Origin of the sequence: Pseudomonas sp. SJZ131 (genome assembly GCF_007828705.1) — a bacterium.
Lineage (GTDB): Bacteria > Pseudomonadota > Gammaproteobacteria > Pseudomonadales > Pseudomonadaceae > Aquipseudomonas > Aquipseudomonas prosekii.
In genome coordinates this window covers 57514-115184 of record NZ_VIVC01000005.1, presented here as the reverse complement: position 1 = coordinate 115184, position 57671 = coordinate 57514, and the positions used below count along the sequence as shown (strand labels likewise).

The 57671-nt window shown below is 60.3% G+C and carries 38 protein-coding genes (2 of these 38 only partly in view); 20 read left to right on the top strand and 18 right to left on the bottom strand.

Annotation, left to right across the window (positions count from 1 at the left end; all coding sequences use genetic code 11):
* Positions 1–590 carry the 5' portion of a LysE/ArgO family amino acid transporter gene (locus FBY12_RS21495; RefSeq protein ID WP_145255736.1) on the bottom strand. The gene continues 13 nt to the left of window position 1, outside the view, so the window shows 590 of its 603 coding nt (coding positions 1–590); the start codon lies at positions 588–590; the stop codon falls past the left edge of the window.
* Positions 591–595: 5 nt separating this feature from the next.
* Positions 596–997, bottom strand: coding sequence for an ACT domain-containing protein (locus FBY12_RS21490; RefSeq protein WP_145255734.1), 402 nt, complete (start codon positions 995–997; stop codon positions 596–598).
* A 95-nt stretch (positions 998–1092) separates the two neighbouring features.
* On the opposite strand from FBY12_RS21490, the gene FBY12_RS21485 reads away from it, so the two are divergent.
* From FBY12_RS21485 to FBY12_RS21465, 4 genes are all read left to right on the top strand, one after another.
* Positions 1093–1986, top strand: a complete 894-nt coding sequence (locus FBY12_RS21485; RefSeq protein ID WP_145255731.1) for a LysR family transcriptional regulator ArgP — start codon at positions 1093–1095, stop codon at positions 1984–1986.
* A gap of 54 nt (positions 1987–2040) precedes the next feature.
* A complete protein-coding gene (locus FBY12_RS21480) occupies positions 2041–3033 on the top strand; it encodes an NAD(P)-dependent oxidoreductase (RefSeq protein ID WP_145255727.1) in 993 nt (330 codons plus the stop codon).
* A gap of 95 nt (positions 3034–3128) precedes the next feature.
* On the top strand, positions 3129–3962 hold the full coding sequence (locus FBY12_RS21475) for an ATPase (protein ID WP_121731326.1): 834 nt from the start codon (positions 3129–3131) through the stop codon (positions 3960–3962).
* A gap of 327 nt (positions 3963–4289) precedes the next feature.
* On the top strand, positions 4290–5120 hold the full coding sequence (locus FBY12_RS21465; RefSeq protein WP_371927511.1) for a cache domain-containing protein: 831 nt from the start codon (positions 4290–4292) through the stop codon (positions 5118–5120).
* 138 nt (positions 5121–5258) lie between these two features.
* Here the strand turns inward: FBY12_RS21465 and FBY12_RS21460 are convergent, their stop codons facing one another.
* Positions 5259–6776, bottom strand: a complete 1518-nt coding sequence (locus FBY12_RS21460; protein WP_145255718.1) for an MDR family MFS transporter — start codon at positions 6774–6776, stop codon at positions 5259–5261.
* A gap of 78 nt (positions 6777–6854) precedes the next feature.
* On the bottom strand, positions 6855–8039 hold the full coding sequence (gene pobA / locus FBY12_RS21455) for a 4-hydroxybenzoate 3-monooxygenase (protein ID WP_371927524.1): 1185 nt from the start codon (positions 8037–8039) through the stop codon (positions 6855–6857).
* Between the two features lie 187 nt (positions 8040–8226).
* On the opposite strand from pobA, the gene FBY12_RS21450 reads away from it, so the two are divergent.
* Complete coding sequence (locus FBY12_RS21450; protein ID WP_145255712.1) at positions 8227–9123, top strand: helix-turn-helix domain-containing protein; 897 nt, start codon at positions 8227–8229, stop codon at positions 9121–9123.
* Between the two features lie 9 nt (positions 9124–9132).
* Here the strand turns inward: FBY12_RS21450 and FBY12_RS27705 are convergent, their stop codons facing one another.
* The gene (locus FBY12_RS27705; protein ID WP_167370438.1) at positions 9133–9309 is read right to left on the bottom strand and encodes a hypothetical protein; all 177 of its coding nucleotides are present in this window, start codon (positions 9307–9309) and stop codon (positions 9133–9135) included.
* A 218-nt stretch (positions 9310–9527) separates the two neighbouring features.
* Positions 9528–10433 carry a LysR family transcriptional regulator gene (locus FBY12_RS21445; protein ID WP_145255709.1) on the bottom strand — a complete coding sequence of 302 codons (906 nt, stop codon included), beginning with the start codon at positions 10431–10433 and terminating at the stop codon, positions 9528–9530.
* Between the two features lie 115 nt (positions 10434–10548).
* Here FBY12_RS21445 and FBY12_RS21440 point away from each other — a divergent pair, with 115 nt between their 5' ends.
* Both FBY12_RS21440 and FBY12_RS21435 read left to right on the top strand, forming a co-directional pair.
* A complete protein-coding gene (locus FBY12_RS21440) occupies positions 10549–11427 on the top strand; it encodes an MBL fold metallo-hydrolase (protein WP_145255706.1) in 879 nt (292 codons plus the stop codon).
* Between the two features lie 37 nt (positions 11428–11464).
* Entirely contained in the window at positions 11465–12079 is a 615-nt protein-coding gene (locus FBY12_RS21435) for an NAD(P)-dependent oxidoreductase (RefSeq protein ID WP_145255703.1), read from the top strand.
* Between the two features lie 103 nt (positions 12080–12182).
* On the opposite strand, the gene FBY12_RS21430 is transcribed toward FBY12_RS21435, so the two are convergent.
* Entirely contained in the window at positions 12183–13064 is an 882-nt protein-coding gene (locus FBY12_RS21430; RefSeq protein WP_145255700.1) for a LysR substrate-binding domain-containing protein, read from the bottom strand.
* A gap of 159 nt (positions 13065–13223) precedes the next feature.
* On the opposite strand from FBY12_RS21430, the gene FBY12_RS21425 reads away from it, so the two are divergent.
* Together FBY12_RS21425 and FBY12_RS21420 are read left to right on the top strand one after the other, a co-directional pair.
* On the top strand, positions 13224–14861 hold the full coding sequence (locus tag FBY12_RS21425; protein WP_145255697.1) for a 5-guanidino-2-oxopentanoate decarboxylase: 1638 nt from the start codon (positions 13224–13226) through the stop codon (positions 14859–14861).
* The gene (locus FBY12_RS21420; protein ID WP_145255694.1) at positions 14858–16306 is read left to right on the top strand and encodes an aldehyde dehydrogenase family protein; all 1449 of its coding nucleotides are present in this window, start codon (positions 14858–14860) and stop codon (positions 16304–16306) included. Before FBY12_RS21425 ends, FBY12_RS21420 begins: the two co-directional genes overlap by 4 nt.
* A gap of 31 nt (positions 16307–16337) precedes the next feature.
* On the opposite strand, the gene FBY12_RS21415 is transcribed toward FBY12_RS21420, so the two are convergent.
* Entirely contained in the window at positions 16338–17267 is a 930-nt protein-coding gene (locus FBY12_RS21415; protein ID WP_145255691.1) for an AraC family transcriptional regulator, read from the bottom strand.
* Between the two features lie 362 nt (positions 17268–17629).
* Between FBY12_RS21415 and FBY12_RS21410 the strand changes: the two genes are divergently transcribed.
* Both FBY12_RS21410 and FBY12_RS21405 read left to right on the top strand, forming a co-directional pair.
* Positions 17630–17983: a putative quinol monooxygenase gene (locus tag FBY12_RS21410; RefSeq protein WP_092278720.1), complete on the top strand. Its 354-nt coding sequence runs from the start codon at positions 17630–17632 to the stop codon at positions 17981–17983.
* Positions 17984–18024: 41 nt separating this feature from the next.
* Positions 18025–18255 carry a hypothetical protein gene (locus FBY12_RS21405; RefSeq protein WP_121731301.1) on the top strand — a complete coding sequence of 77 codons (231 nt, stop codon included), beginning with the start codon at positions 18025–18027 and terminating at the stop codon, positions 18253–18255.
* A 1-nt stretch (position 18256) separates the two neighbouring features.
* Here the strand turns inward: FBY12_RS21405 and FBY12_RS21400 are convergent, their stop codons facing one another.
* The 8 genes from FBY12_RS21400 to FBY12_RS21365 form a co-directional block, all read right to left on the bottom strand.
* Positions 18257–18883 carry a flavin reductase family protein gene (locus tag FBY12_RS21400; protein ID WP_145255688.1) on the bottom strand — a complete coding sequence of 209 codons (627 nt, stop codon included), beginning with the start codon at positions 18881–18883 and terminating at the stop codon, positions 18257–18259.
* A 236-nt stretch (positions 18884–19119) separates the two neighbouring features.
* Complete coding sequence (locus FBY12_RS21395; protein ID WP_145255685.1) at positions 19120–19413, bottom strand: hypothetical protein; 294 nt, start codon at positions 19411–19413, stop codon at positions 19120–19122.
* Between the two features lie 332 nt (positions 19414–19745).
* Positions 19746–21068, bottom strand: coding sequence for an MFS transporter (locus FBY12_RS21390; protein WP_101208993.1), 1323 nt, complete (start codon positions 21066–21068; stop codon positions 19746–19748).
* A gap of 439 nt (positions 21069–21507) precedes the next feature.
* Positions 21508–22839 (bottom strand): sigma-54 dependent transcriptional regulator, encoded by a 1332-nt coding sequence (locus FBY12_RS21385; RefSeq protein WP_121731297.1) that lies wholly within the window; start codon positions 22837–22839, stop codon positions 21508–21510.
* Positions 22839–24599 (bottom strand): ATP-binding protein, encoded by a 1761-nt coding sequence (locus tag FBY12_RS21380; protein ID WP_145255682.1) that lies wholly within the window; start codon positions 24597–24599, stop codon positions 22839–22841. The genes FBY12_RS21385 and FBY12_RS21380 overlap by 1 nt, the downstream gene beginning before the upstream one ends.
* A 124-nt stretch (positions 24600–24723) precedes the next feature.
* Entirely contained in the window at positions 24724–27474 is a 2751-nt protein-coding gene (locus FBY12_RS21375; protein WP_145255679.1) for an RHS repeat-associated core domain-containing protein, read from the bottom strand.
* Positions 27471–31940, bottom strand: a complete 4470-nt coding sequence (locus tag FBY12_RS21370; RefSeq protein WP_145255677.1) for a SpvB/TcaC N-terminal domain-containing protein — start codon at positions 31938–31940, stop codon at positions 27471–27473. Before FBY12_RS21370 ends, FBY12_RS21375 begins: the two co-directional genes overlap by 4 nt.
* Positions 31941–32292: 352 nt before the next feature.
* Complete coding sequence (locus FBY12_RS21365; protein ID WP_145255674.1) at positions 32293–33816, bottom strand: fumarate hydratase; 1524 nt, start codon at positions 33814–33816, stop codon at positions 32293–32295.
* A 511-nt stretch (positions 33817–34327) separates the two neighbouring features.
* Between FBY12_RS21365 and FBY12_RS21360 the strand changes: the two genes are divergently transcribed.
* Genes FBY12_RS21360 through FBY12_RS21350 form a run of 3 tightly spaced genes read left to right on the top strand, consistent with a single transcriptional unit; the run spans position 34328 to position 37143 of the window.
* Positions 34328–35434 carry a diguanylate cyclase gene (locus FBY12_RS21360; protein ID WP_121731293.1) on the top strand — a complete coding sequence of 369 codons (1107 nt, stop codon included), beginning with the start codon at positions 34328–34330 and terminating at the stop codon, positions 35432–35434.
* Positions 35427–36362: an iron-sulfur-binding ferredoxin reductase gene (locus tag FBY12_RS21355; RefSeq protein ID WP_145255672.1), complete on the top strand. Its 936-nt coding sequence runs from the start codon at positions 35427–35429 to the stop codon at positions 36360–36362. The genes FBY12_RS21360 and FBY12_RS21355 overlap by 8 nt, the downstream gene beginning before the upstream one ends.
* A gap of 31 nt (positions 36363–36393) precedes the next feature.
* Complete coding sequence (locus FBY12_RS21350) at positions 36394–37143, top strand: enoyl-CoA hydratase-related protein (RefSeq protein ID WP_145255667.1); 750 nt, start codon at positions 36394–36396, stop codon at positions 37141–37143.
* A gap of 181 nt (positions 37144–37324) precedes the next feature.
* Here the strand turns inward: FBY12_RS21350 and pyk are convergent, their stop codons facing one another.
* Positions 37325–38776: a pyruvate kinase gene (gene pyk / locus FBY12_RS21345; RefSeq protein ID WP_092278746.1), complete on the bottom strand. Its 1452-nt coding sequence runs from the start codon at positions 38774–38776 to the stop codon at positions 37325–37327.
* Between the two features lie 193 nt (positions 38777–38969).
* Between pyk and FBY12_RS21340 the strand changes: the two genes are divergently transcribed.
* The 6 genes from FBY12_RS21340 to FBY12_RS27700 all read left to right on the top strand — a co-directional run bounded on the left by FBY12_RS21340 (position 38970) and on the right by FBY12_RS27700 (position 57220).
* Entirely contained in the window at positions 38970–39356 is a 387-nt protein-coding gene (locus tag FBY12_RS21340) for a tol-pal system YbgF family protein (protein WP_121731291.1), read from the top strand.
* A gap of 235 nt (positions 39357–39591) precedes the next feature.
* Entirely contained in the window at positions 39592–39951 is a 360-nt protein-coding gene (locus tag FBY12_RS21335) for a PilZ domain-containing protein (protein WP_145255664.1), read from the top strand.
* Positions 39952–40351: 400 nt separating this feature from the next.
* The gene (locus tag FBY12_RS21330; RefSeq protein ID WP_145255661.1) at positions 40352–44257 is read left to right on the top strand and encodes a hypothetical protein; all 3906 of its coding nucleotides are present in this window, start codon (positions 40352–40354) and stop codon (positions 44255–44257) included.
* A gap of 87 nt (positions 44258–44344) precedes the next feature.
* Positions 44345–49018 carry a Tc toxin subunit A gene (locus FBY12_RS21325; protein ID WP_178111789.1) on the top strand — a complete coding sequence of 1558 codons (4674 nt, stop codon included), beginning with the start codon at positions 44345–44347 and terminating at the stop codon, positions 49016–49018.
* A gap of 79 nt (positions 49019–49097) precedes the next feature.
* Positions 49098–53630: a neuraminidase-like domain-containing protein gene (locus FBY12_RS21320; RefSeq protein ID WP_145255658.1), complete on the top strand. Its 4533-nt coding sequence runs from the start codon at positions 49098–49100 to the stop codon at positions 53628–53630.
* Entirely contained in the window at positions 53627–57220 is a 3594-nt protein-coding gene (locus FBY12_RS27700; RefSeq protein WP_178111788.1) for a hypothetical protein, read from the top strand. Before FBY12_RS21320 ends, FBY12_RS27700 begins: the two co-directional genes overlap by 4 nt.
* Here the strand turns inward: FBY12_RS27700 and FBY12_RS21310 are convergent.
* Positions 57217–57671 carry the 3' portion of a DUF58 domain-containing protein gene (locus FBY12_RS21310; RefSeq protein WP_145255656.1) on the bottom strand. 877 nt of this gene lie beyond the right edge of the window, so the window shows 455 of its 1332 coding nt (coding positions 878–1332); the start codon falls outside the window, past its right edge; its stop codon occupies positions 57217–57219. The genes FBY12_RS27700 and FBY12_RS21310 overlap by 4 nt on opposite strands.

Below are 57671 nucleotides of genomic sequence, written 5' to 3'. Positions count from 1 at the left end.
ATTAATTGCGCTGCCACGGTGAACATCATCAGGGCCACCAACAGGTCGAGGATCCGCCAGGTGCTTGGCCGCGCCAGCCACGGGGCCAGCCATGCGGCGCCGAGGGCGAGGGTGAAGAACCATAATAAAGAAGCACTCGCCGCGCCGACGACGTAGGCGCCGGGTTCGGTTTGTTGCGCGCCCAACGAGCCGATCAGCAGAACGGTGTCGAGGTAGACGTGCGGGTTGAGCAGCGTCACCGCCAGCGCACTCAGCAGCACCGCGCGTAGTGAGCGCACAGTCTGGTTTTCGCTCTGTTGCAGGCTCTGTTTCGAACAGGCGCGGCGCAGGGCCAGGCTGCCGTACCAAATCAGGAATACCGCGCCGCCCCAACGTGCGACGGCGAGCAATGTCGGGTTGTGCGCGAGCACCGTCGCCAGTCCGAACACCCCGGCCGCCACCAGCAGCGCATCGCACACCACGCACAGCGCCGCGACTGGCAGGTGATGTTCGCGGCGCAGACTTTGCGCGAGCACGAAGGCGTTTTGCGTGCCGATCGCCATGATCAAACCGGCTGCGACCAACAGGCCGTTTACGTAGCTTTGCCACATATTTTCTACTCCGCGTTGGCTGCCAGTTCCCGCAGGACGTGCAGGGCGCGTTCGGCGTCGGTTTGGCCGACGAATAAATGATCGTGGTAGAAACCGGCGATCACGTTACAACTGATCCCGGCCTTGCCCAGTGCCGTGGCGAACGCGGCGGTCAGGCCCACGGCTTCGAGGGCCGAGTGCACGTTCAAAGTGATCCACGCGGCGACGTAGTCGAAGCTCAGACCGGCCTGTTCGGCGTGGGAACGTTCGAGGATCACGGTCAGACCTTCCTGTTCGCGGAAGCTGCCGATGATCTCGACGCCCGCCGGCAATGTGCCGTCCGCCAAGGTGCAAAACACGTATTCGCCGGCGTTGAGTTGCGGGCTCATGCTGCGCAGCAATGTTGCCAGTGAAGTTTCGCCAGCCATGTCGATGGTCCTTGGGAAGAGTTGTTGCTGGCCATTCTCCGGTGCGCCGTTGTATAAGAAAAACCAATAGTGCTGATCGCTCATTAGGAAAACTGATGTTCGACTATAAATTGCTTTCCGCGTTGGCCGCCGTGGTCGAACAGGCCGGATTCGAACGTGCCGCGCAGGTGTTGGGGTTGTCGCAATCGGCGATTTCCCAGCGGATCAAATTGCTCGAAGCGCGGATTGGCCAACCGGTGTTGGTGCGGGCGACGCCGCCAGCGCCGACTGACATCGGTCGGCGTTTGCTCAACCATGTGCAGCAGGTGCGCCTGCTTGAGCGGGATTTGCTGACGCTGGTGCCGGCGCTGGATGAAGAAGGCCTGCCGGAACGCCTGCGCATCGCCCTCAATGCCGACAGCCTCGCCACTTGGTGGGCCGATGCGGTGGGGGATTTCTGCGCCGAGCAACATTTGCTGATGGACTTGGTCGTGGAAGACCAGACCGTCGGCCTCAAACGCATGCGCGCCGGGGAAGTGGCGGCGTGCCTATGTGCCAGCGAACGCCCGGTGGCCGGGGCGCGCAGCGTGTTGCTGGGCGCGATGCGCTATCGGGCATTGGCCAGCCCGGCGTTCATTGCCCGACATTTCCCCGAAGGTGTGCGCGCCGAGTTGTTACCACGCACCCCGGCGCTGGTATTCGGCCCGGACGATTTCCTCCAGCATCGCTACCTCGCGTCACTCGGCGTCGACGGTGGTTTCGAACACCATTTATGCCCATCGTCCGAGGGTTTTATCCGCCTCACGGAAGCCGGGCTCGGCTGGGGCCTGGTGCCGGAATTGCAGGTCCGCGAGCAATTGCAACGGGGCGAACTGCTGGAGCTGCTGCCAGATAAGCCGATCGATGTGCCGCTGTACTGGCATCATTGGCGCAATGGCGGTCAGTTGCTGGGGTTACTCACTGACCAATTGGTCCGTTCGTCGAAGCAATGGCTAGTGCCGTTGGACTGACGGGCAGCGTCAAGACTCACGCATTACGCAAAACGAAAGACATCGGAGCTTTAAATGAAAATTCTGGTCACCGGCGCAAGCGGCTTCATCGGCGGACGCTTTGCGCGTTTTGCCCTCGAGCAGGGCATGGACGTGCGGGTCAACGGGCGCCGGGCCGAGGGTGTTGAGCACTTGGTGCGCCGTGGCGCCGAGTTTGTTCAGGGTGATTTGAGCGATTCGCAGTTGGTGCGCGACCTCTGTTCGGACGTCGACGCGGTGGTGCATTGCGCTGGCGCCGTCGGTTTGTGGGGGCGTTATCAGGACTTTCATCTGGGCAATGTCCAGGTCACCGAAAATGTCGTCGAAGCCTGTCTCAAACAGCGCGTTCGACGCCTGGTGCATTTGTCCTCGCCGTCGATCTACTTCGATGGCCGCGACCATCTGGGCCTGACCGAAGAACAAGTGCCCAAGCGCTTCAAACATCATTACGCGGCGACCAAGTACCTGGCCGAGCAGAAGGTCTTCGGCGCTCAGGAATTTGGCCTCGAAACCATCGCCCTGCGCCCGCGTTTCGTCACCGGCGCCGGTGACATGAGCATCTTCCCGCGCCTGCTGAAGATGCAGCGCAAGGGCCGTCTGGCGATTGTCGGCAACGGCCTGAACAAGGTCGATTTCACCAGCATGCAAAACCTCAACGAAGCACTGCTCAGCAGTTTGCTCGCTGGCGGTTCGGCGTTGGGCAAGGCCTACAACATCAGCAATGGGACACCGGTGCCGTTGTGGGATGTGGTGAATTACGTGATGCGAAAAATGGACGTGCCACAGGTCACGCGGTATCGCTCCTACGGACTGGCCTACAGCGTCGCGGCGCTGAATGAGGGCGTGTGCAAACTCTGGCCGGGTCGCCCCGAGCCGACGTTGTCGCGTCTGGGCATGCAGGTGATGAACAAAAATTTCACCTTGGACATCAGCCGCGCCCGGCATTATCTGGACTACGATCCGAAAGTCAGCCTGTGGGCCGCCCTCGATGAATTCTGCGTGTGGTGGAAAGCGCAGGATATTCACTGAGGAACCGAGTTTCGGGTTGGCAGTCAACCCTTGCGGCAGTGGGGGTTATACTGCGCCGCATTCAAGTCATCACCGTGTTCCCAAAGGTTGATTCAATGTCCATGCGTAACGATGCCAACGACGATTTCGATGTACCGAGCCTGCGTGCCGACAGCCTCGACGACGATGATTTTCCACCGACCGTGCGCAATGTGGTGCATTCGCGCCCGGCGCCGGTGGTGAAAGTCAAAAGCGCCAGCACCGGGCCGTTGTGGGCATTGGTCGGCGCATTGTTGTTCGCTTTCGCCGGTCTGGCGTGGTGGAGCTTTCAGCAGATTTCGTTGATGGAACAGCAATTGGTTGCAACGCAGGAAAGCTTCGCTCGGATCAGTGAAGAAGCGGCGGGGCGTTTGCAGGATATTTCCGGCAAGGTCGTCGCCAGCCAGACCAACGTCAGCACTGACAGTGAAGCGCTGAAGCAGCAGATCAAGGCACTGGAAAGCAAACTGCTGGAACAGAGCCAGGCCCAGCAAGGCGTGGTGGGGCAGGCCAGCGATCTGGACAAGCGCCTGGCGCAGATCACCGCGCAAGCCACCGCGCAAACAGCGACCGATACGCAATTGCAGGCTCAGGTGAAAACCTTGAGCGATGAACTGACTGCGCTGAAAAACGCCCCGGCAGACACCAGCAAAGTCGATGCCGAGATTAAAAGCCTGAGTGCTGACGTCGCGGCGCTGAAGAAACAGGGCAACCCGAGCGCTGCGATCGATCGCCTGGAACAGGACATTGTCGTGCTCAAAAGCGAGCAGGAAAACCGTCCCGCGCCGACGCCCGGCGGCACCAACACCGCTGAATTCGACGCCTTCCGCGCGCAGACCACGCGCAACATCAACACCCTGCAAGCGCAGATCCAGAACCTGCAGCAACAACTGAATGCGCGGGCCAAATAACCCGGCACGCAAACTCTGTAGCGAATAGTTTTTGTGGCGAGGGGGCTTGCCCCCGTTCGGCTGCGAAGCAGTCGTGAAAAATTCCGGATGTGGTGTTGGGCAGGTTTATGAGGGGGGGAGCGCTTTGCGCTCCGACGGGGGCAAGCCCCCTCGCCACAGGCAAACGCCCACTCACGGGAAATCTTCTTGCCACAGGCTCGTGTTACATCCCCGAACAACTGCGCCCGCCTGAATATCCAGCCATATCGCCAACCCCGTCTACGCTCTTCAAACATCAATAAGAACGAGGGATGGGCTATGGGGGTTGTGCACAGGTTTGTCAGGCTGATGGCGATGCTGTTGCTGGGTTCAGGTTTGGGCCTCAGCCAAGCCCAGGCCGCTACGCCAGCGAAGGATGACGGCGAGGCGGCCCGGGCGTTGCTGGAAAAGGCTTTGGCGTATTACCACGACAACGGCGACAAGGCGTTCGCGGCGTTCAGCCGTCAGGGCGAGTTTGTCGACAAGGATCGTTACGTCTTCGTCGTCGACACCCAAGGCGTGATGCTCGCCAGCGGTGGGCCGTCCTCGGCGTTGATCGGCCGCGATGTCTCCGCGACGCTGCCGCCGGATTTGCAGAAAGCCTTCAAGGATGCGCTGAAAGTGCCGGAAGGCAACGGCATCCAGCAAGCCGAATACCGTTGGCAGAACTGGGCTGACGGCAAGGTCGAACGCAAACATGTGTTCTATCAACGCGTCGGCCAGCGCATTCTCGCGGTCGGTTACTACCTGCCACGCGCCTCGGCGCAACAGGCTCAGGCCTTGCTCGATAAAGCTGCGGCTGATCTGGCCAAGGATGAAAAAGGCACGCTGACGGCGATCAACTCGCTCAAGGGCGGCTACTTGCAGGACGATCTGTACGTGTTTGTGGTCGACCTGGATAACCAGCGTTATGTCGGCCACGGCACCAATCTGCGGCTGATCAACACCGACTTCGGCAAGATCAACGACCCGGAAGGCAAACCGGTCGGCGCGCCGATTCTGGCGTTGATGGCCAAGCAGGACAGCGCTGAATACGAATACCGCTGGAAAAACCCGGTCACCGGCAAGATTGAGGACAAACACGCGTACCTGAAAAAGGTCGGGCATTTTCTGGTGGCAGTCGGGTATTACAGCCCTTGAGGTGATGCGGCATATTTGAGGACGCCTTCGCGGGCAAGCCTCGCTCCTACAAGTGATCGTTGACGGACAAAAAGCAGGTGAACGATAAAGATCCACTGTGGGAGCGAGGCTTGCCCGCGAAAGCCGCGCCTCGGTCCTTCATCGAACCTTATCCTCACGCCCCCGCAGCAGCATATTCGGCATCGCCACTGCCGCCGCCAGCCCCAGCAACGACACTGCCGCGCTGACCATCAACAAATGCCGAAAGGTCACCAACAATTCCGCGCGCAAGGCATTCTGCGCATCGCCCGGCGCCGCGTTCAAACCGTCGAGCAGGACGTTCCCGGAATTGCCTTCGCCGACCAGCGCCGAGCCGGTCAGGTGAGCGAAACTCGAATCCTGCAACAACGCCAGCAGCAGCGCCGACATCAACGCCACGCCCATCGCGCCGCCCAGCGAGCGGAACAGATTGGTGGTGCTGGTCGCCACACCGATATCCCGTTGCTCCACCGAATTCTGCGTGCCGACCAATGACGTCGGGAACTGCATGCCACCGGCGATCCCGCTGAGCAGCATGAATAAACTGCTCATCAACAGTGCCTGTGGCGGACTGAACGCCATCCCCAGGATCGAAATCGGCATCAGCAGCGCGCCGGTCAAAATCATCGGCTTATAACGACCGGTCACCGAAGTGCGGCGTCCGGCGAAATAGGCGCCAATCGGCAAGCCCATCGCCAGCGGCAGCAGGTGCAGCGCGGCGCTGTCGGCCCCGGCGCCAGTGACGCTCTGGAAGCGCAGCGGCATCAACACGATCAGCGAAATCGCCTGGAAACTGGTGAAGAAAATCGTGCACCAGCAGAGGATCGCGTTGCGATTGGCGAACAAATGCATCGGCAGCAGAGGCTCGCGCGCCCGGCGTTCATGCCAGACAAACACCGCCAGCACCGCCACCGCACAACCGAGCAAACCGAGAACTTCGGTGCTGCGCCAGGAATGCCCCTGACCGACTTCGGTGATGCCCAGCAGCAACGCGGTCAGACCGATGATCATCAACAGCGTGCCGAGGTAGTCGATGATCGGTTTGCGCTGCGGCACCGGCAGCCCCACCAACGTGCGATTGGCCACCAGCCACGCGCCGACGCCCAGCGGCAGGTTGATCAGAAAGACCCAGCGCCATGACAGGTATTCGGTCATGTAGCCGCCGAGCACCGGCCCGGCGACGCTGGCCACCGCGTACATGCTGCTGAAATAACCCTGATAACGACCGCGCTCGCGCGGCGGGACGATGTCGCCGATGATCGCCTGGCTGACCGAAATCATCCCGCCGGCGCCGATGCCCTGAAGGATTCGCGCCAGCACCAGTTGCTCCATGCTCTGCGCCATGCCGCAAAACAACGAAGCCACGGTGAACAGGCCCATGCCGAACAGCATCAACTTGCGCCGGCCGTACAAATCACCGAGCTTGCCGTAAATCGGCACTGCCACGGTCATCGCCACCATGTAACCGGAAATCACCCAGGCCAGCAGGCTGACATCCTTGAACTGTGCGGAAATCGCCGGCATCGACACGGCGACGATGGTCTGGTCCAGCGCGCCGAGGAAAATCGCCAGCATCAGGGCGATCAGCACACTGCGAATGGCGGGTTTGGGCGGGTCGGGCTGGTTCAGATCGGTCACGGGTAAAACCTGCGGGCAGTGATTGACCCGCAAGGGCAAGGCGAGCGGGAATGCTCGCCAGTGTAAGTCGATAGCAAGCTATTCGATAGCCTCGTAGGGGAGCCCTACGTAATTTTCTGCAATGGTTTTTCGCCCGGCTTCGGAGTGCACAAAGTAGTCCAGTTCCGAAGCGCTGATGCGCTGGCTGAACGCATCGTGATCGTCAAAACGGTGCAGCATCGAGGTCATCCACCAGGAAAAACGCTCGGCTTTCCAGACGCGGCGCAGGCAGATTTCCGAGTATTTATCGAGCAACTCCAGACGCCCGTCGCGGTACACCTTCAACAGAATATTGAACAAGGTGCTGACGTCGCTCGCTGCCAGGTTCAAGCCTTTGGCGCCGGTTGGCGGGACGATGTGCGCGGCGTCGCCGACGAGGAACATGCGCCCGTATTGCATCGGCTCGACGACAAAACTGCGCAGCGGCGCGATGCTTTTCTCGATCGATGGCCCGGTCACCAGTTTGTTTGCGAGCGCTTGCGGCAGGCGCGATTTCAGTTCATCCCAGAAGCGCTGATCGGACCAATCCTCGACCTGTTCATCGGCGGGCACTTGCAGGTAATAGCGCGTGCGCGTCGCCGAACGCATGCTGCACAGGGCAAAACCGCGTGGGTGACGCGCGTAGACCAGCTCGTCGTGGACCGGCGGGGTGTCGGCGAGAATCCCCAGCCAGCCAAACGGATAAACCCGTTCGAAAATCTTCAGGCAGTCGGCGGGAATCGACTGGCGCGCGACGCCGTGGAAACCGTCGCACCCGGCGATGTAGTCGCAATCGACGCGCCAGGTTTCGCCGTCCTTTTCGAACGTGACGTAGGCTTCGTCGCTTTTCATCCCCTGCGGGACGACATTGCTGGCTTGATAAATCGTCTGCGCGCCGGCGTCCCGACGGGCGGCCATGAGGTCGCGGGTGACTTCGGTCTGGCCGTAGATCATCACGGTTTTGCCGTCGGTGAGTGCCTGCAAATCGATGTGCAGCAATTGATCATCCAGCGCCAGTTCGAAGCCGCCGTGCACCAGGCCTTCGGCGTCCATGCGCTGACCCACGCCAGCCTCGCGCAGCAGCTCTACCATGCCTTGTTCGAGGACGCCGGCGCGGATTCGGCCGAGCACATAATCGGGCGTCTGGCGTTCAATAATCAGCGTGTCGATGCCGGCGTTGTGGAGCAATTGGCCGAGCAATAAACCGGACGGGCCGGCGCCAATGATGGCGATTTGGGTCTTCAACGTTTTCATTGTTTTTATGACTCGCAAGCTTCACGCGACCATGGCCGGTGAATGATTTTTATGGATCGAGTGCTTGCATTTTTCCCTCCTGAGTCTGTCAACTGAAGGTGAAAACTGAGTTGAAAGCTGTACATTCTGCCAATCGGTGCGATTATCGCCCGTCTACTCCGAGGCCTGGATTGAAGTGATGAACAAGCCTGACCTGCCTTCGATTCCGGTGTTCAAGCTCTACGGTGAAAGCCTGGATTGGCCGACCCCGGACTTGTTGCACTGTGAAACCATTTCCAAACGCAGCCGCGAACATCAATGGGAAATCAAACCCCACCGCCACGCTGATCTGTGCCAGTTACTCTTCGTTTTCAAAGGTCAGGCAGAGCTTGAACTCGAAGGCAAACGCACACAATTGACCGAACCGGCGATGCTGATCCTGCCGCCGTTATCGGTGCACGGTTATCGATTTTCCGAGGACGTCGAAGGGTTTGTCGTGACGCTCGCAGCGCCGCTGGTCGCGCATTTGCAGGCGCAACTGGGCAATTCGGTGAACGCGCTGGCCCAGGCCGAAAGTTATCCGGCGGGCAAGGACAGCGCCTACCTCAACAGCCTGTTCAGCGCGCTGCAAAGCGAATACACCGGCCATCAACCGGCGCGCGAAATGCTCATGCATTCGCTGGTCAGCGTGATCATGGTCTGGGTCAGTCGCCAGGTGCTTTCGCGGCGCAATGCCACCGAACGGCCGCAGCGTGCGCGCGAATACCTCAACGGTTTTATTCAACTGGTGGAAGAGACGTATCGCCAGCACGTCAAGGTCGAAGACCTCGCGCATCGGCTGGGGATTTCCGTGTCGCACCTTAACGGCACTTGTCGCGAATTGGCCGGACAACCGGCCTTGCAGATCATGCACGAGCGGCAGTTGCTCGAAGCCAAGCGCTTGCTGACCTACACCAGCATGACCATTTACGAAATGTCTGACGTGTTGGGGTTTTCCGATCCTACAAACTTCACGCGTCTGTTCCGACGTCGCGTGGGGATTTCGCCCAAAGCGTTCCGCGACCGTTTGAAGGCCGATCAGGACAACGAGGCTTGACGCTCTTCGTCAACGAAGCGCGTTAAGCGAAGCGTTGTGCGGAATGCAGCGCTCGAAATTGCAGCTAGCGTATTCGCGGGGCAGTTGTCGCAACTGCTCGACCCGCCAGGCTGCGGTGCCGTACAACGCCAACGTCGCCGTGCAGGTGACGAAAATGGCGAGGTATCTTCTTGTTTTGATGTTCATGGCGTAGACCTCTGAACCAATACCCTTGGGTACTTGTATTCAGCATAGGTCAGCGCTCATGAGTTGCCAGCCTGCCAGGTTCTGTAAGTGCCGCGACATTCAGAGGATTGATCAACCACTGTGGGAGCGAGCTTGCTCGCGATAGCGATTGTTCATCCAACATTAATGCTGACTGACCCACCGCTATCGCGAGCAAGCTCGCTCCCACATTGATCCTTTTAGAGGCCGATATCCCAGGCGGGTTCTTCGGGGAATCGCAGCACCAGGAAATCCAGCATGCTGCGCATGGTCGCCGGCATGTGCTTGCGCGAGGCGTACACCGCATAGATGTGCATCTCGCGCGGTACCGCGTGAGGCAGCAGACGGATCAGTTCACCGTTGTGAATGTGCACGCCCGCCTGATAACTCGGCAGCATCGCCACGCCCGCGCCGTCCAGCGTCGCGCGCAATAAGGTGCTGGCCTCGTTGGCGCTGATGTTGCCCTGCACCGGCACCGACACTTGCTCGCCATCCTCTTCGAAGTGCCAGAGACTTTTGCCGAAATAGGAGTGCGTCAGGCAATTGTGCTGGCTCAAATCCTCGACCCGTTGCGGCGTCGGTTGTTCGGCCAGATAAGCCGGTGCGGCGCACACTAGCGAACGACACACCGTCAGTCGGCGCGCAATCAGGTTAGGGTCGAGGTCGTTGCTGGTGCGAATCGCCAGGTCGATGCGCTCATCCACCAGATTCACTGTGCGGTCGAGCATTTGCAGGTCGATGCTGACGCCGGGGTAGCGCTTGACGTAAGCGGCCATGGCGTCGGCCAGTTGCGCCTGGCCGAACGAGGTGCTGACGCTGATCCGCAGCAGCCCGCGCGGCGCTTCATCCGGTTCGCTGATGGCGGCCTGCATGTCGGTCGACAAGTCGAGCATCTGCCGACAGCGCGGGAGGATTTCGCTGCCGGCTGCGGTCAGGCTCAATTTGCGTGTGGTGCGGTGCATCAATCGCGCGCCGACCCAGTCCTCGAGTTCCGCCAGATACCGCGAAACCACGGGCCGCGACAGGTCCAGGTGATCGGCGGCGGCCGACTGGCTGCCGAGGTCAACCACCGAGACGAACACCTGCATTGCTTGAAGCCGATCCATGATTTGCCCACTTTTAGAAACAAACTATGTCCCAGCATCGCATTTTTTGTACTGAGTCAGGCAACTAAGCTCTGTGCCCATCGCCAAGCATGGCAATCGCACAACGGAGCAACAGATGATCGGTTTCACCGCACTCAAACGTATTTTTCTCGCAGCGACCACGCTCTGCTTCGCGTCGCACGCGGCGGCAGCGGCATTGAGGCTGGATGTCTACAACCCCGGCGAACAGGCGATTTTCCCGGTGAGTTCGGTGCTGGTCAGCGGCGCGAAAGAGGCGATCCTGGTGGACGCGCAGTTCGGCAAATCCCAGGCCGAACAAGTGGTGCAGAAGATTCGCGCCAGCGGCAAACAGTTGACCACGATCTACATCAGCCATGGTGACCCGGATTACTACTTCGGCCTCGACACCCTGACCACCGCGTTCCCCAACGCCAAAGTGCTGGCCTCGCAGCCGACCGTCGATCACATCAAGCAAACCGTCGACGGCAAACTGGCGTTCTGGGGGCCGAAAATGGGCGCCGACGTGCCGGCCAAAACCATCGTGCCGGGCGTGCTCAAGGGCGACAGCCTGATGCTCGAAGGGCAAAAACTGCAAGTGATCGGCCTCGACGGCAAGCAGCCGGATCGCAGTTTTGTGTGGATCCCGTCGATCAAGGCTGTGGTCGGTGGCGTGGTCGTCGCCGAGAACATTCACGTGTGGATGGCCGATACGCAAACCGAGCAATCCCACGCGGACTGGCTGACCACGCTGCACTCGATCGAAACCCTGAAACCGCAAATCGTCGTGCCCGGCCACTACCTCGGCGACAGCGCTGGTTCGTTGGCGGCGGTGCAATTTACCGCTGAGTACATCAAGGCGTTTGACGAAGAAACCGCCAAGGCTGAAAACGCCGCTGAACTGATCGCCGCGATGAAAAAACGCTACCCGAACCTTGGCGAAGAAAGCTCGCTGGAGCTCAGCGCGAAAGTCGCCAAGGGTGAGATGAAGTGGTAACCGACTGATCAACGAAACCTTTCAACTGGAGAACGTCATGAGCAAAATCGCAATCATCGGGGCCACCGGTCGTGCCGGCAGCCAACTGTTGGAAGAAGCCCTGCGTCGTGGTCACAGCGTCACCGCGATCGCGCGTGACACTGCGAAGATCGGCGCGCGGGCCGGGGTGGTCAGCAAGAGTGTCGATGCGCTGGATGCCGAGGCGCTGCAAGCCGCAATCGCCGGGCACGACGTGGTAATCAGCGCCGCGCATTTTGCGACGTTGCCGGCCAGCGCGGTGATCGGGCCGGTGAAAAACGCCGGGGTCAAACGCCTGTTGGTCGTGGGTGGCGCCGGTTCGTTATTGCTGCCCGGTGGTGGTCGGGTGATCGACAGTGAAGGCTTCCCGGAGGAATACAAAACCGAGGCGAGCGCCGGGGCGTTGTTTCTGCAAAACCTGCGTCAGGAACAGCAACTGGATTGGACGTTTGTGTCGCCGTCGGCAGAGTTTGTTGAAGGTGAGCGCACGGGCACATTCCGCATCGGCCAGGACGATTTGCTGGTGAGCGCCCAAGGTCGCAGCTGGATCACCTTTGCCGATTACGCGATTGCGCTGCTGGATGAAGTGGAAACGCCGAAACATTCGCAGCAGCGGTTTACGGTCGGCTACTGATCCCGCAACACCACAACCCTGTAGCAGCTGGCGCAGCCTGCGTTCGGCTGCGCAGCAGTCGTAAACGGTTTGATGATCGTTCCCAAGCTCTGCATGGGAACGATCAGCGTATGGCGGCCTGCGCCACCAACCACCCCAACAGTTCCCTCAATTTCGGCGATGGCTCAGGTATCTGCGGCAACACCAGGTAATAAGCCGCCCCGGTTTTCACCTTCAGATCAAACGGCGTCACCAGCCGCCCGGCGCTCAGGTCATCGCCGATCAGCGCCCAATCACCAATCGCCACGCCAGTCCCTTGCGACGCCATCGACATCGCCAGGTCCAGCGTTTCAAAGTGCTGGCCCTTGCTGACATTGCTCAACTGCACATCGGCGTGCGCCAGCCAGGCCTTCCAGTCATGCTCATCGCGCGTCGGGTGCAGCAACATGTGTTGCTGCAGATCCTGCGGCGTGCGCAGCGGCACCGGGCCTTCGAGATACGGCGCGGAACACACTGGCGTCAGTTGCTCATCGAACAAACGTTGCGCCGCCAGCGAGGCCTCTGGTGGAGCACCGTAAACCACCGCTGCGTCAAACTGCTCGCGGTGAAAATCGACGCCATGGCGCACCGTCGTCGTCAGCTCCACCGGCACGTCCGGGCGTTCCTTTTGCCACTGCATCAAACGCGGCAACAACCAGCGCATCACGCACGTCGGCGCCTTCAGTTGCAGGGTTTCGCGCTTCTCGCCGATCTGCTCGACGGCCTCGCCAACCAGCGCAAAAACCTGCTGCACACGCGGCAGCCATTCGCGCCCCTCAGCGGTCAGCGCCAGACCTCGCGCCTGGCGAATGAACAACGCATACCCGAGATGATTTTCGAGCCCGGCGATCTGCCGGCTCACCGCGCCTTGGGTGATGTGCAATTGTTCGGCGGCCCAGGTGAAATTGCAGCACTGCGCGGTGATCAGAAAAGTGTGCAGCGCGGGCAGGGGAGGCAATCGTTTCATGAGAACCCAAGGTATGACGTAAGGACATGGCTAGTATGACTTTTTATCGATTGTTGCGACTCCGTGCCGCCCGTTCCAATGAGGCCATCCCTGGGTTTGCCGACGCATCATAAATGCTCCGCAGCCCCGGCGTCTCAAACGAACAGCAAGGGCAAATTCATGGCGACGTGCGGCGAAGTGTTGGTCAAGTTACTCGAAGCTTATGGCGTCGAGCAGGTGTTCGGGATTCCCGGCGTGCACACCGTCGAGCTGTACCGCGGGCTCGCCCGTTCGAACATCCGTCACGTCACGCCGCGTCACGAACAGGGCGCGGGGTTCATGGCCGACGGCTACGCGCGCACCAGCGGCAAGCCGGGCGTGTGCTTCATCATCACCGGCCCGGGGATGACCAACATCACCACGGCGATGGGCCAGGCTTACGCCGATTCGATTCCGATGCTGGTGATTTCCAGCGTGCAGACGCGCAGCCAATTGGGCGGCGGTCGCGGCAAATTGCACGAACTGCCGAACCAGAGCGCACTGGTCGGCGGCGTTGCGGCGTTCTCCCACACATTGATGTCGGCAGCCGAATTACCTGGCGTATTGGCCCGCGCATTTGCGCTGTTCCAGGCCGGCCGCCCACGTCCTGTGCACATCGAAATTCCCTTGGATGTGCTGGTCGAAGAGGCCGACGATTTGCTCGCCAGCGTTGCAGTCAACATTGACCGCGCCGGTGCCGCACCGGGCGCTGTCAGCCGCATGAGCGCCTTACTGGCCACGGCGCAACGGCCGTTGATTCTTGCTGGTGGCGGCGCCATCGACGCGACTGCCGAGCTGACCGCGCTGGCCGAACTGCTTGACGCGCCAGTCGCGCTGACCATCAATGCCAAAGGCATGCTCGCCGCCGATCACCCGCTGCTGATCGGCTCGACCCAAAGTCTGGTCGCCACCCGCGCTTTGGTCGCCGAGGCTGACGTGGTGCTGGCGATCGGCACCGAACTGGCCGAAACCGACTACGACGTGACCTTCGCCGGCGGTTTTGAAATCCCCGGCAAACTGCTGCGCGTCGACATCGACCCGGACCAGACCGTGCGCAACTATCCGCCGCACGTGGCGCTGGTCTCGGATTCGCGCAACGCCGCGCAGGCCTTGCTCTCGGCACTTCCGCAGCAGTCGCTGGCTGAGCGCCGCAGCGATTGGGGTCATGTGCGGGCCGCGCGTTTGCGCGAGGAGCTGGCGGCCACGTGGGATGCACCGACAGTCGCGCAAACGCTGTTCCTTGAAACCGTTCTGGATGAATTGCCGGACGCAGTATTTGTCGGCGATTCGACGCAACCGGTGTACACCGGCAACCTGACGTTCAACCCGCAGCGACCGCGCCGCTGGTTCAATTCATCGACCGGTTACGGCACCTTGGGTTATGCCTTGCCGGCGGCGATTGGCGCGTGGATCGGTGGCCACCTCGAGGGCGGCGCGCGGCCACCGGTGGTGTGCCTGATCGGCGACGGCGGTCTGCAATTTACCCTGCCAGAACTGGCCAGCGCCGTCGAAGCGCGCACGCCGGTGATCATCCTGTTGTGGAATAACCAGGGCTACGAAGAAATCAAAAAGTACATGGTCAACCGCGACATCGAGCCGGTCGGCGTGGACATTTACACCCCGGACTTTATCGGCGTGGCCAAGGCATTGGGCTGCGCGGCGGAAGCGGTCAGCGGCGTCGAAACCCTGCGCCACGCTCTGCGCGCAGCAACGGATCGGCAAGGCCCGACGTTGATTGAAATCGATCAGGCGCAGTGGATGACGGCGGTGGCGAAATGAATTTTCCGACGACGTTGGACGGCCTCTACATCAATGGCCGATGGTCCGCTGGCAGCGAACATTTACGGGTGATCAACCCCGCGACCGAAGCGTTGCTGACCACGGTCAATGGCGGCGATCAAACGTCCGTCGATCAAGCCGTCAGCGCTGCGACCCACGCCTTCAAGGACTGGTCGCAAACCAGCGGCAGCCAGCGTGCGGTGATTCTGCGGCGCATTGCTGCTGGCGTCGCGGCGGGGCGTGAGCAACTGATGCAGTTGCAAGCGAGCAACAACGGCAAACCGCTGTTCGAAGCGGCAATTGACGTCGATGACGTGATTGCCACGTTCGAGTATTACGCCGGTCTCGCCGAAGCGCTGGATGGCAAACAGGACAGTCGCGTCGAACTGCCAACTGAGGACTTCAGCGCTCGTTTGCGCCGTGAACCGTGCGGCGTGGTCGGGCTGATCGTGCCGTGGAATTTCCCGATGGTCACCACTGCGTGGAAACTCGCCCCGGCGCTGGCCGCCGGTTGCTGCGTGGTGCTGAAACCGTCGGAAGTCACGCCGCTGCCGGAGCTGCAATTGGCCGCGATTATCGCCGCAGCCGGGTTGCCCGATGGCGTGTTCAACCTGGTCTGCGGCAGCGGTCTGGCAGTTGGCGCGCCGTTGTCGGCGGATCCGCGAATCGCCAAGATCTCCTTCACCGGCAGCAACGCGGTTGGCGTGCAAGTGATGCAACGCGCAGCAGAAACGGTGAAGGGCGTCAGTCTCGAACTCGGCGGCAAGTCCTCGTTGCTGGTGCTCAAGGACGCCGACATCGAGTTGGCCGTGGAGCTTGCGTGCGGCGGCGGTTTTTTCAACGCCGGGCAGATGTGTTCCGCCACCAGTCGGGTGTTGGTCGCCGAAGAGCTGGCGGACGAATTCCTCCTGCGTTTACAGACCCGCGCCGAAGCGATTCGCGTCGCCGACCCGTTCGACCCGAACGTCGAAATGGGCGCGCTGGTCAATCAGGCGCAATACCAGCGAGTGCTTGGCCATATCGATCGCGGGTTGAGCAGTGGCGCCAGATTGATCTGCGGCGGCAACCGTCCGGCGAACCTGCCGCGCGGCTACTTTTTGCAGCCGACGGTGTTCACCGAAGTGCCGCTGGACAGCGCGCTGTGGTGCGAGGAGATTTTCGGCCCGGTGCTGTGCGTGCGCAGTTTTGCCTCGGAAGCCGAAGCGATTGCCTTGGCCAACGACAGCCCATTCGGCCTGGTTGCCAGCGTGGTCACGGGTGATGGCGCGGCGGCGGATCGCGTGGCGAATGCCCTGCAGGCCGGGTTGGTGTGGATCAATGCGCCGCAAGTGATTTTTCCGCAAACCGCGTGGGGCGGCTACAAGCAGAGCAGCATTGGCCGCGAGTTAGGCCCGTGGGGTTTGCAGGCGTTCCAGGAAATCAAACACGTGATCCGCGCCGTATAAAAAACCTGTGGGAGCAAGGCTTGCCCGCGAGTTACACAGTCAGGCGCAGTCGCGCGAGGTCGCGCAGTGGCGGGGCGCCAAATAAGCGGCTGTACTCGCGGCTGAATTGCGAAGGGCTTTCGTAGCCGACGCGATAACCGGCCGCCGAGGCTTCCAACCCTTCGGCGAGCATCAGCCGCCGCGCTTCCTGCAAGCGCAATTGCTTCTGATATTGCAGCGGGCTCATCGCCGTCATGGCTTTGAAGCGGTGATGCAACGTCGACACGCTGAGGTTCACTTCCTTCGCCAGATCATCAATGCGCAGCGGCTGCTCATAGTGGCCGTTGAGCCATTTGATCGCCTGGCTGATGCGATGGCTCTGGCTGTTGGCGATGGCGATTTCATACAGTCGATGACCCTGCTGGCTACGCAGCAAGCGATAGAGAATCTCGCGGCGAATCAGCGGCGCGAGCATGGCGATGTCTTTTGGGGTGTCGAGCAGCCGCGCCAGACGCAGCACCGCATCGAGCATCGCCGCGTCGAGTTTTTCCACGTACAAACCGCGTCCCGTCGGGCGGGTCGGCACGCCAATCGGCCCGGCGTCGGTGATCAGCGCGGTGATTTCCGCCGGATCGATGTCCAGACGAATGGCGAGGATCGGCTCTTCGGACGTGATGGTCACCACCCTGCCGGTCACCGGCATTGACACCGACACCACCAGGTAATTGAGCGGGTCGTAAATAAACGACTCGTCGGCCAGCCGTACTTCTTTGCGTCCCTGAGCCATGATGCACAGCGCCGGTTGCGCCAGCCCCGGGGCAAATTGGTGAGTCTGGCTGTAACGCGACATGAACAGCGAAGCGACCGCGGTGGCGTAATTGCCATCCTCGGTGGTGTTGCGGCGAATGATCGCGGCCAATTCCTCGCGCTGCTTTTCCATGTCGGCGTCCAGCGGCGCTTCAAAGTGATCGAACGACGACATGCAAGGCTCCTCGATGAGTTGTGAGTAGTGAGGGATGCGCGATGAGTTGTGTTGATGGCCCAGAGCTTAAGTTTGTGCAAGCGAATGCGCTAGACACATCCTGCCTGATGCTTGCCTGATCCTGCATCGGGTGACTGCGCTGGTTCGCCGTTGCGGCGCCACCGTGGTGAAACTTGCTTGAAACCGTTGTGTCACGTTCCCGGCAACGGTTGTGCAGGGTTTTCAATCGGTTGCGCCCGGCTCGCAGGATTGTGCAACAAGCGTGCAGGAATCGACTAACGGCCAGCACGCCGCGCCGCCTAACCTTGGATCCTGTCGCAGCCCGCCCCTGGCTGCCACGCAACTCCTTGGGAGGGTTGAATATGTCTACGCAGATTCCCGTCAGTCACATGGCTTTCGTTCGTGCCCGCGCCGGGCGTTCCGCAGAACTCGGTGCGCGCCTGAGCGCATTGATCGAGCCGTCCCGCTCGGCCAGCGGTTGCCTGAGCTTTGCCCTGCAACATTCACAATGCGATCCGGACCTGTGGCTGGTGTCCGGTTTCTGGACCCATCAACAAGCGATGACCGCGTACTTCAGCACACCGGCGATGCAGATTTTTTCCGAGTTGGTGCAGGACTTGGTGGTCAACAGCCTGGATTTCCACACCTTCAAGGATGTCTCGGCGGCGCAGGCGCTCGGTCAGACCAAAGCACAGGTGCACAAACTGGTCGGTTGAGGGTTTAATGGCGACATTCTCAGTCAGCCAGGATCCGCGACATGGCACGCAAAGCCTTTGAAACCTTCGAAGCCGTATCTGCCGTAGTACCGCGCGAAGGCGGTTATTACGCCGCGATTGCGACCAAAGCCATCGGTGGCAGCGGCGCGCCACGCTTTCACAAGTTGCTCGAAGAGCAAACGTTCACCACGGCCCGCGAAGCCGACGACGCCGCCGCGCTGGAGCTGGTCAAGCTCAAAGGCGTCAGCGAAGACGGCGATTTGGTCTGGTGAGCTACTTCGCCCCCGGGCGATACATTTTGAACAATGCCTCTGGGCCCAGCTGGAAGTAATCCGCCGGCCCGCCGCCGCGCAGAATCGGTTCTGCCGCGGCGGTGTCGTACACCCCATCCTTCAACAGCCACTTGGCGATATGCACGGCGACCACTTCGCCGAGAATCAGCCAGCTCGGCACCACATCGCCATCCGCGCGCTGCAACTGAATGATCTGCGTGACCTTGCACTCGAAGGACACCGGGCTTTCGGCGACCCGTGGCACCTGAATGATTTTCGACGCGGCGGGGGTCAGCCCGGCCAGCTCAAATTCGTCGACCTGCGGACCGACCATCGCGCAGCTCTGGTTCATTTGCTCGGCGAGCGGGCGGGTGGCGAGGTTCCAGGCGAATTCGCCGGTTTGTTCGATGTTGTTGAGGCTGTCTTTGCGCCCGACGCTGGAGAAGCCAATGATCGGCGGAATGTAGTTGAACGCGTTAAAGAAGCTGTACGGCGCCAGGTTCAGGTGACCGTCGGCATCCTGCGAGGAAATCCAGCCGATCGGCCGCGGGCCGACGATGGCATTGAACGGGTCATGCGGCAGGCCGTGGCCGTTGGCGGGTTCGTAATAGTGGATGTCGTCGGGCATGCGCGGGTTCCTGCGAGCGGTGTTTGGGGGGAGGGTTGTCATAGTGCAAGGCATGACGGGGAAATTCCACTGTAGGAGCGAGGCTTGCCCGCGAAGTCGTCGGCACCGTCGATATCTAGGTGACAGACAAATCGCCTTCGCGGGCAAGCCTCGCTCCTACAGGTCTCTGGGATTTTGCTGTGCCCCAGAAACGACTAAGCCCGGCCGAGGCCGGGCTGTGATGCCGCGTTTGTGGATTAGCTGATGGAAGCCGAACCAGTGCGATCGTAGCCATCTTCAGCAACCGTCGCCGAGCCAGTGCGGTCGTAGCCATCTTCAGCAACAGTCGCGGAGCCGGTGCGGTCGTAACCATCTTCAGCAACAGTGGCCGAACCAGTGCGATCGTAGCCATCTTCAGCAACAGTGGCCGAGCCAGTGCGGTCGTAGCCGTCGGCGGCAACAGCGGAGCCGGTGCGGTCAAAACCATCGGCGGCGAAGGCGCTGCCGGCCAGTACGGAAAGGGTCAGGGCGAGGATCAATTTGGTTTTCATGGTGGTAGCTCCAAAGTTCGTAAAGATCAGTTCGTCAAAGTAGCTTCGTTGGGTAGCGGCTTGCTGTGGAAGCGATACTACGCTCGGCAAATTGATTGAGAAGTTGGCATTCGTGCTAGTAACTATCGATCAGATTGATGTCTGCTCCGCGAGGCTTTAGCGCTTGCCATGCAGGGCAATCAAGCGATCTGAGTGGGCAGGTTGCTGGCGCAGAATTAAACGCTGATTAATCGCTGCGACCGTTCGGGTGACAGATTTTTCATCTCGACCGAACGCCTACAAAAAAGGGCAGACCTGGTTCAGGGCTGCCCTTTTTGTTGTGGCGTGTAACGTCAGTCAGTTTCGATCCGCGAGTGTTTGCGCGTGTCTTTCATGGTCACGTACACCAGCAACGACACCGCGATACATGCGGTGACATACCAGTAGTAACCGGTTTCCATGCCGATGCTCTTGAACCACAGCGCGATGTATTCAGCGGTGCCGCCGAAAATCGACACGGTCAGTGCGTACGGCAGGCCAACGCCCAGTGCACGAATCTCGGTCGGGAACAGTTCTGCTTTGACCACTGCGTTGATCGAGGTGTAGCCGCTGACGATGATCAGCGCCGCCATGATCAGGAAGAACGCGCCCCACCACGTGGTGATGGTGTGCAGCGTGGTCAGGATCGGCACGGTGAACAAGGTGCCGAGCACGCCGAAGGCGATCAGGATCGGCCGCCGCCCGACCTTGTCCGACAAGCCGCCGATGATCGGTTGCAGACACATGAACAGGAACAGCGTCGCCGCCGAAATGCTCGTGGAGTCGGTGATGCTCATGCCCACCGTATTCACCAGGTATTTCTGCATGTACGTGGTGTAGGTGTAGAACGCCAGGGTTCCGCCCATTGTCAGGCCGACCACGGTCATCAGCTCTTTCGGGTGGCGCATCAGCGTGCGCATGGCGCTTTCTTTTTTCTCTTTTTTGACCTTGTTGAACGACTCGGTTTCTTCCATGCCGCGCCGCAGGTACAGCGCCACCACCGCGCACAACGCGCCGATGGCAAACGGGATGCGCCAGCCCCACGCGTACAGTTGCTCGGTGGTCAGCACTTGTTGCAGCACGATCAACACTGCCAGCGCGATGAGCTGGCCGGAGATCAGCGTCACGTACTGGAAGCTCGAATAGAAACCGCGACGTTCCTTGGTCGCCATCTCGCTGAGGTAAGTCGCCGAGGTGCCGTACTCGCCGCCGACCGACAGGCCTTGCAGCAGACGCGCGAAAATCAGCAGGATCGGTGCGCCGATGCCGATGGTTTCGTAGTTGGGGCTGAGCGCGATCAGCAGCGAGCCGAAGCACATCAGGTAGACCGAGGCCATCAGCGCACGTTTGCGCCCGGCGCGGTCGGCGTAAAGCCCCATCAGCCAGCCACCGATCGGGCGCATCAGGAAGCCCACGGCGAAGATCGCGGCGGTGTTCATCAGTTGTGCGGTGGAGGAACCGGCGGGGAAAAAGGACTTGGCGAAGTACAGCGAAAACGCGGCGTAGACGTACCAGTCATACCACTCGACCATGTTGCCGACCGAGCCGCTGAAGATCGATTTGATCCGGCTACCGGTGGTTCTTTCTTTGGCAGGCGCGACGGCCGACCCGAGGGGCAGGGCGTTGGAGTTATCCATTGAAGGATCCTTCGTTTAATTGTTTTTGTGGAGCGCGTTTAAACGCAGCCTGCGTGGGCTATAGCAGGAGCTGTGCCAAGGGGAGGAAGGCCGGTTTAGAGGGGGGGTTGTGGCGTGCTGAGCGGAATTTCGCCGATGCGGCTGGAGGTGTGAGCGGATTTTCGCTCATTGCGGGGTGATCTGGTGATGTGTATTTCAGTTTGGGACCACCCCTCACCCTAGCCCTCTCCCCAGAGGGGAGAGGGGACTGATTGAGGTGTTCTTGGAGCTACATCGACCTGAGATACCGCGCCGAACTCAGGTCTTGAAAACCCTGAAGAAGTCGAACTCAGCTCTTGAAACCCCTGAAGATCTGCTCCCTTTCCCCCTCTCCCCATTGGGGAGAGGGCTGGGGTGAGGGGCTGGATGCCAGCAACACCGAAAATCCACAGGTAAAAACTCACTCCCCTAAAAACATCTCCCGACTCAGCCCATGCCGCTGCAGCTTTTCATTGAAAGTCCGACGCGGCAGTTGCAGTTCTTCGAGCACCGCTTTGACGTCGCCCTTGTGCCGGGTCAGCGCCGCGCGCAGGCAATGCGCTTCGAAGGCTTCCTGTTGCGCCGCCAGCGACTGGCCGGGCTCGATCGCTGCCGGTTCCGGCTCGCCGAGGCCCAATACCTGACGCTCGGCAACGTTAGCCAGTTCGCGGACATTGCCCGGCCAGTCGTGGCTCAACAAATGGCTCAACTGCGGCCCGCTGAGCGGCGCAAACGTCCGGCCCAGACGCTCGGCCGCTTGCTGGGCAAAGGTCTCGAACAGCAACGGAATGTCCTCGCGCCGCTCGCGCAATGGCGGCAAGCGCAATTCCGCCACGTTCAAGCGATAGGCCAAGTCCTCACGAAAACGCCCGGCGCGCGCCTCGTCGAGCAAGTCCGGTTTGGTCGCGGCAATGATCCGCAGATCCACGCGAATGCTCTGGTTCGAGCCCAGCCGCTCAAGCTTCTGCTCCTGCAACACGCGCAACAATTTCACCTGCTGGGCCAGCGGCATGCTTTCGATTTCATCGAGAAACAGCGTGCCGCCGTCGGCGTATTCGAGCTTGCCGATGCGCTTGCCCGAAGCGCCGGTGAACGCGCCGCTTTCGTGGCCGAACAATTCGGCTTCAAACAATTGCTCGGGAATCGCCGCGCAATTGAGCGCGACAAACGGCTTGTCGGCGCGCGGGCCGAAATCGTGCAAACAACGCGCGACCAACTCTTTGCCGCTGCCGGTTTCACCACGGATCACCACGTTGACCGGCAGCGTCGCCAAATCCAGCACTTGTCGGCGCAAGGTCTGCAAACCCCGGGAAACCCCGAGCAGCGTCGCGTCGAGTTTGGCGCGGTTGTCGGCCAGCACGTGCAGCGCGCGGTTTTCCAGGACCAACCGGCGTTTCTCCAGAGCGCGGCGCAAACTGCCGAGCAAGGTTTCCGGGCTGAAGGGTTTTTCCAGAAAATCGTAAGCGCCATCGCGCATCGCTTCGACCGCCATCGGCACATCGCCGTGGCCAGTGAGCAGAATCACCGGCAAATCGGCATCGCGCCGTTGCACTTCGGCGAGCAGTTCGAGGCCGCTGATGCCGGGCATGCGCACGTCGCTGAGGATCACCCCGGGAAAATGCGCCGGCAATTGCGCCAGGCATTCGTCGGCGCGGCTGAACAGCTGAACCTCGAATCCCGACAGGCTCAGCCATTGTTCGACGGCGTTGCGGATGCTGCTTTCGTCGTCGACGACTATTACCGAATTGAGCATCAGACAGGCTCCTCCAGATCGATCGGCAAGGTCAGGGTAAACACCGCGCCATTGTCGTGGTTGGCCGCCGACAAGCGACCACCGGATTCATGGGCGATGGCGAACGATACCGCCAGCCCCAGGCCCAAACCATCGCCGACCGGTTTGGTGGTGAAGAACGGGTCGAAGACGTTCGGCAGATGCTCGTCGGCAATCCCGCCACCGTTGTCGGCGACCGTCAGGCGCCACAGTTGCTCATCGGCTTCGAGGCGGATTTCCAGGCGTTTGCACGGTTTGTCGTGCACCGCGTCGAGGGCGTTGCGCAGTAGATTGATCAGCACCTGTTCGAGGCGAATCGCATCGCCGCGCACCCACGCCGGACGTGTCAGGTGCAGCACGCTGCTGACGTTTTCATCGCGCAACCGCGCGTCGAGCAACTGCAAGGATTGATCGACCACCGCCGCCAGATCGAGGCGTTCGCGCAAGCCGCTGGGGCTTTTGCGGGCGAAGGTTTTCAGGTGGCCGGTGAGCGCGGCCATGCGCGTGAGCATGTCGTCCACCGGTTTCAGCGCTTTGTACGCATCATCGACGCGGCCGTGATCGAGCAGCAGCCGCAGGGTTGCGAGTTGCATGCGCTGGGCGGTCAGGGGCTGGTTGATTTCATGCGCGAGCGCGGCCGACATCTGCCCCAGCGCGGCGAGTTTGGCCGATTGCACCAGGCCGTCCTGCGCGGTGCGCAAGTCGCGGGTGCGTTCTTCCACCAGTTGTTCGAGTTCTTCGCGGCTGCGTTGGCGCATCTTCGCCAGACGCCAGCGCTGGTTGAGGAACAACAGCAGGAACACCACCGCCAGCCATAATCCGGCGGCTGCGAGCGCCGCGTTGCGGATGTCTTCGAAAGCGATTTGCGGGCGGCGCAGCAGGTGCAAGGTCCAGCCTTCGGCGGGCAGTGGCAGCGATTCCCAGAGGTAATCCGCGGCGCCATCCGGCCCTTCGACCCGCGCCAGATCGCTGTTGTCATCGAAGCGATGTTTCGATTGATAGACCAGCGGGGTCAGCGGTTGTTTGTCGTATTGGCGGGTGGTTTGCAGCTCGGCGTGATCGGTGGCGCTCAATGCTTTCAAGTGCCGATACCGCCAGCCGGGCTGGTTGGCGATGAAGATAATCCCGCGCGCATCGCTGACCAGCAAGGTGTCGCTGCCCTGGCGCCATTCGCGTTCAAGTTCGGGGAATTCGAGTTTGACCACCATCGCGCCGAGAAACTCGCCGTTGTCGCGCGTGACGGCGCTGGAGAGGAAATAACCGGGGATGCCGCTGGTCACGCCCACCGCGTAAAAACGCCCGGTGCCTTGGGTGCGGGTCTGGCTGAAGTAGGGGCGAAAACCGTAGTTGTGGCCGACGTAACTGCTGGGCATGCGCCAATTGCTCGCGGCAACGGCGAGGCCGCTGTGGTCGAGCAGTTCGAGGGTTGAGGAGTTGGCGGCGCCGTTGATCTTCTCCAGTTTGCGGTTCAGCAGGTCCTGTTGCTCGGGGCTCACTGGGCCGTTCAGCCCGGCGCGCAATTGCGGGTCCAGCGCCAGCACGGCGGGCAGCGCGCGATAGCGGTCGATCAGCGTGTGCAGGGAATTGGCGTACAGCGCCAGTTGCTGACTGGCGCGCGCGGCGTCTTCTTCCAGGGCCTGACGTTCGGCGTGGCGCATCGCAAGCGCGGCGGCAGCCACCGCACCGGCAACGATCAACAAGGTGTAAAGCGTCAAACGCAGAGGGCGGGAAGTCGCAAGCATGGCGTGGTGAACAGTCAGCAAATACGGGGGCGCACCATAGCATGCCGGCGAGTTCGGGCAGTGTCGCCGGCGTGAACTCATACGCCTGTGCGACGACTGTGATCGTTGCGTTCAATCGACGAAGTTACGCGGCTCTTTTTTGCAACCGACGTGCGCTCAACTTCTGGCTCAGGTCGTGGACGCGTTGGATCTTCCCTTGCATCGCGTATTCGATTTTTCCCAGACGATGGTTGATTCCGGCCGCCTCTGCTCTGAACTGTTGTCCAGCGCCGGCCAATTCCTCAAGTGCCTCATTGGCCGTGACGATTTCTGCATTGAGGAAATCAACCAGGGACCCCAGCTTCTGATCGAACGCTTGCAGATCTCGCTGCCCGTGGCTGTCATTTAACGTCTCGGTGAACTCCGTGCTTAACCGAAAGAAACTGAGATATTTCTCCAGATGCGTAGTGGCGGAGACATTATCCGCAGCGCCGATGGTGCCTGCGATCAGCATTTCCTTGGCACCGTCCGTGGTTCGCAAGTCGTATTTTTTCAGAAGCTTGAGCGCGGACTTTTTCAGATTGGTAGGCGCAGCCGCTTGTTGTACCGCATCCACATCGTAATCATTCTCTGCCGGCTGAAATGGATAACCAAAACTGGTGCGGCCACCGGCCTTGTCGATGATTTTGCCTGTTACGTCCGCCGCCAACGCTGCCGCCGCCACGCCCAGTGCTGGCGCAGCAGGACCGCTCCAGGAGGTCAGAGCCGCAACGTTCGCTGCGACAAAACCGGCAACGATGGCTGAGGCCATGACATTGGTGGCTGCCAGCGCGAATCTCTTGCCGCCGGATTGATAGATGTCACGTTTGCGAAAGAGATGATTGAACTGGTACATCGACCGGTCCAGCCGCTGGTCAATCTCGTTCAGCAGATTGGAATAGCGGTGGAGGACTGTTCGAGCTTCGTCCGGTGTTCGTTGTGCGCCGTCACCATCGAAATAGTTCAGCGGGTTGTTGCCAACAAATGCATACAGGTTCAGCCCATCGACATCGCCCGCCGGATCGGCGCCCACCCAGCGCTGCAGCCACGGCGCGTAATAACGCGCGCCGTAGTAATACAGCCCGCTGGCATCCATTTCCTTGCCGGAATAGCGGATCGTCTTGCAACTCGCCTCAACCGCCGAACGCGCCGCCCACCACGCCGTGCCGCCGAACGGGTAAAAGATTTCCTGACTGATCAGCGCACCGTGCTGATCCAGCTCCAGCGTGCTTGAGCCCAGGTGATCGTCGAAACCGAAACGCAGTTGATCGGCGGCAATGCCGTCGGGCTGCCCGGCGATCCAGTGCAGGCAGCGGACGCTGCCGCCCGCCAGCGCCACGCTGATGACGTGCAGGATTTCACCGTTGCTGCGCGTGCAAATATCCAGCCCCGGCAAGTAGCGAGTCTGGCGGTAGTGAGTGGCGACGGGCGTATGCGTGACGTGACGCTTGCACACGCGCACGCCCTGGCTGTAGAGGTAGGTTTCTTCATCGTCGGGCAGGCCGTTGCTGTGCGTCAGCAGGGTGACTTTGACCAATTGATCCCGCGCGTTCCATTGCATCGGCTGGCCGCGTTGCACCGCGAGCAAATTGCCGTGCAGGTCAAACAGTTCATCGAAAACCGGTTGCGGGTCGCCCTCCTGCCAGCGCACCGCGCGGTTGCTCGTGGGGTCGATGCACATCTGACGGGTGAAGTGGTTGCCGTCGCGGACATGGTGCAGTGTTTCGAGATTATTGCCCGGGTCGTACGCGTAGTGCTCGGTGTAGCGATAACGCCGGCTCGGGTCGATGGGGCTGATCAGCTCCGGCAGACCCGGCTGCAGCGTCGGCGTGTCGGCCTCGAAACCACTGGCGCTGCTCAGTCGATATAAAGAGTCGTAAGCAAACTCGCGCAGTCCGTCCACGCGTTGATTGGCGAAGTAAACCGTGGCCAGCGTGTGGTCGTTGATGTTGAGGATGTTGCCAGCCCGGTCGTAGGTGTAGGTCAGATGTTGGTACAAATGTTGGTGCAGATGTTGGTGCAGGGGCTTGGACGTTTGTCCTGCGCGCAGTTCAAGCAGTTGGCCGTTGGCGGCGTCGTAAGTCGATTGACGGGTGGTCGCGCCGGCGACCTGTTCGAGCATCTGTCCGGCGGCGTTATAGGTGGCCGAGCGCTGCAGAATCTGCGTTTTACTGGCGTCCTTGAGTTGCAGCGATACCTGGGTGAGCTGCCCGGCAACGTCATGGCGGAATTGTTGCCGATGTTCGCCGGCATCGATCTGTTCCAGGACCGCGCCCAGCGGGCTGAACGTGCGACTGGCCAGATACGCCTGGCCGTCGGCGAAGGTTCGGCTTTCGCGCAGCGCCTGGCCGCTGAGGCTGTAACTGCAGGGTCGCAGCGTGCCCGCAGCATCGATGAATTCGCTGGGCTGACCACGCAGATTGTGACCGGCGTCGGCCGAGGCGTCGGCATATCCGAAGCACTCCACAGCCGGCCGGGCGTTTTCGGCGACCGCGACAACGCGCAATTGCTCGTCGTAAGTGGTGTGCCAATGGTTGCCGCGCTGATCCCAGTGTTGCAGCACTTCGCCGCTGATCCCGAACAGGCTCAGGCGCCAGCCGGCATCGACGCTGGCGACCGCGACCGGTTGTCCGCTCAGCCCATGGGTCGAATGCAGGTTGGGCGCGGCCGAAGTGCCGAACAGCCGCGCGTCCCTTTGCTCAGTCAGGCGCCCGGCACGGTCATGCACTTGGCGGCTGATGAGTGGTTGTACGGCGCCACCGGCAATCTTGCGCAAGTAATCCACCTGCCGCACGGCCAGACCGCGACTGTCATTGACCCACAACGTCGGCGTGCGTTGATGCACTGCGCTGCTCATCGCGGGTGCCGCTCGGGTACTTCGAGTGGCGCGGTGTCGTTGAAGTCGTGGCTGGCGCTGTACCACGGGTGCACGGTGGTAAACGACTCGTAACCCTTGGCGCTGATCAGTTTGCCGGTTCGCCCAAGAGCGTCGTAGAACTGTTGATCGTGATAGCCGAACTGGTGGAACGACTGGTCGCGGATGTAACCGTGGGTATCGCAGAAGTAGGGGCGGAACACCCGCGTCGCCGCGCCTTTGTTGTTGTATTCGACGCGCTCGCTGATACGCCAGCGCGGGTCGGCGAGTTTTTCCAGCGGTTTGCCGTCGATCAGTTCCAGTTCCAGGTGTTGGTTGGCGCTGTAGGCCATGCCCGGTTCGACTTTCTGCTGGGTTTGCAGCACGCGACCGAAGCCGTCGATGCAGGACTTGGCAATCTGGATCTGCTGCAGCGGGTCGTCGTGATAACGGTCAGCGGTGAGGACCACGCTGTGTACCGGTTCCCGTGGCGCCGCTGCGATCAGCTCGATCAGCGTCTGTTCGGCAGCTGTCCAGGATTTGAGCCTGGCCAGCCGTGCTCGGGCACTGGCGCGGATATGCAGGCTGGGCAGCACGTAGCCTTGGGCAATCCAGTCTGCGCAATGGTGCGACGTTGCGGTTAGTTCGCCCATCCAGCTGAACAAATCCTTGCGCAACACACTGGCCGCGTTTTGCAACGCCGCGGGCGGATTGTCGATGGCAGGGCCGGGAAGAAGGCTGTCCGGGCGCACGTATTCGCCCAGCGGCCGGAACCCGGCAGGTGCGCCATTTTCACTGCCGTGGAAACTGATGGCGAACGGCTGCCCCGACGGCTCGTAAAGCGCTTCCTGAATATTCTCGTTGGCGTCGATGATGCGCAGCGGCTGCATCGCGTGGTAGTCGTATTCGACGCGGGTGGTGCAGCCGTCCGGCAGTTCGACGCTGATGACCGCAAGTTGATAGGGATCAAAAGTCGCCTGGGTGACGCCGTGACTTTCGCTGTCGTGATAGTTGCGCACCTTGTAGAACTCGGCCAAAGCGCCGTACTCGGCAAAACTGTATTGGGCGGACCACAGGTTTTGCTCGGCGTCCTGCGCCGCGTCCGGATCAAGAAACAGTGGCATCGTTCGGTAACCGACCTTCGTCAGCTCCGCGCGAATGTCGAACGGCGGCGGCAACACGTTGTAGGCAGCGAGCGCGGTTTTATCCAGTTGCGCGATTTCCCGTGGCGCGGCCAGCGCTTCGAACTCCGCCACACCATCGCCGAGCAACGTGCGGTCAGCCGTTTTCAGGTAACGCTGCACGGTTTGCCCGGTCAATTCGCGTAGCGCGTTCCATGCCGGGTCGTTGTGATGTTCGAGCAAGGTTTCGTAGTCGATGTCTTCAGGGGCCAGACCCGTCGGCAAACGGCCCTTGGGCAACACCCAGGCATTGCCGCGTTGTCGGTAGGGCAAGCCGATTCGCCATTGCTGTTCCTGCGCCAGGTGAATGAACTCGGCGCGGGTTTCGCTCAGGTAATAAAACTGCTGCGCCGGGTCATGCGCGTCGCGCCACCAGGTTTGTTCATCGGCGTCGTCAAACGGCGGCTGGTCCAGCGCGGTTTTGCGCCGCGCATAGTTCAGCGTCAGCGTGTGTACCGGCAGGCCGAAATCATCTTGCGCCAGGGTGATGGTGTGTTGGCACTGCGGGTCATCGATGAGGCGCTCGTACTGGTAACTGATCCGCTCCAGCAGCGAGGGCAGGAGCCTGGCGTGGGGCGGCTTTTGCTCGATGGGGCGTAACTCGCGCACCTTGTAGCGATACGCTTCCACGGAGTACGGCCGGGCGTCGTTCAGTGCATAGCTTTCCACGCGCAACACCGAGCCGGCGAGGGCGCTGGCAATATCGCGGGTGGTGGCCTCGTCCGGGTTGATCGGGTCATCAAAAGCGTCGTTGGCGTGGTACCAACAAAACAGCGTGTCGCCCAGTGGCCGGGCGTCGCTGTCACCGCTGAAATAACCATCGCGCGGCATGTCCATCCAGCGTCCGGTATGGAACCAGGTGCAGACCCGCGCCGGTTCGGTGAAGCCTTCGTCGTCGCTTTCATGGCGAGCTTCGCTGTCGGTTTGGCAGAGCAGGCCGAAGCCGCGGAATTCGCGTGCAAAGCCGTCGTAGTAGCCTTGCGTGTACGTCAGCGCTTGCACCAGGCGATTGTCGGTAATTTCATCCAGCAGCGACTGTTCTTTCACGACCTGCACGGGGAACGGCAAGTACGACGCCGCGTGCACTTCGCTCGCCTGCAACAGCTGTTTTTCATCCAGCCATTCTTGCGCCGAGCTGCGATACCGCACGTGCGTGCTGCAGCCCATATTGTTGTTGCTGGTGCTCAGCAGGTACGGCCGGGCGCTGACGAAATCGTAACGCCAGTGCTGTGGCTTGATGTGCGGCACGCTGAGGATCAGGCTCGCGCAGCCCAGCCCTTGCAGGTCAGCGAAGGTCACTTGCGTCAGGTTGTCGTAGCGCACGCCTTCGGGCCACGGCACGTGTACCGGCGTCTGTTCCAGACCATTGCCGCCGTGGTTGAAGTAGATGTCGAAACCTGCTGATTGCAGATAAATCAGCGCCGGCGCTCCGCAGCCATCGAGGTCGGCGATGCGCACGCGCCCGGCGTCAAATTGCTGATAGGTGAAGGGCAGGGCGCTCATCACGAAACCTTCGCCAAAGCGTCCGTTGCCGAGATTGGGCCAGCATTTGATTTCATTGTGGCGAACGCGGCACAGCTCGCTCATGTCGCTGCCGAGCATGTTGCCGAGAAACACCAGTTCGCCGCGTGAATTGCTGAATAACGGCAGACGATCATCCGTTGGTGTGTGGGGCACGTCCTCGCCTTTGGCAAAACCGTGTTCACGCCGGTTGGCGTACAGGCGCACGCTTTTGGGGCCGATCAGTGCCAGCGAGCTGAGGCCGTCGCCGCACAGGTCGCCCATCTGCGCCAGGGTGTTGAAGTACTCCACCGGGAACGCGCTGAACGGGATGAAACCCGACCAACTGCGGTCCGGGTTCAAGGCGTGGAAGCCGTTCATGCCCGGTTGGGCGATGACCCAGTCCAGGCGTCCGTCGCCGGTCAGGTCGGTGAGGGACTGAACCACTGGTTTACGCCGATCGCCGACCGGGATGCTGTTCAGTTCGGTCCACGGGCCGTAGATGATTTCATCGCCGCCGGCCGCGCCGCGTAACGGCTCGCGGTAATACCAGGATTGATCGTATCGGCACAGAAAGCCCGGCAAGCCTTCGCCGAACAGATCGACCGATTGATAGTGCTGCGAGTCTTCGAGGCCGGGCATGTGCTCGAACGGGAAGAACGCGGCGGGTTGGGTATTAAGGTCAAACGCGGCGTAGTCAAACTCCAGCGGCGGGCTGTTTTCCACCGCGCCGCTGGCATCGAAAGCCTGATAGTGGGCGGCGAGCAATTGGTTGTAGCGCAGTGACGTGGGGCGATATTCCAGCAGCAGCCGGCGAACCAGCGCCGGGTTTGCGCCGAGCTCCGCCGGGAAGTGATGAAACATCAACACCTGATGACACAGGCGCCGGGTGCCGACTTCAAAACCGTTGCCGTAGGTGTGGAACGGGTCGCTGCGAATCAGCCACTGGGTCAGACCGTCGGGGCCGTAGACTGGTTGCTGTTCGCGGTCCAGCGTACGTTCGCCGTAATCGAACAGCAGATGAAAGTGCCAGTCAGGCTCGCTCGGTTGCTCCGTCCAGCCGTACAAATGGCTGCTGGCCGTGACGTTGCCGTAGAGCACGCGATGCAAGTAGCGCTGGGCGCGGTAGTCGTGGGGTTTGCCCGGTTTGTCAGCGGGGTCCTCGGTTTTGTATTCGTAGCAGATGTGCTCGCCGTGGGCGCTGAGGCTTTCCTGCAATAACCACGAGGCGACGCGTTGTGGCGTTTGCGGATCGGCCAGGCGTGTGGCGTCGGTCTTGCCGAACAGGTGCAGGGTGCCGTCGGTGCCATGCACCAGGCAAAAGCCTTGCGGGTTGGCCGCCGAGCGCCAGAACTCGAGCAATTCGAAGCCGCTCTCGACGCGCGGAAAATAGCGCACCACGGTGTGCGGGCCGATCGGCACACCACGGTAATGCGTTTCGGGGCGGGACTTGATTTGGCCGTTGGCGTCGGTTTCGGCGCGCCATTGGCGGCCGTCGTGCCCGATCATCACATCGTCATCCAGATAACGCGGCACGCCTTTGCTGGTCTGGCGCGAAATGGCGCTGCTGTTCAGTCCCCAGCCGATCCCGAACGGGCCATTGCCGGACTGGCTGTCGTAGCTCAGCGTCAGACTGGGGTCGAAGCCGCGGCCGGCGGAAATCGGCAAGGGTAATTGGAATGAGGCGCTGCCGGTCAAACCGACCGAGCCACTTTTGCCAACCATGGCAATTGACGCGCCGCGCGCGATGGACGGCGTGGTGATGCTCAGTGACTGTTGATCTTCCATGGTGCCTGACCCTTTCTCGACCCCCGCGCCGAGTTCGGCGACAGGTTTGCGGTAGATCAACGCTACCAAGGTGAGAAGGCTGCGTAACCTGTCAGATCTGACAGTTGCGCGCCGATTGGTTAGACCGAATGAATTGGATGGTCAGGCTGGTTATATCGCTTATCCACCCCTGTAGGAGCGAGGCTTGCCCGCGAAAGCGGTAGGTCCGTCACCCGCATCGCTGGCTGCCAGGAAGCCTTCGCGGGCAAGCCTCGCTCCTACAGGTGGACGGCGTTGTTTTGATAATTGCGGCATAAAAAAAGCCGGGTCATCTGTGCAGATGCCCGGCCATTTTATTGCGTGGGTTCAGCGCTTATTGCACTTCGACCGCCAGACTTTCACTGATCTTTTTCTGCCAGATCGCCGGACCGGTGATGTGGACCGACTCGCCTTTGCTATCAACCGCAACGGTGACGGGCATGTCTTTGACGTCGAACTCGTAGATCGCTTCCATGCCCAGTTCGGCAAACGCCACGACGCGCGATTTCTTGATCGCTTGCGCCACCAGGTAAGCCGCACCGCCGACTGCCATCAGGTACACGGCTTTGTGGTCCTTGATCGCTTCGATTGCGGTCGGTCCGCGCTCGGATTTGCCGATCATGCCCAACAGGCCGGTTTGTTCGAGGATCTGTCGGGTGAACTTGTCCATCCGCGTTGCGGTGGTCGGGCCCGCCGGGCCAACCACTTCTTCGCGCACCGGATCAACCGGGCCGACGTAGTAGATGAAGCGACCCTTGAGGTCCACCGGTAAGGTTTCACCCTTGTTGAGCATCTCGACCATGCGCTTGTGCGCGGCGTCGCGACCGGTGAGCATCTTGCCGTTGAGCAACACGGTTTCGCCCGGTTTCCAGCTCTGCACTTCTTCCGGGGTCAGCGTGTCGAGGTTGACCCGACGCGCCGACGGACCGGCTTCCCAGACGATTTCCGGGTAGGCGTCGAGCGGTGGCGCTTCCAGCGAGGCCGGGCCGGAACCGTCGAGCACGAAGTGCGCGTGACGGGTGGCGGCGCAGTTGGGGATCATGCACACCGGCAACGAAGCGGCATGGGTCGGATAATCCATGATTTTCACGTCGAGCACGGTGGTCAGGCCGCCGAGGCCCTGGGCGCCGATGCCCAGTTGGTTGACCTTCTCGAACAGCTCCAGGCGCATCTCTTCGATACGGTTGGACGGGCCGCGCTTTTTCAGCTCGTGGATGTCGATGGATTCCATCAACACTTCCTTGGCCATCACCGCAGCTTTCTCGGCGGTGCCACCGATGCCGATCCCGAGCATACCCGGTGGGCACCAGCCGGCGCCCATGGTCGGTACGGTTTTCAGCACCCAGTCGACGATCGAGTCGGACGGGTTGAGCATGGCCATTTTCGACTTGTTCTCGGAACCGCCGCCCTTGGCCGCCACGTCCACTTCCACGGTGTTACCCGGGACGATGGAGTAGTGGATAACGGCGGGGGTGTTGTCCTTGGTATTTCTGCGCGCGCCTGCCGGGTCGGCGAGGATTGAGGCGCGCAAGACGTTTTCCGGCAGGTTGTACGCCTGGCGCACGCCTTGGTTGATCATGTCGTCCAGGCTCATGGTGGCGCCATCCCAACGCACGTCCATGCCCACACGCACGAAGATGGTGACGATGCCGGTGTCCTGGCAGATCGGGCGGTGGCCGGTGGCGCACATCCGCGAGTTGATCAGAATCTGCGCCATCGAGTCACGCGCCGCTGGCGATTCTTCGCGCAGGTAGGCTTCGTGCATCGCCTGAATGAAATCAACGGGGTGGTAATAAGAAATGAACTGCAGGGCGTCGGCAACGCTCTGTATCAGGTCGTCTTGCTTGATCACGGTCATGAGTCGCGCTCCTCTAAAAGACGGGAACATTCGGTAGCTCTTCGAGCCAGCCACAAGCATTGAGCGCCAAGCGGCAAGCCAGAGCAGTTTGGTGTGCTTTGAGCTGGCGGCGTGAAGCTTGCAACTTGAAGCTGACTCGCAGAGTCGTGGCACGCCGGGGCTGCTGGCGCGACGCTAAAAAGGCGCGGCAGTATAACGCGCCTCGATGGCGGTTACACATTGGCTTTTGGTCGGATAAGGAACGGTGGCGAGCGAGCTTGCTCGCGCCGGGCTGCGCAGCGGCCCCTCTCTTGACGTCAACAGAAAGGGAGTGCTGCGCACTCCAACGCGAGCAAGCTCGCTCGCCACACAGGCGTTTGTGCCTATAAACATGGGGCCAGCGGGCCATGCTTTTGACGCCAGTTTTCCGCCCTGAAAATTGGTTGGTCATTTACCGGTCGCGCCACTAAAGTGGCACACGGCCTGTAGAGTAGGACACTCTTTCAGCTTCTTTTTTCTGGTGAGTCAACGATTGACCCATAACGCCATTCAGCGCCTGTTACTTAAACGTTTTGCCCTCGCGGCCGGCACCTATGCCCTGGCATTGCTGCTGCTGTGGCTGGCGTTTTTCACCGGTCACTACGCGGCGCCCCTGGCCAGCGTAGTGATCGGCAGTGCGTTGGTGGTCGCCAGCCAGGCGGCCCTGTTCGCAGTTTTCTACAGCGGCTACAACCTGCGCCACGCCGACCCGAGCCTGACCGAACTCCAGGTATTGATTGGCCTGGGCTGGCAAACCTGGCTGATTTTTCATCTCGACGAGGCGCGCGGTGCGTTCCTGGTCTTCTACATCCTGATCCTGCTGTTCGGCCTGTTTCACCTGTCGCGCCGAGCGTTTGTGCGGTGCGCATTGCTGGTGTTTTTCAGTTTCAGCGCGATCACGTTGTGGGAGGGCTACCAATTCCAGTTGGCCGACCCGGCGTTGGCGCTGTTGCAGGTGTGCGTGCTGTTTATCGTGCTGGTGTGGCTGGTGCTTTACGCCCGCTACGTCCAGGCTTCGCGCCAGTTGATGCGGCAACGGCGCTTCGCGTTGCAGGCGCACCAGGACACGTTGCGCGGGATGATGCGCCAGCTCGAAGATCTGGTCGCCACCGATGAATTGACCGGATTGTTCAACCGTCGGCACTTCCTGCGCCTCGCCACGCGCGAACTCGACGCGATGGACAGCGGCGTGGTCCACGGTCTGGCGCTGATCGACCTCGACCACTTCAAACGTATCAACGACGTGCACGGCCATGCTGCCGGCGATCAGGTGCTGCAAGCCTTCGCCGGTGTCGCCACGGCGTGCCTGCGCAACGGCGACGTATTGGCCCGTTACGGCGGCGAAGAATTTGTCGTGTTGCTGCCCGATTGCGACGCCGAGCGCCTGACGTCGTGTTGCGAGCGTTTGCGCATTGCCTTCACCGATGTCGAACTGTTTGGCCTCGACGTCAGCAACCTCAGCCTCAGCGCCGGCATGACCTTGCTGGAACTCGGCGACGATCTCGACGAAGCCCTGCAACGCGCCGATCAGGCGTTGTACCGGGCCAAGCGCGACGGGCGCAATCGGTGCGCGGCGGCGTGGGAGAACGTCGATGCCTGAAGTGCGGGTCGGCGAGCGCCAGTGGTCAGTGGCGGCGGGCAGCAACTTGCTCGATGCCTTGAACCAGAACGGCGTCGCCGTGCCCTACAGTTGCCGCGCCGGCAGTTGTCATGCGTGCCTGGTGCAATGCGTGCAAGGCCTGCCCAACGACAGCCGCCCGGATGCCTTGAGCGCCGAGCAGCGTCAGCAAGGTTGGCGCCTGGCCTGTCAGTGTTCAGTGGTCGAAGACTTGCAGGTCCACACCTTCGACCCGCAACGCGACGGTCGCCCGGCGCAAGTCGCCGCTGTCGATTGGCTGTCGGACAACGTCTTGCGCCTGCGCCTGATCACCCAGCGACCACTGCGTTACGGCGCCGGCCAGCATCTGGTGTTATGGGCCGGCAACGTCGCGCGCCCGTATTCGCTGGCGAGCCTGCCGGAAGAAGACCGTTTTCTCGAGTTTCACCTCGATTGCCGCCAGCCCGGCGAATTCAGCAACGCCGCGCGCCAGTTGCAGATCGGCGACAGCCTGCGCCTCGGTGAACTGCGCGGCGGCGCCCTGCATTACGACGCCGACTGGCACACCCGGCCACTGTGGCTGCTGGCCGCCGGTACCGGTTTGGCGCCGCTGTTCGGCGTCTTGCGCGAGGCGTTGCGCCAGGATCACCAAGGCGCCATCCGCGTCATTCACCTGGCGCATGACGCGCACGAGCATTACCTGGCCAAACCTCTGCAAGCCATGGCCGAGGGCCGCGACAACCTCACAGTGGAGCTCTGGACCCCGGCCGAGTTGCCGCAGGCGTTGGCGCAACTGCGGCTTGTTTCGCGGCAAACCCTGGCCTTACTCTGCGGAGCCCCCGACAGCGTCGACGCCTTCGCCCGGCGCCTGTACCTGGCGGGACTGCCGCGCAATCAACTGCTAGCCGACGTGTTTGTTCCGCGTGGTTGAGCGCTGATCGTCTAACCACGCGAGACTTGCCATGCCAGATGCCATTCATGTTGAACGCGAGGGCGGTCTGCTGACCCTGCGCCTCAATCGCCCAGACAAGAAAAACGCCCTGACCCGCGCCATGTACGCGCAACTGGCCGAAGCGCTGAGCGAGGCTGACCAGAGTCCTGAGATCAACGCGGTGCTGATCACCGGATCCGCGGAGTGCTTCACCGCCGGCAACGACATTGCCGATTTCATTGAGCAACCGCCGAGCAACCTCGACAGCCCGGTGTTTCATTTCATGCTCAGCCTGCTCGACTGCCGCAAACCGGTAATCGCCGCGGTGGCCGGGGCGGCGGTGGGTATCGGCACGACGTTGTTGCTGCATTGCGATCTGGTCTACGTCAGCCGCGATGCGCGCTTGCGCATGCCGTTCGCGAACCTGGGGTTGTGCCCGGAGTTCGGCTCCAGCCTGATTCTGCCGCGCTTGCTCGGGCACGCGAAAGCGGCGGAGTTGTTGCTGCTGGGCGAAGGCTTCAGCGGTGAACAAGCGGCGGCGTGGGGCATTGCCACCGAAGCGCTGGGCAGTGGCGAAGCGGCGTTGGCCAAGGCGCGGGAGATGGCGTTGCGTTTCGAAGCGCTGCCGGCCGAGGCGGTGCGCATCAGCAAGCAATTGATGAAAGCACCGGATCGCGAATTGCTGCGCAAGGTGATCGAGGAGGAGGGCGCGTTGTTTACCGAGCGGCTGCGTTCGCCGGAAGCGCTGGCGGCGTTGTCGGGGTTTATCAACCGGCGTTAGCTCTGCGGTGATCGGGCTGGACCCATCGCGAGCAGGCTCGCTCCTACAGTTGGAATGCGTTCCCTTGTAGGAGTGAGCTTGCTCGCGATGGCGCCAGCCCAGGCAACACATATGCTGGCCCAGAAACCAAAAAGCCCCGCCATTCACATGGCGGGGCTTTGGTTTTTCAGCAACCGGTCAATCAGACCATTGGGTCCCCAACGTGCAGGATCTTCATGCCGTTGGTGCCGCCGATGGTGTGGTAGCTGTCGCCCTTGGTCAGGATCACCCAGTCGCCTTTTTCCACAACGCCACGCTTGAGCAGCTCATCGATTGCAGCCTGGCTGACTTGCTCAGGCGGCAGCGATGCCGGGTCGAACGGTACGGTGTAAACGCCACGGAACATGGCGGCGCGCGCCTGGGTTTCGCGGTGCGGGGAGAACGCGTAGATCGGCACCGAGGAACGGATGCGCGACATGATCAACGGCGTGTAGCCACTTTCGGTCAGCGCGATGATCGCTTTCACACCCGGGAAGTGGTTGGCGGTGTACATGGCCGCGAGGGCGATGGACTGGTCGCAGCTTTCAAAGACCTTGCCGATACGGTGGCTGGAGGTCTTGCTGGTCGGGTGCTTTTCGGCGCCGACGCAGATGCGCGCCATGGCCTGCACGGCTTCCAGCGGATACAGACCGGCAGCACTTTCGGCCGAGAGCATGACGGCGTCGGTGTAGTCGAGCACGGCGTTGGCCACGTCGGACACTTCGGCGCGAGTCGGCATCGGGTTCTGGATCATCGACTCCATCATCTGCGTGGCGACGATCACCGCTTTGTTGTGGCGACGTGCGTGCAGGATGATTTTCTTCTGGATGCCGACCAGCTCGGCATCGCCGATTTCCACGCCGAGGTCACCACGGGCAACCATCACCGCATCGGAGGCTTTGATCAGGGCATCGAGGGTGTCGTCGTCGGCCACGGCTTCGGCGCGTTCGATCTTCGCCACCAGCCAGGCAGTACCGCCGGCCTCGTCGCGCAGTTGACGGGCGTATTCCATGTCGGCGGCGTCGCGCGGGAAGGACACGGCGAGGTAGTCGACTTCCATTTCGGCGGCGAGCTTGATGTCAGCCTTGTCTTTTTCAGTCAGGGCTGGCGCCGTCAGGCCACCGCCGCGACGGTTGATGCCTTTGTGGTCGGACAGCGGACCGCCGATCAGCACGGTGCAGTTCAACTCGGTGGCGGTGGCGGTATCGACGCGCATGACCACGCGGCCGTCGTCGAGCAGCAATTCGTCGCCGACGCCGCAATCCTTGACCAGGTCCGGGTAGTCGATGCCGACCACTTGCTGGTTGCCTTCGGTCAGCGGATGCGCGGTGGAGAAGGTGAACTGGTCACCGATCTTCAGCTCGATCTTCTTGCCGGCGAATTTGGCGATACGGATTTTCGGTCCTTGCAGGTCACCGAGCAGGGCGACGAAGCGACCGTGCTTGGCGGCCAGGTCACGCACCAGCTTCGCGCGAGCCTTGTGCTCGTCGGGGGTGCCGTGGGAGAAGTTCAGGCGGGCGACGTCCAGGCCAGCCAGAATCAGCTGTTCGAGAACTTCCGGCGAGTTACTGGCGGGGCCAAGGGTAGCGACGATTTTGGTGCGACGGACGGACATGCATAGACTCCTGAGTTCAAGCGCTGAGTGAGGCTACTATGCTCGGTGGCTGTAGTCATTGTTCATCTGCACTACTTTTTTTTGCAGATCTTTGTTTTTTGCAGATCTTTGTTATTCGCTTTGTTCTTTAAACGAACATTCCTGAAGAATTTGCGTAACAGGTCGATACAGAGCTCAAGACAGGAGAACCCTCATGCGATTTGCGCTCATTGCCGTCCTTGCCCTCGCTACCCTCAGCGTCACGGGCTGCACCCGTTGGTCGATGAACCACCATTTGAATAACGCCTACAGCGCCTATGACCGGGGCAATTGCGAGCAGGTGATGCTCGAATTGTCCAAAGTCGATCGCGCCAGCCGTGCGCGGCCGTATGTGCGCCCGGAAGTGTCGATGATGCGCGGCCAATGCCTGGAACGGCAGAAGTTGTTTATCGACGCGGCGCAGACATACCAGTACATCATCGCTGCCTACCCGCAGAGCGAATACGCCTACCGGGCCCGCGCGCGTCTGGAAACCCTGGCTTCGCTGGGTCATTACCCGACACGCAGCGCCGCCACCGTGGTGCGTCCGACGCGGTTCTGATGACAGAAATCATCCCGACCCTGGCCGAGCGTGGAGGGTGAGCTATAGTCGATTGGTCGGGTTGGAGCTGTATCTCCAGCCCCACGTAACACTTGTGACTGGCAGCAGTAATTGGCAGCGGTCTGCTTAGGCCGTTGCACCGGAAGCAAGGAGAGCGCGCCGCTGTTGCTCCATCAAGGCTCGTTCCGAAGCATTAGTGCGGCTCTGCTTAAGAGCCTTGCGTAGCGGATTCAGCATGTTTACCGAGCGCCGTATCGAACGGCATCAACTGCCGTATTTCCTCAGAGTGTTCAACAGCGTCACCGACAAGCCCATCGGGTTTTTGGGCAATGTCTCCGCAGACGGGCTGATGTTGATCAGTCAACTGCCGATGATGATTGGCGCTGACTTCGACTTGCGCCTGAAGATTCCCGCCACTGACGGCTGCATGCAGGTCATCGACTTGCGTGCTTGTTGCCTCTGGTGCCACGAAGACGCCACGCCCCACCACTATGACGCCGGGTTCAGCCTGCAATGGGCACCGCCGGAATATGTGCAATTGGTGAGTGCTTTGCAGCAGTACTTCAGTTTTCAGCCAATGCCGGCGTCTGCCTGAGTTCCAGATCTGTCACACAGGTCAGTCGGCCGGAAGGCCCTGAAAACCGGGGCATCCCAATCCGCCCAGCGCTCAACTACCTGACGATCCGGATGGGGGATAGGGACATCCCGACCGTCGGGTGAGCGAGTGCAATCTTCATCAGCCTTCCGGGCGACTACACCTGGCCGCTGCCAATGCGCAGCGACGCCGACCAACTTACGGGCCAGCCATGAAGCGCACAAGCCAGCGGTTTCCGGCGAGTGTGTAGGCAAAGGCGCATTGTTTTGTAGGCACTGAAACTTCGGAAAACTCTGTAGGACCATTCGTCAGAACTGTCACTTTTTACAGGTAGGCATGCTGGTTGTTTCGGACTAAAAAGATTGCATTCCAGTCTGAGTCAATAAAGAGGCCGCCCTTGATGATCGATTCTTCTGATGCTCTTGAAACTCCTTTGGATACTGCTCCATATATCCATACGCCTCAGGATTTCTCGAAAGTGAGCGGCAGCGCCCTTCTGACAATCAATGGCGCAGGACATGCGCGTCGACGTGTGCGGGTCGTGACTCCAGGCTTGGAAGATGCCCTCAGTCTGCAAATGGAAATGGGAGGCGATGGTCATTTCACATTGACACTGAGCAACTTGCTTGCGCCGGGTGTTCACAAGTTGCAGATATTGCAATGGGACATGTACTCAGATAGCCATAGACGCTCGCCGATCATGACTGTGATGGTGGAGCAGCGCCCGGTTGTCGGGAACCCGAGCCTGGTATTCGATACTACCAAACCGAATATTCGAGTCAGCGGTATTCCCGGTGCGACTGTTCAGGTAGTTCGCCACCCCGAAGGTACGGCACTCAGTTCTGCGCATCAGTTGACTGGCGCACAAGCAATTTGGGTGCCCATCACCGTTGCGATGGGACCAGGTTTGCAGCGTATCGCTGTGAAGCAGACCTATCCTGATTTCGCAGGCAATACGATGTCGTTCGCAGTTGAAATCTGGATAGTCCTGGCACCCACTATCACTCAGCCCTTGATGGAACCGCCCACCAAAGAACAGCGACCTGTGATATCGGGAACCGGCGGTATACCGGGAGCGAAAGTTGAGGTTTCCATTACCGGAGGTACGCCGGTTCTTCGTGACGCAACGGTGATGGATAACGGTGCGTGGAGCGGCACCAGCCAACATACCTTTGCTTTAGGACTTGAACACAAGCTGACGACACGTCAGATCTATTCCGGAATTCCCTCGCAATGGTCGGCCGATCATCTGTTTTACCTTGTCGGGCCTCCCACCATTACCGTGCCGGCATCGAAGACCATCGAAATAACCTCAGTGTTCAACGGCACCGCCCCCGCCGGGTTCTGGCAGAACAGGATCGAATTATTCCGTGCGGAAAATGATTCGTTGGGCACACAGTTGGTCACGTCTGCCACCGGCGCATGGAGCAAGTCCGTCGTACTGACGCCAGGCCCGCAGTCGATCACCGCGACCCACACTTATCGATCGGTCACCTCAATACGCAGCACGGCAATACTTTTTCTGGTCCGCCCTGCAACACCGACGATTTCCTCTCGGCTCAAGGGAACGGAGGTCGAGTTGCATGGCACCGGTCATAGCGGTGCGAATGTTCTGATGCACGTCCATTTCAACGGTGATGGCACCAACGTCTTCCTCGAAGCTGCTATCAACTCAGGTACCTGGGCTGCGGTGATTCCGGCCTCTTTGACACCGGGGAATTACAACTTTACCGGGCGGCAAAGTGTTTCGGATGGCGGCAGCGGGCGCATTTTCAACTCGGGTTGGGCAGTGGGCACGGCGGTCAACATCCCGACGCCTGTTCCTGTGGTCCCAACGGTCACGGTGACGGGGCAGCGCCCGAGATTTAGCGGCACTGGCCGCCAATGGGGCACCTCGCCGGTACAGATCATCATCTACAACAACAATGTATTGCTGGCGAATGTGCCGCAGGCTTCGGTACAACCCAATTTGAGTTGGACGACCACTGCTACCGCCGATTTACCGCCAGGAATCTATTCCAAACTGACTGCCCGGCAATGGGTCAACAATCAGTATTCGGCGGACAGTGCCGAGTTCTCGATGACGGTGCCTATATCTCCGCCAATTTTCATCAACCCTCCAGTGGAGGCCATCAGCGGGCAACGGCCGCAGATCTCCGGAAGCGCCTGGCCGGGTTCGTCGGTCTCGCTGTCGATTCCGGGGCGCGGCGATGTTCCTCTTACAGCAACGGGTGGCTCCTTCGTCCTCGACGCCACCGAGGATTGGGCGCCGGCGACGTACTTGCTGACGGCAATCGCGAATTACGGCGGGCAGGGTTCGACGACGGCCACTCGCCAATTTACGGTCAAGACGCCGCCGCCGATTTTTACCACGCCCGACAATTCGGAAGTTGACCTGACGCCGGTCATCAAGGGGCGCGGCTTCAATGGGTGCTGGATCATCGTTTACTCGGTTACGCATGGCGCACTGGGCCAGGGGCCAGTGGACGAAAACGGCGAGTGGTCTGTGCATCTGACTGAACGAGCACCCGGAAATCTGACTGTTTATGCCATTCAGAAAGAAGACCGTAATAGCAGTAACGACTCGCAGAGGTCAGCGCAGATTACCGTGCAAGTTCGTGTTTCGATGCCGCTCGTCCAAGTGCCGCCCGTCAATGGCAGGCCAGGCCGCACGTCTGTATTTTCGGGTACGGCGACCGTCGGTGGCACCGTCGAGCTGGGGATCAGGGGGCAAGCGCCGCTGAAAACCGGCATCGTGATAGACGCAGACGGCCAATGGCAGACGTCAGTGACATTGCTACCAGGCGCAACGATGCTGGAAGTCAGAGTGCGGCAAAAAAACTACCTCAGTGAGCCTCGTGAACACCTTGTTACGGTAGTGCCGAACCAGCCGGTGATTGACAGCCCGCGCGACGGCGAAGCGGTCGGTCGAACGCTGCGAGCATCCGGGTTTGGTTATCCGGGGGATGAGATACGTATCGACCGGCGCCTGTATTTCGCCTATTTGGGTGCGACGACGGTGTTGCCGGACGGCACGTGGTCAACGTCGGTCACTCAAAACATACCGGGCGAAGTCAAAATCTCTGCGATCGCCAGCGCTGGTCCTGAGCTGACATCGGTGTACTCGGATATTCCCACCCTGCCAGTGCTGAAATTGCCTGCGCAGATCGTTGAACCGCTGGCGGGCGATTGGGTTGGCGTGCGGCCGCAATTCAGTGGTCTGGCCACACCGGGGGCGGTCATTAATGTCGCGTCCTGGTTCAACACCGATGAGCTGCTGGCCCCTTCGACAGTCGCAGATGCGCTTGGACGCTGGACAGTGATCGGCAACACAGACATGCCCGTCGGCGCAGCTCGAGTGATGGCGCGCCAGACCATCGACGATCTACCTTCCGAGTGGGTTGAAGGGGGACGTTTCATGGTGGAACGGGTGCTCGCCGAGTTTGAGCCGCCCACCGTACTGTTTCCGCGCATGGGGCAAGAGGTCGGACGTTACCCGGTGTGGGAGGGACGCGGTGCCGTTGGTGCCGAAGTCACCATTATCAAGGCCCGTGAAGTGGATACCGTACTTGCCCGGACACGTGTCGACCGTGACGGCCGCTGGGCGGTGCAATCTCAAGTGCAATTACCGGTGTCGGACTTGCCGTTCAGCTGTTCTGTTCGCCAGAGCCGGGATGGCGCGACATCGAAGTGGTTGCAGCCGAACCGCGAATTCAAGGTGATCCAGGTGGCGCCGGAATTCGACCGACCGATCATTGACCAACCCGGCGACAACGAGACCCAGCCATTGGAGCAACGGCCGTTGTTTGCCGGGCGAGGCATGCCGGGCGCAGAGATCAAAGTGTGCCGACACGACAGGCTGACAGACGTTTACGCGACCACTCAAGTCGATGCACGGGGCAACTGGTCGGTACGCGGCAGTGAGCTGGTAACGGGTGCCCATCAGGTGACATGCGTGCAGACGATCGACGGGCAACAGTCAGCCGCGTCGGACATCGTCATCAATTTCACGGTTGCAAGAAAAGTCAGCATGCCGCGATTCAACGTACCAGCCACTGGTGCTCAAGTGTCGCCCGTCGCCGTGCTGACTGGCACTGCGTTACCAGGGGCAGTAGTGGTCCTGGTTCGTGCGGGGTCTCCCAATACCGAATGGGGGCGCGGTCCGGTGGACGAGCACGGACAGTGGGTGATTGTGACCCGTGCAATGCCACTGGGAAATTTCAGCGTCACAGGCAAGGCCTACCACGAAGAGATGCAATCGGGCTGGATGCTTGCGCTTGATCTGCAAGTGATCGACGTCGGCTGAGAGCCTCTTGTCACGATTCAATCTCCAGGCCTGCCAAACCTATCCATAGACGGATTGGTAATCGTCTTTTTCGAAGGGAAGAGTCCAATGAACACCGCTGACAACTACCCGGTTCATCTACTGATCAGTGCTGTGCTGGGAGAGGCGCGAAATCTCCAGGTTGGCTCGCCCTTCGATGAATACATCAAAGAAAATCCCAGTGTTTTCGACCTGATCAAATTGGGGGCCGCCGGTCTCCAGGACCTAGGTCTGACGCGCGCGCAAGCGACGACGATGATTGCTCGTGGCAATGCGCTGGCCTTGTCGATGGCCAGAGCCTTTCGCGAGCATTATTTGCGAGCGGACCCGCCGACTGACGAACCCGCGAGGTTGCAGACGCCGCCGACCTATATGGACCAATTCGCCCCGAATATCAACGCCAGTGCCCCGGTTGGCAGCATCGAAAACAGCGCGTCGACCACCGCTTATCTGGTGTCGCTGCGTGAGTGGGTGCGCGACAAGATCGTGCCTGAGGGGGACGAACAAAATGTCTTGCCGCTGGAATCGCGGCGGCCGGACCTGGACGCATTGCTGATCGACGAAATGGCGGTCAAGCGGCGCCAGTCCCGGCTGGAAATCGCCGACACGGTGTTGGAGAAGCAGATCCAGACCAAATTGAAAATTACCGACGTCAAAGCGTACCTGCGCAAGAGTCGGTTTCATAACGGCCTGCCTTATGACCATGACTGGGAGAGCATCAATCACGTGGTTGGCAGCACGCTGGAGCACGGAGCGCTGGGCGACATTATTCGCCGAGTGGATCTGGATTACCCGTATTTCAAAAACGCCGGTGGGCAGGGTTCGCGTGCAGACGTGGCCATGCAGCTGAGCAGCACGATAGGGCCGCTGAAGTTGGCGTTGCTGCTCGAGGCCCCTTATTTTGCGCTCGATGCGCAAATGGCACTGGCGCCACTGCAGCGAGTGGACCCGCGTACCCGGTTGGTCGATCCCGACCCGGAGCAGTCTGCGGGATCATTTTATAGAGACAACTTTGGCAACCTCGGCGAGTTTTTGAACAACGTGCGTGCGCTCGAGGTTTTTAGCCCGGCAACGCGCCTTGATCAGCGCGGGGTTGAGGCATTGGTGGGCCGTGGCGCTTTTACCCCCAAGCTTTCTGCCAACGCTTCTGCGCTGGGCGATCCGGACTTGCCGTTGTCTGGAGTCGTCGCAGGCGCCCGATACATACACGCGGGGCAGGAGCCGGCAATCGAGTTGGAACGTGGCGGACTGGGCAACATGTTCCGTTTGTTCAACGTCGGTGAGGATCCCATGCCTGAGCTCGAGCATCGTATGGATCGCATAAATCGCAAGTGTCGGCTCGACCGCATGCTGCAACTGCCCAGCCACCATGTCGATCAGCTACTGATTGCGGCAATGCAGGCTGAAGAGCGCGGCACGGGGCAGAAGTCGATCTGGATTCGCAGCAATACCTTGCGTTTCCTGGGCTTGTTCAAAGAGTTGAATATCCAGAATGACTGCCAGCCCGAAGAGTTCGCTGCGCTGGTCGACGTACTGTCGGTGTACGGGCAGGACGGGCAGTTGGCCCACTTTGACCGAGTCTTCAACCGTCAAGCCACTGCCGAAACACCTCTGCGCATCGATGGGGTTGATTTCCCGATCGTGCCGCGCCCGGAGGATGAACAGCAGACCGTGCATCAGATTTGCAGTGGTCTGGAGATCAATTTCGAGACCTACCGTTTCCTCGCCACAGTAATCGCCAAGGCCTACGGCCTCAAAACTCACTTGAAGCGCAGCCTGCCGATTCTCTCGAGTTTCTGGCGTCTGGTCTGGCTCGGGCGGATGGCCGGGCTCACGCCCATCGAATCAACCGCATTGCTGCAGACCTTGAGCGAGGGTGAAGGGCTACTCGCGCAACTGGCGGGTGAACCTATTCTTTCCGGTTTTGGTACTGGCGATGGCGCCGATGCACTGAGTTCTATCCGCGCATTGGTCACCTGCGCAAACTGGACCAGAGAGTTCGATTTGCCCGTGCTGTGGCTGGTGCAAAACGTCAATCCGGTGTTTGTGCCGACTCTGTGGTCGGTCGGTCAGGAACAACTATTGCTGAGGTTGCGTAGCCAGGTAATGCCGGTGTGCATGCAGCAAGCGACGTTGCTGGAGGAAGGAGCGCCGTTGCGTGACAAAGATGAGCGCCTTCTCGACTGGATCAGCAAGCTGGCGGCACTGGTGGATGAACATGGTCTGGTCATTGGGCGGCATGACGAAACCGAAGCGCTGTACCGGGCGCGCGCCGACTCGGTGATCAAAGAGGTGGTCACCGATGTTCTCGGCGCCAATGTCGACCCCTCCCTGGCCGAGCGCCTGCACGCGCTGATCCGCGTAATCCTGTTGCGTTGCCGCGACGAACAGCGAGTCGTCGTGGAAGAAGGTCTGGCGGTGTATCTGAAACTTGACTCTTTACTGGCTGCGCAGGTGCTCGCCTGGTCACAAGGGCATGCGTATACCTTTTTGCAGCAAGCTTTGGCGTTACCGGCAGGTGACACGCCGCTGTCGAGACCCGTATTGGATGAGCCAGAGTTGTTCCTGGAGTTGCTCGCCGAGCTGGAGCGGCGGGCACGCATCGCCGCTAAATTGGGCTTGAGCCCGCAGATGCTGCGGACCTTGCTCACCGGTGAGCAATACCTGTGGTTCAGCCTCGCCAGTCGTTACGAGATTTCGATCCGCAGCGTTTATTACCTGACGTTTTATTGCCGAATGATTACTCGGGCTCGGCAGCCCGAAGAGAAAATGCTCGACTACCTGACTCAGGTCAATCAGTTGCCCGAGGACATGAGTCCAGACGCTGTGCCTCTGGTGCGCGATGCTGCCGCCAACAAGCTCGCCACGTACTTCGGCTGCGGGCTACGGCACGTATTGACTTGCGCCGAACACATCACTCGAAGCGCGGAAAACGACAACGCCAGCCCAAGGCCGATCCTGTGCAACCTGGCGCATCTTGACCTGCTTGTACGTACCTTGACACTGGCTGGAAAAGGCATGGATGCCGCCGCCGCATTGGGTCTGGGGATGCTTGCACCCTGGGACCCGGACGCGCAGTTTGCATGGGCGGCGCAAAATGCGCTGGAAAGCCTGGCGCGGTTCAACGCCACGACGACAGTCCTGGACTCCGCAGAAATTGGTCAGAGCTTTACTACTCGCTGCGTGGTGGACAATCCGCATCTGATCGCCAATGTGCTGCAAGAGGTCGCGGAGTTTGAATGCACGCTGCTCGACTTTTATGGCGAGCCTCTCAAAAATGTGGAAATACACTGGGCCACGGACTTGGGCGCCATCCTTACACCGATCACCAAGACCGACGATCAGGGGCGGGCCCGGGCTGTATTGCAGGCGGGCTCAAGAATGGGCACCGCCCACGTGTCATTCAATCTGCCGCTGTATGAAGCGACTTACGCACCCTCGGTGGTCATCGACTGTGATGAAGCGACGCTCAGTTTCAAAGGCGAATTGAGTTCAATTGTGCCCAGGGATCCGGTATTGGCCGGACGCTTGTGGCAGCAGGAGATGTATTCGGTCCTGACCGACGATTACGGCAACCGGGCGGCGCACCGACAGGTCGCCTGGTCTACGACTCTGGGTGAAATCCGCCCCGGCGAGACGTTTACCGACAAGGACGGCCTCAGTCGAGTCTGGATCTCCAGCCTGAGCCCCGGCCTGGCGACGATTGCCGTTGGTAATGTCGAGGGCAGCCATCGCTTGACCTTCAGCCCACCGATCACGTTTGCCGATCAGCCGCGGATTCGCGAAACATTTGTTGTGTCCTCGTCGCCGATGGTCAATGAACACCTGATGGTGCAGTGCCTCGTGGTTGGGCTGGATGATGCGCCAGTCGCTGATGAAGAGGTGATGTGGTGGACAAGCACAGACCCTGTGAAAGTCCCGCATTTGACTACAAGCGATGGTATTTCCGAATTTGATATCGCGGTATCACAGGCGGGTGAATGGACGATCTATGCACAATTGGGCATTGCTCCGGCTGTCGAGTTAAAGGTTTGGGTGCCTGCCGACGTGGTTATTGAGAATTTCAATAAGGTCGTTACGCTTCCAGTCGCGGGGGCCGCGCGCCCTGCATTGCTGTGGGTCGACGTGAAGGAGGCAATGTTGCCGGATGCCCGCCCCGTGGCCAATTATCCCGTGTACTGGGTGGATGGCCCTTCAGGCGTGGGCAAGCAAGTCATTATTGCGACCGATTCCCTGGGCCGATCGGTTTATCCATTCACCTCTGCAAGGGTGGGGCGGTTCTATGTGACCGCATTAGTGCCCACGCATCCAGAGGAAGTAATCAGCTTCGATCTCACCGTCATTCCTGCTTTTGCCTGGAACGTCGTGTTGATCACCCAAGTCGCCGGAGAGGACGTTTCGAATGAAACAATCATCCCGGGCGTTGATGAGCTGACCCTGTACCGAGACGCCGAATACCGCCTGGTAATTACTGCGGTGGACAGCACCCCACTGCTCGATAGCCACGGCGCACTCGGCTGGAGCTCCGACTATTCCAGCCAGGCACTGGCGATGGTCTTCGAGCCGCCTCTCGCGACGCGCGTTCCTTTCACCGATGAGCCTTTCACAGTGCGGATTCGCACCGGCAACGTGCGCAATGGTCGCTTCCAGTTGAGTCTGTTCTGCGACGTCCTGAACGAGGCTTTAGTGCTCGATGGCACGTTAGGCAAGCGCCCCGTCACGCAACCGTCGCCATCGAAATAATCGGTCGACAGATTATCCAGACACTGGTTGGCAAGGTGCTGTGTGTGCCGAGTCATCACGCAGGAGCAGGAGAAACATCATGCAAACATTGCAGATTGATGAGCTGACGGAACAGTACACGGCCGCCATGGTGGAAGCGATTCTGGGGCAGCTTCTGTGGGAGGGACCGGTGGTACTGCGCACCCCCGATGACCTCAGTGATTACCTGATGCTCGATGTCCAGAGCGGCGCACAGTTGGACGCGACCTGGATCGCTGCCAACGTGCGGTGCTTGCAGCAACACATTCAGTCGGTCTACAGCGGAATGGAGGAGGGCTATGAAGCTGCCCATTTCGACCCGGAAGACATTGAGTACTGGTATCGGATTCTCAGCCACTACAGCACTTGGTCAGCGAACGTCACCTTGCAGGATCAGGCCGAAAATTACATCGTTCCGACACTGCGTCTTGGAAAAACGCAGTTGTTCCGCTCGCTGGAGAACAACCTTAATCAGATGCGCCTGAGCAGCGATTCGGTGCAAAAGGGCTTGATGGAATACACCCAGAGCCTGCAACGGGTTTGCGATTTGGATGTACTGAACGGCTACATCGATGGCGCGTCGGTTCAAGACGCCTGGTATTACCTGGTCGGACGCGAACGCACGCCACCGTTCGCCTATCATCTGCGCACTGTCAAAGTCGAACTGGACAACGAACAAAAAAAGATCAACCCCGCCGCGTGGGGGGAATGGCGAGCCATCGAACTGGCTACGCAAGACACCGTGGTCGATATTCGTCCGGTGCGCGTGTGGGGGCGCACGGTGCTGGTGTGGTGTGAATGGAGCGAGCGCCAGGTCGACGCCAATGGGCTGGTGCAAAAGCCTTGGGCGCTGGAGATCAAAGCCTCTGCCAGTTTCTTGAATGGCCAATGGTCGGCGCCGGTGTCGCTACATCGACGGGTTTGCGAAAACGACGTATCGAATGGCCGGTTGACTGTAGTTTCCCTGGGCGACGGTGACCCGCGTGATGATCGTCTGGCCGTTTGCTATACCAATCGTCAGGGGCTGGACGGATTGGCCGCGTTCCACGAAATAGAGATCCATGAAACCCGCGATGCGCTGTTTCGCAAGGTCGCCGACGATGCGCCAACGCTGATGCAGGCGACCTTTGCCCGATTCCGCGATGCCGATAGCTTGCAACAGAAGCTGCTGCCTCGGGATTACTCGACGGTCACCATCAGCAGCGTTGCGAGCCCGATCGGTTCGCTCACAGACCATCTGTTCCTGGATGCTGTTCATACCCGCGAGCAGGGCACGGATAGCAATTTTTACGAAGTGCTCAGGGTTCGCGGGCGCTGCACTGCGGTACGCGAGACTGGCCGGGTCCTTGAGCGGTTGTCGATCAACTGGAGAGCATCGACGAGTTCGCCATCGGTTGATGTCAGCATCGTCGACGCCGGGGAGCGGGAGCTCAGTATTACGCTGACTACTCGCGCGCGGCCAACTCAAGCGCATGCACTGCAACTCGGTGATGTCGGTAAAAAAGCCTTGGTGCACACGTTCGCGATAGACGACTTCAAGGAAGGTTCGATCGGTGACGGAATATGGGTCGCACAAGCGGTCGCTTCCCTTGACGATATTTCGTTGGCTTACCTGCTTGGCAACAACGCCGACGATATTCTCGCTGGCGCCGGTTTCTCTCTGCAGGAAAAGGGTGAAGCCGTCGGCAACGAGCGCAATCAAGTGGTGTCCCGAGCGCTTTATGCTTCCGTCGAACTCAGGCTTCAGTATCCCGCCATGGCTGATGGCGACCCTTTTGACTGGACATCGACAGGCTTGCTCAATGGCCAATATGCCACTCCATGGCGCACATACCGTCGAGGAACGGCTTCGCTGGAACTGACCAACTTCCCTGTCAATGAACCAATCGATTTCAGATTCGGCGCCGTGCAGGCAGACGTGTACGGAAGTAATCAATTTTCCGTTCTGCTGAAGCAGTCGCCACGCCTGTATACAACGCCTTCGATCGATAAAAACAGCTCGCAAGGTGCACAGTTCCTGAGCTTCAACGATCCAGCGCAGGCGCTCAAGTACAGCCGTTTGAATTCCACATTCGGCCCGTTGCTGAGCAGTCGCGCTGCAATCTCCGTCGATGCATTGTTTTCCTGGGACACCCAGCACGTCGCCGAACCGTCGCTGCCCGATCTTACGATTGAAGAGAACGGACCCTTTGACGGTTGCAACGGTTTGTATTTCTGGGAGCTGTTTTTCCATACCCCGGATCTGGTCGGTTCACGCCTTTCGGCCGAGGGTCGTTATCGCGAAGCGCAAGGCTGGTATGCCTATGTGTTCAATCCGGTGGCGCGTGCTATTACCCCGCCGGACGAGCCGTTGCCCGGCGATCTCGAGGTGATCGCGGCTCCCGCGTACTGGCGCTGCCGACCTTTGCAGAACACCACGCTGGAGTGCTCTTACGAAAGCGCGGCACCGTCCGATCCTGATGCGATCGGCTACTGCGCACCGGTGCACTTCAAGATCGCCATTTTTCTGCGTTATGTGCAAAACCTGATTGATTGGGGCGATAGCCAATTCCGCCGTCTCGACTACGACAGCATGGCCGCAGCAGCACTGAACTACAGTCGCGCATTGTCCCTGATGGGCCGCGAACCGAACGCGCAGGTCATCCGTTCATGGGCCCCGACGACGCTGGAAGATTTGCTGTCCGTAATCGCCGAGCGCGAACCTCTCAAGAACTTTGAGCAAAGCCTGAATCTGGGTTTGGCGGATGTGCCCACTGGCATGCAAACCACTCCGCGCTTCGATTTGCTGGGCTCCGGAGTATTCCTCCCCGGCGTCAATGAGCGTCCCGGCGCGGTGTGGGCGCTCCTCAAAGAGCGGCTCGACAATTTACGTCACAACCGCTCGATCGATGGTCAGCCGTTGTCGATTCCATTGTTCAGTCAACCTCTGGATCCATTGGACCTCTTGCGTGCCCAGGCTAACGCGCATCAGGGAACTTCGCGCTCACCGGGCGGGCAGGTACAGGTCGTGCCTTACAAATGGCAAACGGTGCACAGCCTGGCGCTGCAAGGGACGGAGTTTCTGATCCAGCACGAGGAGCAGGTCAGAACCTGGTTGGACATGCGCGATCGGGGCGAACTCGAAGAGCTGCAACAGGGCCACATGATAGAGCTGGCGGAATATTCGCGGTCAATCCACGAAGCGACCATTGCGCAGCTGGAGGCGACGGCAGCATCACTGCGCCAGAGCGAGAGCATGCTTGAGGCGCGTGCATTGCACTATCAGCAGTTGGTCGATGAAGGTGTTTCGCGGATCGAGAACGAAGTTCTGCAGAGTTATCAGAGCGCCAGATATATCGCGGTAGGTTCTGGTGCGTTCAGGACCTTAGGCGCTGCAATGGATCTGATTCCGAATGTCTTCGGCACATCCTCTGGCGGCGCACGCCTGGCCGCTATTCCGAATGCCGTGGCCGAGGGGCTGCAAATGGCTGCCGATTACATGAGAGGCGAAGCTGACGAGGCCAGCATCAACGAGCAATACCGTCGGCGCCAGGAAGATTGGCAGCATACGCTGGACCAGTCGCATGCAGAGTCGCGCGTGGTGCGCGAACAACTGTTGGCTCAGGAACACGCGATTGCGGCCGCGCGTGCTGCGTTGCTGCAGGCTGAAATTGCCAACACCCAGGCCGGTGCCGTTTACGCGTTTTACAAGAATCGAAGTACCGGACGGGAGCTGAGCAACTGGGTGGTCGGCCAGCTCAAGACACTGATTTATCAGGTGTACGACGTTGTCGCCGGGCTTGCTCTGTGCGCTGAAACCTGCTGGCAATACGAAATGGGAGATTACAAAACGCGCTTTGTCCGTCCTGACGTCTGGATGGATACCTATCACGGGCTCACTGCCGGTTATTCGCTCAAACTCGATTTGCTCAGGATGGCTACCGCCCGCATCAAACGCGATGAGCATCGCTTGCAGCTGACCAAATCGATCTCCCTGAAAACGTTACTCGGTGATCGTTGGCAGTCGGCACTCGATGAAGGCAATGTCGAATTCAGCTTGAACGAAAAAATGTTCAACGAAGACTATCCGGGCCACTACTGCCGGCAGGTCAAGCAGCTGTCATTGACGATCCCGGCGTTGCTGGGACCCTACCAGAATGTTTGCGCCGTGTTGATCCAGGACAGCAGCGCAACCATCCTTGAGCCCGACATCGGCGCCGTCAGATACCTGCATGGCTCCGCTCCAGAGTCCGTTCCTGCGGCTGACAAACTGGTGCAAAACCTGCGTCCTTACCAACAAATAGGCCTGTCGCACGGGTTGAACGACAACGGCTTGTTCGACGTTCTGGACGACGGCCGCTATGCACCCTTTGAAGGAACCGGCGCGCACGCCAAATATCGCCTGACCTTCCCACGGGCGGATCAGGCCCTGCAACGAAGCCTTTTGGAGTCAGTGACAGACATCATTCTTACCCTGGTCTATCAAGCACGGGATGGCGGTCCCGGTTTTGCTGCATTGGTCGAAGATGAACTCAAACCCAGCGTCAGCGCAATGCTCGACCAGCCCGACACCAAACCCCGGTCCGCTACTCGCGCGAAGAGGATACAGCCATGATCCAGCGTCAGGTTCTAGCTAATCAGAGCTTCATCGAAAACGGCGAATTCCCGGAGAATCTGGACGGTTGGGAGATTAGCAATTCCCAACTCGTCACACGTCAATCGGGGATGTGGGAAAACCAGCTGGTTGGTTTCATGGGAGCGGTGAATCAGGGCAGTGCCAGCCAGACCGTTAGCCTGGCGCCGCTGCCGCGTCCGACGATCGGCCGGGCTGAATATAAATTGATCTTCCATTACGAGGCGACGCAGGGTGCCGAATGCACACTGCGCGTGGCGCCGGGAATGGGCGGCGAAGTGGAACTCAAGCTTGTGCCTTCACGCCTGTCGCAACCGGTCGTTGATGGCGAAGGCGTGCTGCTGGATCTTTACCTCGTCGAGTACCCGTATGCACTCGCGTTGGATTGTGAAGAAACGAGCGTGACATTCACGTTCATCACGCCGCCCAATGCCTCGCCCGGAATGGGTCGTGGTTTGCGCGTTGCTTTCGTGCGAGTGGAATTGATGTTGGAGCCATTGCGGCTGGCCCACGTGACAATCGATGGCGAGACGCAATCACCTGATCAGCCACTGCATCTGTGTTTTGGTGCGACGCATAACGTGGCACTGACACCGGTGGCGGACAGTCTGTGGGTCGGGACGCAGGCCGGTTTGCTGGTTGAGGGCGGCACAGCTGACCCGCAAAATATTCTCTCTGCTGCACCGCCATGGGGACAGGAGCGTTCGCTGATTGAGCCCTGGAGCATCTATTGCGCCTGGGCAGTCGAGGACAGAGAAATCCGGCACAGGCTGGCAGTGCGTAGCCAATACACTGCCCTGGACTATCCGCTAGCTGCGATCAGCGGGCACTTTCAACTGGATGTCATTGCGCTGCAATCAGCAATCTACTATCCGGTCATCGACCTTGGGCAAAACGTCGAATTGCAGGTGCGGGTGGAGTCCCATTACACGCAAACCCGAATGGCAGATCGGCAAGTCACCTGGACCTTGAAAGGCGCAAACCCGGCAGACGATCGTGAGCTGTGCAAAACATCCACCGACGGCAACGGTGAAGCCACATTGGTCTATACGCCGGAACTGGAGGGCAAGTGGCAGATCGTCGCCAGTGTCGACAGCCACTATAAAAAAGAAGATGCGTGCCACGCATTTGAGGTTACAGCGTTGCAGCAAGATCCTTGGCTCGGTGCAACGTTCGGGCTGGACGCGCCGGACGTCGAGTCGCCGTGGGGCGCGGATATCGCTTACCCCTGCCGCGGTGGCAGTCATGAAATCAGCGTGAAGTTTGCGCCTGGACATGCGTTGGCCGAAACCGATCTTGCATTGCTTTGGCTGGGCGAAGACACCGCTGCGGGCTTGGGCATTGTTGTCCACCCTGCATTGGAGAGCTGGAGCCCGATCGCCGGGCAAGGCGTGACGTGGAGCATGGCGTGTGAAAACCGCCGTGACAGCTCGATCATACTCAGTATCAGTTGCTCAAAACTATTACTGCCTGCGCCCTTGCAAACACTCAAACTGGCGCATAACTGGCTGGCCGTTGGTGAGGTCAGTCAACCGAGCAGATTTCCATCGGTGGGCGGTGCCATCCTGCCCTTGGAAGTGCAAATACTGTCGCGGGTGCCTGGTGTGGGCAGTGTCTCCAATATCGACGTCGAATGGAGCCTCAACGGTGCGCCAGGCAGAATCTTGCCATCAGGTGACGATGGGCGCAGCGAATACCCTTTTGAACCTGTCCAAGAGGGTGATTTCACTGTCAGCGCCAGAGCCGCCAGCCCCTACCGGGGCCCTGAGGTCAAACACGAATTTGCGATCAAAGTGTTGGCTGAGGACCCATGGAGCAGTTTGGTCACGGTGACATTGGACGGCCGCGGGGAAGGGCCAACCGGGCTTCTGTGCTTTCGCGATGCCGAGGCGGTCGAGCTGCGGATCATGCCGCTGGACGACATCCTGCTGAACGAAGACATCTATCTCGATCTGCTCAGCGAGACGGGTGATCTGGCCTTCGATTTCGACCCGCCGCTGGCGGAAAAACGGCAAATGACCGCCGAGGGGCTGGTGTGGAGCGTCCGCTCGTCCGCCACAACGAGTGCCCGTTTCCAGTTGCACGTCTGTCATGACGAGTTGGACACCTATACGTTGCAAGGTCGATTACTGGCCAAAACGCTGGCGGAAGAGGGCACCTTCACACTGGATGATCAGGCCCAGCCTGACGGGGCCACCTGGTATCCGTGTCTGGGCGGTCAACACACCTTACGCTTCACACCTAAACCAGGCAGCTTGTTGACCGGCCTGGAAGTCGCCGCCTCGTGGGTGAATCCACCCAGCGTTTCACCGCACGTAAAGCTTGAGCCTGAGCCGGGCGCAGCACGTGAGCTGGGCAGCGCAGGCCTGTCGTGGACACTTGACTGCCGTGACAGTACTGAAAGCGCAGCATTAGGCCTCGCACTATCACTCACCCAAGCTTCCTTCGTTTACCCGGCGCTTGACTTGGCGTTAGGGCACAACCGAATGATCATCAACGAGAGCGACGTTCGTGGCCCGACCTACGATCCCGTTTTAGGCGAACAGGTCGTCATGGAGATCCATCCGCGTTCTTACTACACCGGCTTATCGGTGGACCGCTTTGCAGTGGATTTCCAAGAGGGAGAGGTTTCGACCCCAGTACCGTCGGCAGGCAATGGATGGGCGCGTTTTACCTACGAGGCTGTCAAGCCTGGCGATATCAAAATCATTGCCACGGTGCCCAGCCCGTATGACGGAACGGGTAAATCGCCCACCGTAGAGTTTTCATTTACCGTGCTGGCGGTTGGCATCCTCGCCCCTGGCTCCGGCGCTGTGGCGGCGCCGCCTCTGGAGGAAACGTCGGGCATGGATGACGATCCAGTCGGGCACTACCGTATCGAGATTGGCGAGGTGCACGAAGCCGCGTTTGATCCAGCTGTCGGGGAAAGTGTGTGGTTGGGCCTCAACATTCGGTCGACCGGCACATTGCGGGCGGCGGCAGGCACGGAAGTGATCTTTACCGTAGAAGAGCAACCGGTGCGTGTACTGACCGATGGTGATGGCTGGGCTTATTTTGCTTATACCGCAGAAGAGGTCAAACGTGTCGATGTGGTTGCGACGCTGCAGGGTGTCGGTAATGACGCGTTGTCGACGGTTACGCATTCATTCAGCGTCCAGTCAGTGACGGCGGTGCCTTGGGATGATGCGAGGGTGCAATTGAACGATGAACCCGTCACGGTTTGGGGGGCTCAGACCCGATTTCCGCGAATCACCCAGGTGCATATGATCAAGTTGTCGGTCGATAACTCGAACAGCCACCTGCTCGGACGTGAGATCAGCCTCGGATTGAAAGGCTACATTGCTTCTAACGAGTTGGGATTGAACACGATCCGACCGGCGCTAGGCCAGGCACGAACATTCACCACCGAAGGCTTGAGTTGGACGGTTTCAGGGTCGCGGGGCGGCGCGTTTGCGTTGCAACTGGAGGCGTCTCGCCTGCTCAAGCTGTCCCCGCTGAATGCCATGTCGATGGGTTCCTCGTTACCCATCCCGAACCTCGCAAACTGCGCGCAGATCACGCAGGAAAACTAAAACACCCCAGCCTTCTTCCAACTCAAATACCGCGTCACCAACCCGGCCCCCAGTTCTGCGGGCCGGGCCTCCAGCACCGGGACGCCATGAGCACTCAAGCGCTCATGGAGTTCGGCCCGCGCGTTCAAGTAATCCACCGTGGCGCAATACATCAACGCCTCAGGCAAGGTTTGCACCGGCGATTGGCGCAATTCATCCAGCGTGTCCTCGCGCAGACTGGCAACCAGTACGCGATGTTGCTGGCCCAGACGTTTGACCGCGCCGAGCAATTCTTCGTCATCTTCATCGCGCAGGTTGGTCACCAGCACCACCAATGAACGGCGCTTGTGCCGGGCCAGCAAGTGGCTGACGGCGGCCTGATAGTCGGCGGGGCGCGGGGTGTTGGCGAGGTCGTAAACGGCGTTGAGCAAAACCTTGAGTTGGCCCGGCCCTTTGACCGGGGCGAGGTGGT

Excerpts from the sequence above, each read along its gene's own strand:
- FBY12_RS21395 (WP_145255685.1), bottom strand. The coding sequence starts at position 19,413 with ATGAAAACCAAATTGATCCTCGCCCTGACCCTTTCCGTACTGGCCGGC.
- FBY12_RS21330 (WP_145255661.1), top strand. The coding sequence starts at position 40,352 with ATGATCGATTCTTCTGATGCTCTTGAAACTCCTTTGGATACTGCTCCA.
- FBY12_RS21465 (WP_371927511.1), top strand. The coding sequence starts at position 4,290 with ATGGCGATGCTGTTGCTGGGTTCAGGTTTGGGCCTCAGCCAAGCCCAG.
- FBY12_RS21350 (WP_145255667.1), top strand. The coding sequence starts at position 36,394 with ATGCCAGATGCCATTCATGTTGAACGCGAGGGCGGTCTGCTGACCCTG.
- FBY12_RS27700 (WP_178111788.1), top strand. The coding sequence starts at position 53,627 with ATGATCCAGCGTCAGGTTCTAGCTAATCAGAGCTTCATCGAAAACGGC.
- FBY12_RS21400 (WP_145255688.1), bottom strand. The coding sequence starts at position 18,883 with ATGCCCGACGACATCCACTATTACGAACCCGCCAACGGCCACGGCCTG.
- FBY12_RS21490 (WP_145255734.1), bottom strand. The coding sequence starts at position 997 with ATGGCTGGCGAAACTTCACTGGCAACATTGCTGCGCAGCATGAGCCCG.
- FBY12_RS21410 (WP_092278720.1), top strand. The coding sequence starts at position 17,630 with ATGTCTACGCAGATTCCCGTCAGTCACATGGCTTTCGTTCGTGCCCGC.
- FBY12_RS21325 (WP_178111789.1), top strand. The coding sequence starts at position 44,345 with ATGAACACCGCTGACAACTACCCGGTTCATCTACTGATCAGTGCTGTG.
- FBY12_RS21340 (WP_121731291.1), top strand. The coding sequence starts at position 38,970 with ATGCGATTTGCGCTCATTGCCGTCCTTGCCCTCGCTACCCTCAGCGTC.
- FBY12_RS21375 (WP_145255679.1), bottom strand. The coding sequence starts at position 27,474 with ATGAGCAGCGCAGTGCATCAACGCACGCCGACGTTGTGGGTCAATGAC.
- FBY12_RS21440 (WP_145255706.1), top strand. The coding sequence starts at position 10,549 with ATGATCGGTTTCACCGCACTCAAACGTATTTTTCTCGCAGCGACCACG.
- FBY12_RS21370 (WP_145255677.1), bottom strand. The coding sequence starts at position 31,940 with ATGGAAGATCAACAGTCACTGAGCATCACCACGCCGTCCATCGCGCGC.
- FBY12_RS21405 (WP_121731301.1), top strand. The coding sequence starts at position 18,025 with ATGGCACGCAAAGCCTTTGAAACCTTCGAAGCCGTATCTGCCGTAGTA.
- FBY12_RS21485 (WP_145255731.1), top strand. The coding sequence starts at position 1,093 with ATGTTCGACTATAAATTGCTTTCCGCGTTGGCCGCCGTGGTCGAACAG.
- FBY12_RS21415 (WP_145255691.1), bottom strand. The coding sequence starts at position 17,267 with ATGTCGTCGTTCGATCACTTTGAAGCGCCGCTGGACGCCGACATGGAA.
- FBY12_RS21335 (WP_145255664.1), top strand. The coding sequence starts at position 39,592 with ATGTTTACCGAGCGCCGTATCGAACGGCATCAACTGCCGTATTTCCTC.
- FBY12_RS21450 (WP_145255712.1), top strand. The coding sequence starts at position 8,227 with ATGAACAAGCCTGACCTGCCTTCGATTCCGGTGTTCAAGCTCTACGGT.
- FBY12_RS21445 (WP_145255709.1), bottom strand. The coding sequence starts at position 10,433 with ATGGATCGGCTTCAAGCAATGCAGGTGTTCGTCTCGGTGGTTGACCTC.
- FBY12_RS21390 (WP_101208993.1), bottom strand. The coding sequence starts at position 21,068 with ATGGATAACTCCAACGCCCTGCCCCTCGGGTCGGCCGTCGCGCCTGCC.
- FBY12_RS21355 (WP_145255672.1), top strand. The coding sequence starts at position 35,427 with ATGCCTGAAGTGCGGGTCGGCGAGCGCCAGTGGTCAGTGGCGGCGGGC.
- FBY12_RS21430 (WP_145255700.1), bottom strand. The coding sequence starts at position 13,064 with ATGAAACGATTGCCTCCCCTGCCCGCGCTGCACACTTTTCTGATCACC.
- FBY12_RS21425 (WP_145255697.1), top strand. The coding sequence starts at position 13,224 with ATGGCGACGTGCGGCGAAGTGTTGGTCAAGTTACTCGAAGCTTATGGC.
- FBY12_RS21420 (WP_145255694.1), top strand. The coding sequence starts at position 14,858 with ATGAATTTTCCGACGACGTTGGACGGCCTCTACATCAATGGCCGATGG.
- FBY12_RS21385 (WP_121731297.1), bottom strand. The coding sequence starts at position 22,839 with ATGCTCAATTCGGTAATAGTCGTCGACGACGAAAGCAGCATCCGCAAC.
- FBY12_RS21320 (WP_145255658.1), top strand. The coding sequence starts at position 49,098 with ATGCAAACATTGCAGATTGATGAGCTGACGGAACAGTACACGGCCGCC.
- FBY12_RS21435 (WP_145255703.1), top strand. The coding sequence starts at position 11,465 with ATGAGCAAAATCGCAATCATCGGGGCCACCGGTCGTGCCGGCAGCCAA.
- FBY12_RS21475 (WP_121731326.1), top strand. The coding sequence starts at position 3,129 with ATGTCCATGCGTAACGATGCCAACGACGATTTCGATGTACCGAGCCTG.
- pyk (WP_092278746.1), bottom strand. The coding sequence starts at position 38,776 with ATGTCCGTCCGTCGCACCAAAATCGTCGCTACCCTTGGCCCCGCCAGT.
- FBY12_RS27705 (WP_167370438.1), bottom strand. The coding sequence starts at position 9,309 with ATGAACATCAAAACAAGAAGATACCTCGCCATTTTCGTCACCTGCACG.
- FBY12_RS21480 (WP_145255727.1), top strand. The coding sequence starts at position 2,041 with ATGAAAATTCTGGTCACCGGCGCAAGCGGCTTCATCGGCGGACGCTTT.
- FBY12_RS21380 (WP_145255682.1), bottom strand. The coding sequence starts at position 24,599 with ATGCTTGCGACTTCCCGCCCTCTGCGTTTGACGCTTTACACCTTGTTG.
- FBY12_RS21365 (WP_145255674.1), bottom strand. The coding sequence starts at position 33,816 with ATGACCGTGATCAAGCAAGACGACCTGATACAGAGCGTTGCCGACGCC.